Genomic DNA, 55,203 nt, shown 5'->3' with positions numbered 1-55,203 from the left:
GCTACGGCAGCCCGGTCGGCGCCTGGAACTTCTGGCAGGCCAACGGCTGGTACTGATCCCGGCCCCCACAGCAGGCGAAGGCGGCGGCCCCCCGATCCCCGGGGCCGCCGCCTTCGCCGTACCAACTCCCCTTGCCTCAGGGGCAGTAGGACTCCAGCGTCCCCCGGCGGCGGATGTCGAGAGTCGCGCAGTGGAACGATCCGCCGAACGGGGCGTAGTGCAGCAGGTCGGACGGGACGGGCTCGAAGCCCCAGGATTCGAGGGCACGCAGCATCCTGGTGTGGTGGCGTTCCGCGATCACGTGGGTGCTGTCGAGCATGAGGACGTTCATGCTGAGCCACTTGCCGCACATCGAGGTGACCTTGAGCAGGCGCTCGTCGATCGGGTCCGGCTCGGGGGCGATGAGGACGTCCCAGGAGCGCAGGGCGTCGGGGAGGTGGTCTACGTCGATGTACTCGGGGTTGACCAGGACCTTTCCCGGCGCCAGCGGGAGGAAGGTCGTGTCGATGTGCATCGGCGTGCGGCAGCGGCTCTCGATCTCGTGGATGCGGTAGCCGGGGCCGAGGTGGCGGCGCAGCCATTCGATGCCCATGCGGTTGGTGACATTGCTCCGGGTGACGAAGAGGTCCCGTCCGGCGCGTACGAAGTCGGCCGCGTCGAAGACCGGCTCAAACTCGGTGAGGATGTACCGCATGGGCTCACCGTGCCCGGGGACACGGAAGTCCGGGTCGAACAGGTCGTCGGTGAGCTGCGGCTTCGGTGCGGCCGTCCAGCGCGCGCCGCGCCGGAAGTAGTCCTTCAGGAGCGCGCGGTAGGGGTGGGTCTCGAAGTACCGGCACGGCCAGGCCATCGGCGTCTCGATGATCTCGTCGCCGATCACGAGCATGCTGTCGCGCGGGCAGGTGGTGCAGAAGCCGTACGACGACCAGTCGGGGGTGCCGAAGCGCCGCCGGTGGTCGACCGGGTCGGGGCGGGTGACCGTGATGCCGAGGGAGCGCAGCAGCTCGACGAACTGATCGAGTTCCCGTTGGGCCGGCTCGATCAGCATGCGCGGATACCGGACGCCGGCGGCGAGCCCCTGCAGCCGCGCCGCCCACCCCGGAATGTTGCAGGTCACGACCGGGTGGCCGGAGGGGATGGTGGCGCCGTCGAGACGTCCGACGATGACCTCCTCCAGCGGGTCCCACTCGTTGTGGGAATGGACCGGGGAGGTGAGGGGCTCGGCTGCGGGCGCGGTCGTGGTTGAGGTGGCGGTCATGCTCCGGCGCTTTCGGTAACGGACGGGCAAAAGCTCGGTCACCGAGTTGCCAAATCGCCGCGAGCCATGCCTCCGCTACGTCCGGTGAGGTGTCGCGGGGGAGGCAGGAACGGGGCGTAGGGGGATGCTCCTGCCTCCCTCGGGACGGGCCGGCGGCGCGCCGGGAGCAGCCGCCGGCCCGAGCGTCACGCCAGACTCACCTGGAGTTCCTTCACGCCGTTGATCCACGCCGAGCGCAGCCGCCGCGGGTCGCCCACCAGCCGCAGGTCCGGCATCGCCTCGGCGATCGCGTTGAAGATCAGGTCGATCTCCAGGACGGCCAGGGACTTGCCGAGGCAGTAGTGCGGGCCTCCCCCGCCGAAGCCGAGGTGCGGGTTCGGGTCGCGGGTGATGTCGAAGGTGTCGGGGTTGTCGAAGACCTCGGGGTCGTGGTTGGCGGCGGCGTAGAAGATGCCGACCCGGTCGCCCTTCTTGATCTGCTTGCCGCCGAGTTCGGTGTCCTGGGTGGCGGTGCGCTGGAAGGAGTTGACCGGGGTGGCCCAGCGGACGATCTCCTCGGCGGCGGTCGCCGGACGCTCCGCCTTGTACAGCTCCCACTGCTCGGGGTTCGTGAGGAATGCGTGCATGCCGTGGGTGATGGCGTTGCGCGTGGTCTCGTTGCCCGCCACGGCCAGCATCAGCACGAAGAACCCGAACTCGTCCGAGTTGAGGTTGCCTTCGTCCTCGGCCGACACCAGGGTCGTCACGATGTCCTTCGCGGGGCACTGCTTGCGGTCGGCGGCCATGTTCATCGCGTAGGCGATGAGCTCGGTGGCCGACTCCTGGCCGACCTCCTCGGTGATCGCGTACTCCGGGTCGTCGTACGAGATCATCTTGTTGGACCAGTCGAAGATCTTGGCCCGGTCGTCCTGCGGGATGCCGATCAGCTCGGCGATGGCCTGGAGGGGCAGTTCGCAGGCGACGGAGGTGACGAAGTCGAAGGGGCCCGGGTTGGCGCGCGCCTCCGCCACGATGGAGCCCGCCCTCGCCCTCAGCCGGTCCTCCAACGCCCGTATCGCGCGCGGCGTGAAGACCCGCTGGACGATCTGGCGGACCCTCGTGTGTTCCGGCGGGTCCATGTTGAGCAGGATCAGGCGCTGGGCGTCGATCGCGTCCCGCTCGATGTGCTCGTTGAAGCGGATGATCGCGGTGTTGAGGTAGGAGGAGTAGAGCTCGGGGTGCGTGGAGACGTACTTGACGTCCGCGTGCCGGGTGACGGCCCAGTACCCCTCGTCCTGGAAACCGGCGAGGTTGGACGACTGGGGGATCCAGCGGACCGGTTCGGCACGGCGCAGCTCGGCGAACTCCGGCAGCGGGACTCGGTGTTGCAGCAGATCGGGGTCGGTGAAGTCGAACCCGTCGGGAAGCGCTGGACAGGACATCGGCGGCTCCGGCCATCTGACGGTCCATCAGTAACGGGGAATCGCCGTGAAGGTAGTAACGGGTTCTACAAGTAGCAAGGGGTACGGCGCACCCAATTGCGTGCAGAACTCGTGCAGATCGCAACTTCGGAGGCTGCACGACCCTTGCGGCGATGGACGGCGTGTCAGCAAACTGCTGGCAGAACTAGAACGCGTACTAGTTCTGCGTGGCGGGCTGGGCCGGGACGCCCCCGCGCCGCGCGGGTAACCCGAGGAGAGGACCCACCCCCATGGCCGCGGAACCCGTGATCGTCGAAGCCGTACGCACCCCCATCGGCAAGCGCGGCGGCGCGCTCGCCAACCTCCACCCCTCCTATCTCCTGGGCGAGACCTACCGTGAACTCCTCGGCCGCACCGGCATCCCCGCCGACTGCGTCGAGCAGATCGTCGGTGGCACCGTCACCCACGCCGGCGAGCAGTCCATGAACCCCGCGCGCACCGCGTGGCTGACCATGGGCCTGCCGTACGAGACGGCCGCCACGACCGTCGACTGCCAGTGCGGCTCCTCCCAGCAGGCCTCCCACATGGTGGCCAACATGATCGCCGCGGGCGTCATCGACGTCGGCATCAGCTGCGGCGTCGAGGCCATGTCACGTGTGCCGCTGGGGTCGGGGTCCAAGCACGGGCCCGGGAAGCCGTTCCCCGACGAGTGGAACGTCGACCTGCCCAATCAGTTCGAGGCGGCGGAGCGGATCGCCCGCCATCGTGGGCTGACCCGCGAGAACGTCGACTCCCTCGGGCTCATCTCCCAGGAACGGGCCGCGGGCGCCTGGGCCGAGGAGCGGTTCAAGCGCGAGACCTTCGCCGTCCAGGTGCCCACCACCGAGGACGAGCAGCGGGCCGGACAGGGCATGTGGCGGCTCGTGGACAAGGACGAAGGCCTACGCGACACCACCATGGACGCGCTCGCCGGACTGAAGCCGATCATGCCTACGGCCGTCCATACGGCGGGCAACTCGTCGCAGATCTCGGACGGTTCGGCCGCCATCATGTGGGCGTCGAAACGGATGGCACGGGCGCTGAAACTCCGTCCCCGGGCCCGGATCGTCGCCCAGGCCCTCGTCGGCGCCGACCCCCACTTCCACCTCGACGGACCGGTCGACGCGACGCGCGCCGTGCTGGGCAAGGCGGGCATGTCCCTCAAGGACATCGACATCGTCGAGATCAACGAGGCCTTCGCATCGGTGGTGCTGAGCTGGGCCCAGGTCTTCGAGCAGGACCTGGCGAAGGTCAACGTCAACGGCGGTGCGATCGCCCTCGGGCATCCGGTGGGCGCGACAGGTGCGCGGCTCATCACCACGGCCCTGCATGAACTGGAACGCGCCGACAAGGAGTTCGCCCTGGTAACCATGTGCGCCGGGGGCGGGCTGGCCACCGGCACGATCATTCAGCGGTTGTAGCCGTCGTCGTCCAGTCGATGAAGGTGGAGAAGGCGGCGGGCTGGAAGGTGAGCACGGGGCCCGTCGTCTTCTTGGAGTCGCGGATGGCGATGGTGGTGGAGGGGGCTTCGGCGATCTCGACGCAATCGCCGCCTTGATCGCTGCTGTGCGTGGACTTGCGCCAGGCCAGAGGCCCGAGCGGCGCGCACTCGACGCAGGAGCCGCCCTGGTCACCGCTGTAGCTGGACTTACGCCACTGGATCCCCGTCGGAACTGCGCTGCTCGCCATAGCGTTCCTCCATCAAGCGCCGCATCAACCCCGCCGAGTCCCCGAGGGAGAGCGCGGCGGCTTGAAGATGATCGTAACGGAGCGAGCAGTCTTTGACGGTGTCCGGGTTGGCGGTCGGATGCCCGCTGCCGTACCCCTCGGTGTAGACGATGGATGGATCGCTGGGGAAGCGGAAGAGGTCGAACGAGCCTTGCAGCCCCGAGTGCGCGCCCGCCGAGAACGGAAGCACCTGCACGTTGATCCGCGGGTTGCTCTCGAAGGCCAACAGCTGGGCGAGTTGTTCCGACATGACCTCCCGGCCACCGATGTTCTGGTACAGGGCGGCCTCGCTGACGATCATCCAGAAGACCGGCGGCTCCTCCTTCTCGAAGATGCGCTGACGGGCCAGTCGTACAGCGGTGCGGTCGTCGAGGTTGGTCTCGTCCAGCACGCCGAGCACGGCACGCGCGTACGCCCTGGTCTGGAGAAGACCGTGCACCAGGTGCGTGTGGAAGGAACAGATTTCGGTGGCCCGCGCCTCCAACTCCGCCACCTGCCTAAACCACGCCGGTAGTTGACTACGCAGCACCAGATCAACCAACCGGTACAGCAACCCGCCCGTCTCCAGCGCCGCATCCGCCCGCTGGCTGAACTCCGGCGTCGGCAGCTTCCGGGCCGTCTCGATCTGGCCGACCATCGAGCCGGTGTAGTTGAGGATGTCGCCGAGCTGGCGTTGCGTCAGACCGGCGACCTCTCGGTGGCGGCGCAGCTCGAACCCGTAGTAGTCGAGCGGCGAGGCCCCCGGATCCAGGACATTGATGTGCGTCACTAACAGCCCCCACTGCAGAGCCAGTTGTATCCGTTCGGTAGCCCACAGTAGTCACGCCAGGCCAACCTCGTAGTGTGAACGAACCAATTCAGTACTCCATGCGCCTCACCGTCGGCGCACACTCGGCTCGCCACATCCGCCGTATCGTCCGCTCGCTGCTGCGCGAGTGGAATATGGCGGAGCTGTCCGACGCGGCCGAACTGGCCGTGACCGAGCTGGTAGCCAACGTCGTACGGCATGTGCCGGACCGGCGATGCCAGCTGGTGGTGCTGCGGCAGGCGGGGGCCGGGGTGCGGGTGGAGGTGTCCGACGGGTGCTCCCGAGTGCCTATCCTGCGGAGTGAGTTGCCGCCGGAGGCGGAGGGCGGGCGCGGGCTGGTGCTGCTGGACGCGGTGGTCGACAAATGGGGGGTGGACCGGCGAGCGGACGGCGGAAAGACCGTGTGGTTCGAGTGCCGTGGCCCGAGCGGATGAGTGGCTTTCGGGAGGGGTCCCGACCGATGGCCGGTTGAGTTGGGGCGTGAGCAGACTTGTCCCCAGGTTTGAGACCACCGCGGCCCTGATCCAGGCGACCAACGAAGTGCGGGAACAGGTCGTGCGCGCGCTCGCCGCGTACATCGAACTGTCCGGCCGGATGCGGGAGTTCGAGGACACGTTCAGCACGCAGGTGCTGCATGCCGCGCAACAGCTGCACGACATCATCGGGCAGCGCAGGCGTCTGGAGGCGGAGCTCGACCGGATCCGTACGAGGATCGAGCGGGACGGCTACGAGAGCGCCCAGGAGATCGAGGACGACGTCCATGCCGTGCTCACCGCCGAGCCGGACGACGCGGCGGAGACGGCCCGCCATGACGCCGCCCCCGACGCCGAGGACGAGCCGATCGCGGACGGCGACGACGGACTGGACGACGCCGCGCGCAAACGCATCGTCCGGGACTTCAAGCGCATCGTCCTCCCCTCGGTCCACGCGGACACCTCGGACGCCTCCTTCGCGGTCTTCGATGTGGCGTACTCCGCGTACAAGGCCAAGGACTACGTCGTCATGGAGGCGCTCGTCATCCAGTACCGGGGCGAGATCGGCGCGGAGGACGACGTAGGGCGGACCGTGCTCCAGGAGGAGGCCGCGGCCCGGCTGAGCGAGTACCGGGCGGCGGCGCGGCGGCTGGAGGAGCGGCTGCGGTCCGTCCGGCGGCATGTCACCGACGCCGAGGTCCACAACCCGGAGGAGACCCGGCTGCGGATGCAGCAGCGCAACGAGCAGATCCGGCGGGCCATCGACGAGGAGGCCGAGCACGTGCTGGAACTCCGCCGCCGTCTGGAGGCACTCCTCGACGCCGCCCGCGACGGATCGGATGGGATTGCCGATGAATGACAAATCACTGCGCCGCTGGTCGTCCCGTGGGCCGACGGCCCGCAGCGACGTGCGCGACCTGATGAGGGAGTTCCTGAAGGAGGACGAGCAGGCCGAGAGCCTGGAGTGGGACTCCTTCACCACGGCGAACGGGCTGCCGCACAACTGGATCTACGACCTGTTCCAGGACTCCGCCGGACGCGTCTGGGCCGGCACCTGGGGCGGCGGTCTCGCCCTCTACGAGCACGGCACCTGGCGGGTCTACGACCGGCGGCACGGGCTGGCCAGTGACGCGGTGACCTGCCTCGCCCAGGACGCACGGGGGACGATCTGGGCCGGGACGAACGCCGGGCTGAACCGCCTCGACGACGAGACCGGCAGGTTCGTCAAGGCGGGACTGACCGGCAAGAGCATCCTGAACATCCGCTTCGACCGCGAGCAGAACCTGTGGGTGGGCTGCTGGCGTGCCACCAGTTCGGGCGGCGGTCTGCACCGGTTCGACGGGCAGCGCTGGCACTCCGTCTCCAAGAAGGACGGCCTGCCGAGCCTGGAGATCCTGAAGGTGTTCGAGGACTCGCGCGGTCACATCTGGGTCGGCACCTACGAGCACGGGCGCGGCGCCGGCGTCGGCCGCTGGGACGGCTCGTCGTGGCAGCGGTTCACGCGCCGGGACGGGCTGATCAACGACTGCGTCTACTCGATGTTCGAGGACCCCGAGGGCCGGATGTGGTTCGGCACGCTCGGCGGCATCTCGGTCTACGACGGCCGCGGCTGGCACCGGATGACCATGATGGACGGTCTGGTGGACGACCGGGTCTACGCGATGTTCATCGACCGGGACGACAAGATGTGGTTCGGCACCGAAGGGGGCGTGAGCCGCTTCGACGGCACGGCGTGGGAGTCGTTCACCCGCGACAACGGCCTGGTGGAGAACCTGGTGCGGGCGATCATGCAGGACCGCGACGGGAACCTCTGGTTCGGCACGTACCCGTACGCGCCGGACGCGGGCGGCATCAGCCGGGCCCGCAAGCGCGACAGCCGTCAGGACATCGCCGAGGTGACCCGGCGATACCTGCAGCCCGGCTCCAGCTCCAGAAGGGAACTGCCTGGCGAGTGACCGGGCGCCGGTTCAGGCGCCCGGTTTCACCAGCTCCCGTTCCTCCCCGACAGCGGCCTCCTTCACCATCCGCGCCCGCGGCCCCTGGAACACGTACGCCAGCCCGAAGCCGGCACCGACCACCATCGCGCCACCCACCGCGTCGAGAATCCAGTGGTTCCCGGTGACCACGATCGCTGTCAACGTGAAGAACGGATGCAGCAGCCCCAGCCCCTTCATCCACCACCTCGGCGCGATGATCGCGATGACGAGCCCGCACCACAGGGACCACCCGAAGTGCAGCGACGGCATCGCGGCGTACTGGTTGGTGAGCGCGGTCAGGGTGCCGTAGTCCGGCTTGGAGAAGTCCTGGACGCCGTGGACGGTGTCGATGATGCCGAGGCCCGGCATCAGACGGGGCGGGGCGAGCGGGTAGAGCCAGAAGCCGACCAGGGCCAGCAGTGTCGTGAGGCCGATGGAGGCGCGGGCCCAGCGGTAGTCGACGGGGCGGCGCCAGTACAGGACGGCCAGCACGCTCAGCGGGACCACGAAGTGGAAGGACGTGTAGTAGAAGTCGAAGAAGCCCCGCAGCCAGTCGACCTTGACCACGGCGTGGTTCGCCCAGTGCTCGATGTCCATGTGCAGGAACCGCTCCAGCGACAGGATCTGGTCGGCGTGGTGCTCGGCCGTCGCCCGGCCCTCCGAGTTGCTGCCGCCGGTCGCCGCGAGGCGGACCTTCTGGTAGGCGGCGTAGGTGACGCGGATGAGCAGCAGCTCAAGGAGCAGGTTCGGGCGGGTGAGGACGCGGCGCAGGAACGGCAGGAGGGGGACGCGCTGGAAGCGGGCCGGGACGGGTGGGGCGTACTCCGTGGGGATCGGGGCGCGGTAGTACGGGGATGTCCTCGACAGGAACGGGATGGCGGTGGCGGCGGCCACGGCGGCGATCAGGACCACGTTGTCGCGCAGCGTGTACACCGCCGACATGTTCGGCAGCAGCATCTTCGCCGGGAGGGTCATCACGATGACGATGGCGACCGGCCAGACGTAGCGGTCGGAGGCGCGCTTGCCGACCCGGCCGACGACCGCGAGGAGGACCCACAGGAGCTGGTGTTGCCAGGTGGTCGGGGAGACCGCGATCGCCGTGCAGCCCGTGACCGCGACCGCGAGGAGCAGCTGGCCGTCACGGGCGTAGCGCACGGCCCGGCGCAGGCCGAGGACGGCGACGGTCCCGCCGAGCGCCAGGAACAGTCCGATCTCCAGCGGACCGGACAGCCCCAGCCGCAGCAGCGCGCCGTGCAGGGACTGGTTGGCGAGGTCGTCGGCCGCCCCGCCGAGGCCGACGCCCGCCATGTGATGCACCCAGTAGGTGTACGAGTCGTGCGGCATCGCGGCCCATGCGAGTGCCGTGCACGCGGCGAACGTGACCCCCGTGGACAGGGCGGCCCGGCGTCTGCCGGTGAACCACAGCAGCGGGGTGAACAGCAGCACCGTCGGCTGGAGCGCGGCGGCCAGGCCGATCAGGACGCCGCTGGCGCGCTCGCCGCGGACGGCGAAGCAGCCGGCCAGGACGAGCAGGACGGGGATGATGCCGGTCTGGCCGGACCAGAAGGCGTTGCGCACGGGCAGCGACAGCATCAGCAGGCTGATCGCGACGGGCGCGGCCAGGATGGAGGCCCGCCAGGTCACCGGCTTCGGCAGGGCGCGGGCCACGACCAGACCGAGCGCGACGACCAGCAGCAGGGTGCCGAAGGTCCAGCCCCAGCCGAGCGCCTGTTCGGCCGACCGGGTGAGGGGCTTGAGGACGAGGCCGACCACGGGTGTGCCGGTGAACTGCGTCGAGTCGTACAGCGAGCCGTTGACGTGCAGGACGCCGTTGTCGCCGACCCAGGTCTCCAGGTCTGTCAGCCGCTCTCCGCGCGGGGTGCTGAGGACGACGGCCACCTGCCGTACGGCGAGGATCGCGGCGACCAGCCACAGTCCCAGGCGGGCCGCGCGCAGGCGTGCCCTGGCCGTACCGACGGCTGTCGCCCCGAACGCACCCGCCGGTCGCCCGCTGTGTTCCGCATTCGCCACGCCTCGTCGGCCTCCCGCCCCGTTCGCCCCACGCGTCTCACGTGTGAGGACCCTTTGCGAACCCTGTGGGGCCCGCACCGCCCCCGGAGAAGGACGCAGGCCATCCCCGCTTCACCTGACGTCTCCTCTTCTTTCGTCTGGAAGACGATAGACCGGGGGAGGGGAGGTTGCCTCTGCAGGACGCGAGATGGATCACACTGGCAGGGAACCCGACCGCGGTTCTTTCCGACCAGCCCTAGGGAAGGCAGCAGGCGCATGAGCGAGTCGCAGCGCTGGGACGACGTCGACTTCTACTTCTCCACCCACCTCTCACCGGACGACGACGTCCTGCACGCCGCTCTGCGCGACAGCGAGGCCGCCGAGCTCCCGCATGTCAACGTCACGGCGCCGCAGGGCAAGCTGCTCCAGCTGCTGGCCGAGATCCAGGGCGCCCGGAACATCCTGGAGATCGGCACGCTCGGCGGCTACAGCACCATCTGGCTGGCCCGCGCGCTCCCCTCCGACGGCCGGCTGGTCTCGCTCGAGTACAGCCCCAAGCACGCCGAGGTCGCCACCCGCAACATCGCCCGCGCGGGCCTCGACAAGATCGTCGAGGTGCGGGTCGGCCCGGCCCTGGACTCACTGCCCCACCTCGCCGACGAGAACCCGGCCCCCTTCGACCTGGTCTTCATCGACGCCGACAAGGCCAACAACCCGGGCTACGTCGAGTGGGCGCTCAAGCTCACCCGCGCGGGCAGCCTGATCATCGTCGACAACGTCGTCCGCGGCGGCCGTGTCGCCGACGCCGACGACACCTCCCCGGACGTCCGCGGCACCCGCACCGCCCTCGAACTCATCGGCTCCCACCCGAGGCTCAGCGGCACCGCGATCCAGACGGTCGGCAGCAAGGGCTACGACGGTTTCGCGCTGGCCCGCGTGCTCGCGTAACGCTTCGGGGCTTCGGTGGCTCAAGACTCGTGATAGAAGCCGACGTTGACGCTGCGCGGGGCGGTGCGGTCCACGATGACTATCTCGCCGCTGCCGCCCCTCGGCAGCGGGACCGTCCCGCCGTAGCCCAGCGGCTGCACATGCTGGCCGACCGTCAGCCGCACCTCGGAGGACGGATCGGGCTGGGAGCCGCGCAGCCAGGTCACCTGCCAGGTGCCGTCCGGTCCGCACAGGAACTCCAGGTGGACCCGGGAGACGAACAGCCAGTCGTCGGGCGTCGACAACCTGCACACCGACTTGTCCCGGCCCACCCGCAGCACGGCGCCCGGGTCACTGGGCGCGTCGGCCATGAGCATGCCGGCCGTGGCGCCCGCGTCCGCCGCGGAAACGGCGGCCATGGTGAGTTCGAGCACGTGCGCTCCTCGTGAAGTGTCCCTACCTGGCCGCCGCATGATAAATCGCCCGGCCCCACCGCGTCCGGCACAATGGACTCATGACCGAGCGAAAGCCACCGGGTGTGCCGTTCGAGTCCTGGGTCGACAAGCAGATCCGCGACGCCGAGGGACGCGGCGAGTTCGCCCAACTGCCGGGCGCGGGCAAGCCGTTGCCGTCCGGCTACGACACCACGTACGACGAACTGTGGTGGATCAAGGAGAAGATGGCCCGCGAGGGATGGTCGGTGCTGCCGCCGAGCCTCGCGCTGCGCAAGGAGGCGGAGGACGCGCTGGCGGCCGCGCTGGTCGCACCGTCGGAACGGATCGCCCGGAAGATCATCACGGACGTCAACGTCAAGATCCGCGAGATGATGTTCAAGCCGCCGCCCGGTCCCCCGCTGGGGATGAAGCCGTACGACGTCGAGGATGTCGTACGGCAGTGGCGGGAGCGCCGGACGGCGGGTGGCTCAGTCGACTCAGACGGCTCAGTCGATTCAGATGCGTAGCAGCCGCTCCGCGAGCTCGCGGTAGTCGCGCAGGGCGAGACGCAGTTGCTCGGTGTCCGTGCTCGCCACGGACTCCTCGGCCTCGGCGGACTGCCATGTCCTGCGCAGGGTGCGCCGGCGCTGGGTCAGGGAGTCGGTGACGCGGCCGGTGATCTCCTCGACCACCCGGTCGACCTCCTCGACGGAGGCCCGGGGTGCGTCGACGAATCCGGAGACCGCGTGCTGAAGGCGCTCCGTGAGCTTGTCACGCTCGTCGTGCGGGAGGAGCGGGGTTGTCGCTTCCGGCATGTTCTTCAAGTCCTCAACTCCTTTGCAGCTGGTGCGTGTCGACGAGGTCCTCGAACAGCTTCCGGGCCTCGATCAGGGCCTCCCGCATCTGCTCCGTACCGGCGCGGCTGTCCCCGTCGGTGCCCATACGGGCGTTCGCGACGCGGTGGACGCGCCGGTAGCCGTGCACATGGTCCGCGTGGTGCACGGACAGCGCGGCGAGCTGTTCGTCGTAGTGCTCGCCGTCCGGGAAACCGCGGACGGCCGCGATCTCGGCCAGCAGCCGATCGGCCTCGGTGACCGCCACGCGCGGCGATTCGACGAAGTGCTCCTGCACGGCCGTCCAGCGGGCCGCGTACTGGTCACGCACCGCAGGCTCCAGCGGCTGTTCCTTCAGCCCCCCGTGCCGCTCCACCCGCTCGGCCAGCTCGCGCTCGGCGGCCTGCCTGTCCCCGTCGTGCCGGGCCACGGTCCGGTCGTACTCGGGCCCGAAGCGCTTCTTGAGATCCCTGCCGCCGCCGAACGAACCCCGGCCGCGCAGGGTCAGATAGACGGCCGCGCCGATGACGGCGACCGCCACGATCACGATCAGAGCGATGATCACGCCAGACATGAATGCCTTCCGGGTTCTCGACCCACCCGACTCTCCCTACGAGCCGGTCCATCGCCCGAGTTGCCCCAACCCCCCACCTCAAACGGCGCCCGCACGAGGGCCGCCGGTGACTGCACGCCGGAAAGGGCGCGGGGCTGTATCGATATGCGGCTACGCGGACTTCCGTACACGCAGCGACCAGGACGTCATCGCCCCCCACGCGAGATCTTCACCTTCGACCGCGAGAAGCCCGGCGCGAGGAATCGTGACGACATCCTCGAAACGTCTCGAGTGCCTTGCCAGCACCTGCCGTTCCTTGCCCTCAGGACTGTAGAGGGCAAGACAACCGCCGCCCGATCCGAATTCGACGGAAACCTCGACACCGGGCACGCTGACGGAGAAGAACCGCGACGCTTCCGCCGTATTCTCCGAGGCCAGTTCGGGCAGGGAATCCAGGGCGAGGAAGCGAACGTTCCAGCGCCCCGGACTGCGTACCCCTCCGTCGATACGGATACGGGGATAGATCCCCACGGGGAACAGAACGTGGGCCCGCCCACGCCCCACCCCCGACCTCCCGAGGAATTCCTCTTTCCGCTGCCGGCCGTTCTCCCGCACTGCGTACATCTGGAAACCAGGGGCTAAGAATCCGGCCCACGCCTCCAGGATCACGCGTCCACCGGATCCACCGGACAGCCCGTCCGGAACTTCAAGCACATGTTCGCCACGGCCCTTGAACTCCGGACCGTCATCGCCGCTACCCACCATGAACCCCTCGCCCCCCTCCAGGAGACAGCGTGGCGATCAGCCTAGGACACGAACCGCCGCCGGCGATCAACTGGCCCGCCCCGCCGCCCCGTTACGCGGCCGCTCCCGTTCCGACCCGCACAGCTCCTCGTTCAGCTCCTTGACCAGCTGGGTGAGATCGGTGGGCCGGTCGGAGGTCCACCAGTTGCCGAGGAGGTCCGCGAGGGAGTCCTCCCGGGCCTGGGCCAGGCGTTCGGCGATCGCGCGGCCCCGGTCGGTCAGGACAAGGTCCATCCCCTCACGGACGGCCAGCCTCCGCTCCTCGACCTGCCGCGCGGCCTCAAGGATGACGGTGAGCGGCACGGAGATGCGCTCGGCGAGAACACCGGGTTCCGCCCACCCGTACTTCTTCATCCGCAGCAGCAGCCAACTCGCCGCCGGCAGCAGGTCGTACCCCGCCCGTTCGGTGATCGTGCGATAGATCTCGCGCCGCCCCTCCCGTGTACCGAGCACCGACAGCGCCCGGCACACCTCGTCGTACGACGACCGCTCGACCGGATTGCTGGCGAGCGTCTCGGTGAGGTCGGGCGCCGTCACCGACCCCCGCAGCCGGTCCTCCTTGAGGAACCACGCGAGGACGAAGCCGAGGAGGGCGACGGGAGCGGCGTACAGGAAGACGTCGGTGATGGAGGACGCGTACGCACTGAGCGCCGACGGTCGTAGTGCCGCGGGCAGTTCCGCGATGCCGCGCGGGTCGGCCTCCAGCGCGTCCACCGAGGCACCGGGCGGCAGTTGAGCGCCCCGGAACGCGTCCGTGAGTTTCTCGCCGAGCCGCCCCGCGAAGATCGTGCCGAAGATCGCCACGCCGAACGACGCCCCGATGGACCGGAAGAAGGTCGCACCGGACGTGGCGACGCCCAGATCCTCGTACGACACCGCGTTCTGCACGATCAGCACCAGCACCTGCATGACGAGGCCCAGACCGAGACCGAAGACGAAGAAGAACGTGCTCATCTCGGCCGTCGAGCTGTGCTCGTCGAGCTGGTGGAGGAGGAGCAGGCCCAGCGCCGTGACGCCGGTGCCCGCGACGGGGAACACCTTCCAGCGGCCGGTGCGGCTGACGATCTGCCCGGACGCGGTCGAGGCCAGCAGCATGCCGAGCACCATCGGCAGCATGTGCACGCCGGACATGGTCGGGCTGACGCCCTGTACGACCTGGAGGAACGTCGGCAGATACGTCATCGCGCCGAACATCGCGAAGCCGACGATGAAGCTGATGACGGCGGAGAGGGTGAAGGTGCGGATGCGGAAGAGTTTCAGCGGGAGGACCGGTTCCGCCGCCTTGCGCTCCACGGCCACGAACGCCACCACGAGGACGACTCCGAGCACCGCAAGCCCCACGATCTGCGGCGAACCCCAACTCCACGTCGTACCGCCGAGAGAGGCGACCAGCACCAGGCACGTGGCGACCGACGCGATCAGGAACGTGCCGAGGTAGTCGATGACGTGCTTGGCCGCCCGGTGCGGGACGTGCAGGGCCGCCGCGATGACGGCGAGCGCGACGACGCCGACCGGCAGATTGACGTAGAACACCCAGCGCCAGCTCAGATGCTCGGTGAACAGCCCGCCCAGCAGCGGCCCGAGCACACTCGTCGCGCCGAAGACCGCGCCGAACAGCCCCTGATAGCGCCCGCGTTCACGCGGCGGCACGAGGTCGCCCACGATCGCCATCGACAGCACCATCAACCCGCCGCCACCGACACCCTGAAGCGCCCGGAACGCGATCAGTCCGAACATGCTTTGCGCCATTCCGCACAACGCCGATCCGATCAGAAAGATCACGATCGCGATCTGGAACAGCCGCTTCCGTCCGTACTGGTCACCGAGCTTGCCCCACAGCGGAGTCGCCGCCGTCGACGCCAGCAAGTACGCGGTGACCACCCACGACAGGTGATCCAGACCGCCGAGGTCGCTGACGATGGTGGGCAGCGCGGTCGACACGATGGTCTGGTCGAGGGCCGCGAGCAGCATCCCGAGGAGCAGGGCGCCGATCGGGACGAGGACGTTCGCGGAGACGTTCTCCTGAGCGGCGACCCCCTTCTTGGGGGGCCGCTCCGGGGGCTGTCCGTCGTGCACATTCCCCGTCCTACCGTGCGCATCCCCGGCCATGAAGACCTCCCGCGGCTCTCGTTACTCCTCCATCCTGGCCGGTGTGACCGGTTATGGCCTGTTCAATCCGAGTGGAAGGCGCTATTCCGGGGCGCGTGTGGAACGTGTGGAGGAAGGGTCTGCATAATCGCTGGAGTTCGTAAGGGGAGGGAACTGACGCGTGGCAGAGCCGAAGGGTCACCAATGCCCGGAGTGCGGGGCACCCAGGGGGCCCGACAACACCCCGTCCTGCGCCTGCACCGAGCGCGCGGCCGAGGCGCTGCGCGATGTGCGTACGGCGGAGGCGGCAGCGGCGGAGGACTTCGATCCGCTGCGCATCCGGCCGTACGTCGAACTGGAGAGCGCACCGGAGGGCGCGCAGGGCGTCGCGGACCCGCACTCCACGATGCCGCTGCCGGCCGTACCGCCGACTCCACCGGCACCGGCTGCCACCGAGCCCAGTGACGCCGACCTGAGCCTGTTCACGGGCGAGCCCGCCCCCTTCGGCAGCGCCCCGGGCGCCCCGGACGAGGAACAACCCCGCCGCCCCCGCCGCACCCTCATGTTCGGCGTCGCAGGCGTCCTCGTCACCGCCATCACGGCGGCCGGCCTGGCGAGCGGCCTCTTCTCGTACGACACCCCCACCCGGGACCAGGCCCTGCCGGAGGAGGTCCGGGCAAGCGTGCCGGACACCACGCCCAGCGCGGCCCCCGAGTCACCGTCCGCGAGCACGACATCCGCAGGCCCGACATCCCCGGCACCATCACCCACACCCACCGAGAGCGGCACCCCCACACCGACGCCGACCCGCTCGAACACCCCCGCACCGCCCCCGACCCCCACCCCGACGAAGACCACCGCCCCGACCGCCAGCGCCACCGACTCCGCAGGCGGACCGGAAAACGGCCGCGAAGCCGAACCCCCCGTCCTGAGCCGCGGCGACCAGGGCCCGGAGGTCATCGAACTCGAACTACGCCTGACCCAGGCCGACGTCTACTCGAGGGAGGCCAAGGGCAACTACAACGAGGGCGTCGAGGACGCGGTCCGCCAGTACCAGCTGTGGCGAGGCATCGTGCCGCCGGAGTACGGCGTCTACGACCTCGAGACACGGGAGCGCCTGGAGTCGGAAACACAGGAGCCATAGGGCCACGGAGCCTGCGGGCAGTCGCGCTGCCGCAGCTGCGGGCATGCGTGCCGCCTGGGGCGGCACGGGTGGGCGCAGGCGGCACCCCGCAAGCGCCGGGCTGCGCGACCGACCCCCACGCCAGCCCCCACGCCGGGAACCTCACAGCACCGGCGCCCTACCCGACGTGCACCCGAAGCGTCCCGTCCCCCACGCCCTCCACACGCACCTGCGTAAGGTCCCGCACCACCACATCCGGCTCATGGACCCCGGCCCGCACCCCGACCCCCACAACCCGCATCCCCGCAGCCCGCCCCGCCTGAATACCCGCACCCGAGTCCTCGAAGACAACACAATCAGCCGGAGCAACGCCCAGCTCAGCCGCGCCCTTGAGGAAACCCTCCGGATCAGGCTTACTCGCACCCACCGACTCAGCGGTGATCCGCACCTCGGGCAGAGCAAGCCCCGCGGCAGTCATCCGAGCCGCAGAGAGGGCAACGTCCGCAGAAGTGACAAGGGCATGCGGCAACCCACGCAGCGAGGCCAGGAACTCCGGAGCACCCGGGATGGCGACGACGCCATCCGTGTCGGCCGTCTCCTCCGCGAGCATCCGCGCATTGTCCGCATGGTTACGCTCCACCGCCCGCTCCGGCAGCAACAGCGCCATCGTGGCATGCCCCTGCCGCCCATGCGCGACCTTCATGACCTCGTCCCCATCTAGCCCGTTCCGCTCGGCCCAACGCCGCCAGATCCGCTCGACGACGGCATCGGAGTTGACGAGAGTGCCGTCCATGTCGAGCAGCAGGGCACGGGCGGTGAGCACGGTCGTGGCCGTCATCGGCAACTCCAAGACGCGGAAGAGAAGGCTGGCCCCCGAGGAACAACAAGAACAAAGCGGGCCCGCCCGCCGGTCAGGGAAAACGGGCGGAGCCACTTTGTTTCTCCACGGTACAAAACGCGGCCCCGTTCCCGCCACCACCTTCGAGAAGGATTCACCGACCGTTCAGCTCAGCCCGCCACGGCTTCCCAGAGACTCCACACCCCGAGCCCCAGCATCAGCAACGCCGCGATCTTGGTGATCAGCGCCAGCGGAACCCGCTTCATCAGGGCCTTTCCACCGACGATGCCGAGTCCGGCGACCGTCCACAGCGCCAGCACCGCACCGAGCCCGACGGAGAGCGGGTCGTCGTACCGGGCGGCGAGATTCGCCGTCATGATCTGCGTCAGATCACCGAACTCGGCGACCAGGATGAGCATGAACCCGGCCCCGGACACCTTCCAGAAGGACTGGTTCTCCGGCTTGCGGATCTCCTCTTCGTCCTCATCCTTCTTCATCAGCAGCACGGCCGCCCCACCGAGGAAGAGCACCCCGGTCAGCGCGTGCAGGATCTGCTGCGGCAGCAGCGTCAGCACACTCCCGGCCGCGACGGCCAGCGCGACATGCAGCGCGAACGCGGCGGCGACGCCGACGAAGACGTACGAGGCGCGATAACGGGTGCCGAGGACGAGGCCGGCGAGTGCGGTCTTGTCCGGCAGCTCGGCGAGGAAGACGACGCCGAACACCAGCGCCATGACGGTAAAGCTGATCAAGGTTCCTCAATCGGTCGGGGCTGCCCCACCGAGAGTGCTATGTCACATGTCACGCGTCACATGAGACACCTCGGCACGGCAGCACACGCGGCGCCCGTGCCGTACGACACAGGCGGTGCACTGCTTGCCGAAGGTCTCGCTGGCCGGCCTCACGCATGAGGCCCGCCTCCGGGCGCCGGCTCAGACGAGCTGAGCGGTATGTCGACGGTCCGACGAAGAGCTACTCCCCTTCTGCGTCATTCATCGTACGGGACGGCAGACGGACCAGAAAGTTCCGCTCTCAACCTTGATGTGTCATGAGCACGTCACTAGCTTCTTACCGAACGAACACCCGAGCGCAACACGGCGCCGCGAGCATGTCCCCGCTCGCGCCCAACACCCCCACGACTCAAGGGAGTTCGCATGCCGAAGTTCTACGCGCGTCGACGCCTCAGCATACTCGCGGCGTTCACCGGACTCATAGCCTCGGTCGGGCTTTTCAACAGCCCGACCGCCTCCGCCGCCCTCCCCACCCCCGTCAGCGGCGCCACCGCGCGCAGCTACCTCTCCCAGCTCACCGTGGCCACCGAGGACCGGACCGGGTACAACCGCGACCTGTTCCCGCACTGGATCACCCAGTCCGGCGCCTGCAACACCCGTGAGGTCGTCCTGAAGCGCGACGGCACGAACGTCGTCCAGGACTCCTCCTGCGCCGCCACCAGCGGCCGCTGGTTCTCCCCCTACGACGGCGCCACTTGGACCGCCGCCTCCGACGTCGACATCGACCACCTCGTTCCGCTGGCCGAGGCCTGGGACTCCGGCGCCGACAGCTGGACCACCTCCCGCCGCCAGTCCTTCGCCAACGACCTGACCCGCCCGCAGCTCATCGCGGTCACGGACAACGTCAACCAGTCCAAGAGCGACCAGGACCCCGCCGAGTGGATGCCGTCGGTCTCCTCGTACCGCTGCACCTACGTCCGCGCCTGGGTCCAGGTGAAGTACTACTACGACCTCTCGGTCGACTCCGCCGAGAAGAGCGCGCTGACGAACTACCTGTCCGGCTGCTGACCGACGTACCGACGGAGTTCGGCAAACCGTGATCTGCGGAACCTCCCCGCTGACCTCCGTCGTTCCGTACCGTACGGGGCGACGGAGGAGGGCATGAGGTGGCCGAACTGCGCCTGGGACCACTGCTGAGATACGCCGACGGCTCGTCCGCGACCATCTGGGTCGAGGCGGGCCGTCCGTGCACCGCCGAGGTGCGCTGCGCCGACGGCACACGCGGCGAGTCCCCCACCTTCCAGATCGCGGGGCATCACTACGCGCTCGTCGAGGTGAACGGCCTCACGCCAGGCACATCGCAGTCGTACGAGGTGTTCCTCGACGGCGCGCGCGTGTGGCCGCTGCCCGAGTCCCGTTTCCCGCCCTCCCTGATCCGCACGCCGGCCGAGGACGATTCCGTGCGGGTCTCGTTCGGCTCGTGCCGCTGGGCCGCGCCGCCCGCCGACGAGGCCGACCCGGTGGGCCCGGACGCCCTGGACACGCTGGCCGCGCGGATGGCGGCCGACCCGGACGGCGAACGGCCCGACGTGCTGCTGCTGTTGGGCGACCAGGTCTACGCGGACGAGGTCTCCAAGGCCACCCGCCGCTGGCTCGCCGCCCGCCGCGATCTGCGCGAGCCGCCCGGCAGCGAGGTCGCGGACTACGAGGAGTACACGCGCCTCTATTACGAGTCGTGGCTCGACCCCGAGGTGCGGTGGCTGCTGTCCACCGTGCCCAGCTGCATGATCTTCGACGATCACGACGTCATCGACGACTGGAACACCTCCGCCGCCTGGCTCGCCGACATGCGGGCCACCCCGTGGTGGCGCGAGCGGCTGCTGAGCGGCCTGATGTCGTACTGGGTCCATCAGCACATCGGCAATCTCTCCCCGGCCGAGCTGGCCGAGGACCCCCTTTATGCGGCCGTACGCGAGACGCCCGACGGTACGGACGCACTGCGCGCCTTCGCCGCCAAGGCCGACGCCGATCCGACGTCCGTCCGCTGGAGCTACCGGCGCGACTTCGGACGTGTGCGGCTGCTGATGGTGGACACCCGCGCGGCCCGCGTCCTTGAGGAGGGGCGCCGCGCGATGCTCGACCCGGGCGAGGAGCGGTGGCTGCGCGAACAGGCGCTGGAGGAGCCCGGTTCGTACGATCACCTCCTGATCGGCACGTCCCTGCCGTGGCTGCTGCCGCACCTGGTGCACGACGCCGAGGGGTGGAACGCGGCGCTGTGCCGGGGCGAGAAGGGCGCGCGCTGGGCGGGGTTCGGGGAGAAGCTGCGCCGGGCCGCGGACCTGGAGCACTGGGCGGCGTTCCCGGCGTCCTTCGACGCGCTGACGGCGCTGATCGCGGAGGCCGGTTCGGGGGACGGGGCGCCGGCGACGGTGTGCGTGCTGTCGGGGGATGTCCATCATGCGTATGTCGCCGAGCCGACGTGGGCTGCCGGCGGTCCCGACGCCCGTGTGTTCCAGCTGACCTGCTCCCCCGTCCACAACGCCATCCACTGGGCGATCCGCGTCGGCTTCCGCTTCGGCTGGTCCGCCACCGCGCGGGTCCTCGGGCGCCGGTTCGCCGGGCACGGCAAGGTGCCCCGGCCGCCGGTCGACTGGCGGTGCACCGGCGGGCCCTGGTTCGGCAACCAGCTCATGACCCTGACGCTGCGCGGACGTTCGGCCCGGCTGCGGATCGATCAGGCGCGGGCGGAGAAGGCGGGCGGGGCGCGGTTGAAGACGGTGGAGGAATCGCAGCTGACGTCGTGAAGGGGGCGGTTCACCCGCGATGCGCGTGATGTGTCGTGATGCACGTGATGCGCGTGAGGCGCCCCACACTCCTTGACCCCGAGGCTCGGATCTTCCCTCTCCCGACGGCATGATGAGGCGGACCGTCCGCTTCCCCTGGGCGGTTTGCCGCAACGCGCCCCACACGCCCGGGAGACACCGTTTTGTCTGCACCGCCCGCGGAATCCGCAGCGCACGTCGAGTCCGCCGAGGTCCGGGTCGCCCTCGTCGGCGCGGGGCCGCGCGGCACGAGCGTCCTGGAACGCCTCTGCGCCTCCGCGCCGGAACTCCTCCCACCCGGCACCCGGCTGAGGGTCCATGTGATCGACCCGGCGCCGCCCGGCCCCGGCCGCGTCTGGCGCTCCGCGCAGTCCGCGCAGTTGCTGATGAACACGGTGGCCAGTCAGGTGACCCTGTTCGCCGACGACAGCGTCGACTGCTCGGGTCCGGTCCGCCCCGGCCCCAGCCTGCACGACTGGGCGGACGGCGACCTGGGCCCCGACGAGTACCCGACCCGCGCGCACTACGGCCGCTATCTGGAGTGGGTGTTCGCGAAGGTCGTCCGCGAGGCACCGCGGGCGGTACGCGTCGAGACCCACGCGGCACGGGCCGTACGCCTCGACGACGCCCCCGACGGCCGCCAGACCCTCACCCTCGACGACGGCCGCACCCTGACCGACCTGTCCGCCGTCGTCCTCGCCCAGGGCCATCTGCCGACGGTCGCGGACCTGGCCCAGCGACGGCACGCGGCATACGCCGATACCCACGGCCTGCGCCACATACCCCCCGCCAACCCGGCCGACGTCGACCTGTCCGCCATCTCCCCCGGCGAACCGGTGCTGTTGCGCGGCCTGGGCCTCAACTTCTTCGACCACATGGCCCTGTTGACCACCGGCCGCGACGGCCGCTTCATCCGCACGGCCACCGGCACCCTGCGCTACGTCCCCTCCGGCAACGAACCCCGTCTGTACGCCGGTTCACGCCGCGGCATCCCCTACCAGGCCCGCGGCGACAACGCCAAGGGCCCCTACGGCCGCCACCTCCCCCTCGTCCTCACCGACGAGACCATCGCCCGCTTCCGCAAACGCGCCGACTCCGGCGAGGCACCGGACTTCCTGACGGAGATATGGCCGTTGGTGGCGAAGGAGGTGGAGACGGTTTATTACGAGGCACTGCTGGGGGTGTACGAGGGGGCGGAGGACATCGACGGAGGCGCGAGCGGCCGCTCCGCGGAAGGCCTCGACGGCGAGCGGGAGTTGACCGGCCCCCGAGAGGCGCGGGAGTTCCGGGGCCGCTCCCCCGTCGCCTCCCGCGACACTCGGGACTTCCGCGGCCACTTCCTCGCCGCGCCGCACCGCAGCCCCCAAGAAGCCGCCGTGCTGGACGAGTTCGGGGTAGCGGAGGCCGACCGCTGGTCCTGGGACCGCATTTCCCGCCCGTACGCGGGGCGTGACTTCGCCGACCCCGGCGCCTGGCGTGCGTGGCTGCTGACGTATCTGCGTGAGGACGCAGCCCAGGCCGCGCTCGGCAATGTCGCCGGTCCGCTGAAGGCGGCGCTCGACGTGCTGCGGGATCTGCGCAACGAGGTGCGGCAGATCGTCGACCACGGCGGCCTCGCGGGCGCGTCCCACCGGGATCATCTGGACCGCTGGTACACGCCGCTCAACGCGTTCCTCTCCATCGGCCCGCCCCGGCGCCGGATCGAGGAGCTGGCGGCGCTGATGGAGGCGGGCGTGGTGGAGGTGCTCGGGCCGCGGCTGGAGGTTCGGGAGGGCGAGGGGGCGTGGCTCGCGCACTCCCCCGACGTGGCGGGGTCCTCCGTACACGTGACGACCCTCATAGAGGCGCGGCTTCCGGAACCCGATCTGCGGCGCACGGCCGACGACCTGCTGGCCCGGCTGCTGAAGACCGGGCAGTGCCGGCCGCACACCGTCGACGGTTATGAAACGGGAGGGCTGGACGTGACACCGCGGCCGTATCGTCTGATCGACCGCCAAGGGCGGGCCCACGCAAGGCGGTTCGCCTTCGGGGTGCCGACCGAGGGTGTGCACTGGGTGACGGCGGCGGGCGCCAGACCGGGCGTGGATTCGGTCACGCTTTCGGATGCCGACGCGGTGGCGAGAGCGGTTCTACGTACGGCGGCGGCCGAATCGGAGCCGCAAGAGGGATACCGGCCATGGCCGAATGTTGAACTTGTAAGCATTGATTAGGCCCACCTAGCCTTGGCCACTCGCTCGGTTCTGTCCCCCAGGCCGGTCCGCCCCATGGACCGGCCCGACCGAAGGAGTACCCCCAAATGTCCGGACTGACCGCACGTCTCAACGGCGCTCAGCCCTACGCCGTCGGCCTGTTCCGCATCGTCATCGGCCTGCTCTTCTTCTGCCACGGCGCCTCCAAGCTCTTCGGAGTCCTGGGCGGGGCCGACGGCCAGGGCGGGACGTTGTCCGCGGGCACCTGGCCCGGCTGGTACGCCGCCGTCATCGAGGTCGTCTGCGGCGGCCTCGTCCTGCTCGGCCTGGGCACCCGCGCCGCCGCGTTCATCGCCTCGGGCTCGATGGCGTACGCGTACTTCAAGGTCCACCAGCCGGAGGCCCTGTGGCCGATGGAGAACAGCGGCGAGGGCGCCGCGATGTACTGCTGGGCCTTCCTGCTGCTGGTCTTCACCGGCTCCGGCGCGCTCAGCGTGGACCAGCTGCTCACGAAGCGCTTGAAGAGGGAGCAGCCGGCCTCGCACCAGACGCCGGTGGCCGCCTGATCAACGGCGGCTTCCCCAGCGGTACTACGGCGCCTCTCCCGCGTGTGCGGGGGAGGCGCCGTCGCGTCTTCAGGCGGTACGGCGGTCGCGGCGCACTACACGACCGCTATACGACCGCTATACGAAGGGCACCGTGAAGCAGGCCACGCGCGCCCCGCTCGGGCCGGGCACGTCATGGATCACCACGGAGGACGCCTCCCCCTCCCGGAAACCCCAGTCGTGGTAGGCGCTCGCCCGGCCACTGCCGCTCTGACCTGCGGTGAAGTCCAGCCAGACCTCGTTCTCGGCGTTGACGTCCGCGGGGTCGGTGGACACCTTGTTCTGGTAGTGCCCGCCCGCGGCGGCGGGGTCGGCGGCACACGGCTTCTGATGCACATGGACGCCATACGCGTGCCCGGGCTTCATGCCCTTCACCCACAGCCGTACGGTCGTCTTGCCGGTCTTCTCCTCGGTCAGCTGACGGACCTCGATCCAGGACCCGGCCGGAACCAGTGCAATGTCATACGTGACGGCGTCCATTGCCACTTGAGCCGAGGGCGGCACGAAACGCCCGTCCTTCTGCACCGAGCAGTACTCGGCGGCCCCGCTGCCGGCCGCGAGCACGGCCGCGGCGACGGCGCCCGCGCATATACCTGCCACCATGATGTGTACCGTTCCTCACGTTCAGGAGTGATCTGTCGCCCCTTGTCCGTGCTACGGGACACCGGCCGAAGCCGCCCCCGGGGCGCGGCAGCCGGGTGAACATGCCGTGCGGAACCCACGAGCCCCCCGTGAATCCCCTGTCACACCCCCGGCGTACGCTGTATGGCTGTTATGGGCCGCCCCTGCCGCTCCCCGCGACGTCGCGGCGCGGTCGGGCGGTTCTACGGGGGAGTCACGGGGAGTAATGGTGTTCGAGAGTGTGGGGTCGCTGACGGCCAGCCCATGGATTTATGCCGTGGTGGCCCTGTCCATCCTCCTGGACGTCTTCGTCCCGGTTCTGCCCAGCGGGGTCCTGGTCATCACGGCGGCGACGGCGTCCGCGGCGGGTTCGGCGACGGGCGGGGTACCGCAGCAGGTCCCCGACATCCTGGCCCTGACGCTGTGCGCCACGACGGCTTCCGTGCTGGGCGATCTGGTCGCCTACCGCCTTGCCTGGGCGGGCGGCCCCCGCCTGGACCGCGCGATCGCCCGCTCCCGGCGCCTGAGCACCGCGCAGGAACGTCTCGGCACGGCCCTCGCCCGCGGCGGCGGAACCCTCGTCGTCCTGGCCCGGTTCGCCCCCGCCGGCCGCTCGGTCGTCTCCTTCTCCGCCGGCGCCGCCCACCGCCGCGCCCGCGACTTCCTCCCCTGGTCCGCCCTGGCCGGCCTCTCCTGGGCCACCTACAGCGTCGCCCTCGGCTACTTCGGCGCGCACTGGCTGGGAGCGACGTGGGTGGCGACGGCGGTGTCGGTGGGGGCGCTGTTCGCGGCGGGGGCGGTGGCGGGGTATCTGATGCGGCGCGCTCCGCGGGGCGCGCCGCTGGAAGGACGGTGATTCGGCTGCGGGTCGGTGGGGGCTGGTCGCGCAGTTCCCCGCGCCCCTTTGGGGCGCTGCCGAACCGCGGCCGACCTGCTTAGCTCGCCCTTCGAGCTCCCACCCCCCGGATCTCCAAGCCGTCCAGCAACTCGGCGGTTGCCTCGGTGATCGCGTCCACGGCTCGGTCGAACACCTCCTGGTTGTGTGCGGCCGGTGCCCGGAAGCCGGATACCTTCCGCACGTACTGCAAAGCAGCGGCCCGAATCTCTTCCTCGGTCGCCTCATCGGCCAATACCGGCGGACGTAGCGTCTTGATACTGCGGCACATGACTCCAGTCTCACCCCACGCAAGGCGACCGGCAGAGATTCCGCCGAGAAACCTTGCGCCGGTGCGCACGTGGCCTGCGATGATCACTTCGAGGCGGCCACCGCTCCGGGGCCGACCGACGAATGGGGACACACATGGCGAACGACGAACTCACTGTGGCCGTACTCGGTCCCGGTGGCATCGGCGGACTGCTCGCCGGTCTCCTTTCCCGTGCCGGGCATCGCGTGATCTGCCTGGCCGGAGAGGACACCGCCAAGACACTCAACACGGCCGGAATCCAGGTCAGCAGCGGGCTGTTCGGCGACTTCACGGCCCGCGTCGAGGCCGGCACCGAGCTGCGGGAACCGGTCGATGCCTGCCTGATCGCCGTCAAGCACACGGCACTTGACGCAGCCCTGGACCGGGTCCCGCCCACGGCACTCGGCGACGCCCTGCTCGTACCGTTCCTCAACGGCGTCGACCACCCTGCGGCCCTGCGCGCCCGCTACCGCCCCGACCGGGTCGCCCCCGCCGTCATCCGCACGGAGTCGACCCGCGTCGCGGCAGGGCGGATCGAGCACAGCAGCCCGCTCGCCGAGATCGACCTGTCCGGCACGGACGTACCCCCGGACCGCCTCGACACCCTCGCCGCCGCCCTCACCGCCGCGGGCCCGGCCACACGCGTCCTGCCCGACGAGACGGCGGCCCTCTGGGCGAAGATGTGCTTCCTGGCGCCCTTCGCCCTGCTGACCACCCGCTACGGACTCCCCCTCGGCGACGTACGCACCCGCCACCGCGACGAGTTGACCGCCCTGGTGGAGGAGACGGCGGCCGTCAGCCGCGCCTGCGGCGGACCCGGCGACCCCGCCCAGCCACTCGCCGGCTACGACGCCTTCCCACCGCACACCAAGTCGTCGATGCAGCGCGACGCGGAGGCCGGCCGCCCGCTGGAACTCGACGCGATCGGCGGTGCGTTGCTGCGCGCGGCCGACCGGCACGGGGTGTCGGTGCCCGTGGCGGCAAGGGTGGTACAGGAGTTGAGGGACGCCGGTCACTGACAGGCGTCTAAGGAGCCTCACCCAGGTCCACCCGCCAGTCGTTGGACGTGATCCAGTGCCCCTTCGGGTACTCGAACCGTGACTGCCCCATGAGCGTGAACCCGGCTCTTCGGCAGACGGCGTTCGACGCGGCGTGCTCCACGCTCGGAAAGGCGTGCAGATACCGGTTCCGGCCGGCCGCCCGCGCGGTCTCGACGACGGCGCGGGCGGCCGCCGCCGCAAGCCCTCGCCCCTGGAACTCGGGCAGCACCCCCCACCCCGTCTCCCACACGGTCTCCCCCTGCCACTCCCGCTCCCAGAACCCGATCGCCCCGACGCTCTCGCCACCGTCCGCCAGCACGACCCGGTACATCCCGCCGGCCTCCAGCTCGACATACCTCCGATGCCGGGCGGCCAGCTTCTCCTCCGGCTCCGGTCCGCCCAAGTGCTCGGTCATCTCAGGGCTGTTGTTCCTCCGCAGCAGCCAGAAGTCGCCCTCCGCCCAGGGCACCAGCCGCACCTTCTCCGCGCTCGCCGCATCCATACCGATCACAGTAGGCCCAAGGTCTGACAATGGCCCCGAGCTGCGGAAACCGCCGCTGTTTGCCGGACCGGCAAAATTCCTCGCCCGCGTCCGTTCGACCCGCGCAGGATCGCCGTACGAGCACAACTCAGCCCCGACGGCCCCGACACGGAGGATTGGACCCATGCCCCACCAGGACCCGCTCCCGAACGTCACCCACCGACTCGTCCCCTCCCCCGCCGGCCGGATCCACCTGGTGGAACAGGGCAGCGGCCCGCTCGTCCTGCTGGTGCACGGCTTTCCGGAGTCCTGGTACTCGTGGCGCCGCCAGCTGCCGGTGCTGGCCGCGGCGGGATACCGCGCGGTCGCCGTGGATGTGCGCGGCTACGGGCGTTCGTCGCGGCCGGAGGCGGTGGCGGCGTACCGGATGACCGAGCTGGTGGCGGACAGTGTGGCCGTGGTGGAGGCGCTGGGCGAGCGGTCCGCGGTGATCGTCGGGCACGACTGGGGCGCGAACATCGCCGCGCACTCCGCACTGCTGCGCCCCGACGTGTTCCGCGCGGTCGGCCTGCTGAGCGTGCCGTACACGCCGCCCGGCGGCCCCAAGCCGAGCGAGGTGTTCGCGGGCATGGGCGGGGAGGACGAGTTCTACGTCTCCTACTTCCAGGAACCGGGCCGTGCCGAGCGCGAGATCGAACCGGACGTACGGGGCTGGCTCGCCGGCTTCTACGCCGCGTTCTCCGGCGACACGATGCCCGCGCCGGGCGCCCCCGACCCGCACTTCGTGAGCCCCGACGCGACCCTGCGCGACCGCTTCCCCGGGGACCGCCTGCCGTCCTGGCTCGGTGAGGCGGAACTCGACGTCTACGCGGCGGAGTTCGAGCGCACGGGCCTCACCGGCGCCCTGAACCGCTACCGCTGCATGGACCGCGACTGGGAGGACTTCCAGTCCTTCGCGGGCGCCCCGATCCCCCAGCCGTCCCTGTTCCTCGGCGGCGCGCTCGACGCGTCCACCACCTGGCTCGCCGACGCGATCGAGGCGTACCCGACGACCCTCCCCGGCCTGCGCGCCTCACACCTGCTGGAGGGCTGCGGCCACTGGATCCAGCAGGAACGCCCCGACGAGGTCAACCACCACCTGACGGCCTGGCTCGCCGACCTGCCCACCTGAACCGGGCGGGTCAGCAGACCTCGCCGGGGCGTGCCGCGGTGGCCCGCAGCAGATCTCGTACGAGATCGAAGTCCTCCGCCCGGCACAACCGCCGCAGCACGGTCAGCGCCTCCCTGCGGTCCTCGCCGACATCGAGGACTAGGACAGATCGGCCGGGCAGGCCTACGGTTGGACCGTGGACGAAGAAGCGGAAGAGGCCCGGCTCATCCGCCTCGCGGAGGACTGGGCTGTCGCGATCGTCGCCAATGACGCGGAACGCATCACCGGCTTCGTCGCCGACGAATGGGTCATGGTCTCCGAGTCGGGCGTCGCCTCGAAGGAAGAGTTCCTCTCCCTCGTCGCGACCGGGGAGCTGACCCACGCGGCGATGGACCTGGAGACGCGACCCAGGGTCCGCGTCTACGGAGACACCGCCGTCCTCACCGGGCGAGTGACGAACACGGCCCACTACCAGGGCAAGCGGTACGACGCGGACGAGTGGACGACCGACGTGTACGTCAGACGGGGCGGGCGCTGGCTGTGCGTGCTGAGCCACATCACGCCTGCGCTCCCGACGACCTGAGCGACCCGCGCCGGACAGGCTCACGCCGCGTGGGACGCTCGGCTGCACGGTTCACCAGGCAATCGTTGTCTACGACTTCGAGGTGAGCCGGGGCGCATGACTCTTGACCTTGCCCATGGGCGAAGGCCGAAGGTGTCTGTCGGCTGAGAGGAATGCGCATGGACGACGATGCTCTCCTGGCGGAGCAGATGGCCTATTACAGAGCGGGCGCGGCCGAATACGACCGGCCCTATGCGGAGTGCGAAGAGCTGAAGGGCTTGCTGGCTGCCGTCGATGACCTCCCGATTGCCGGGCATGTGCTGGAGCTGGCCTGCGGAACGGGCCAGTGGACCGGAAGGCTCGCGGCGCGGGCGCAGTCGGTGACGGCTGTCGACGCGGCGGCCGAAGTGCTGGCGTTGGCTCGGGCGCGTACCGCATCCCCCAGCGTCGAGTTCATTCAGGCGGACCTGTTCGCGTGGCAGCCGCCACGGCGCTACGACACCGTGTTCTTCGCCTTCTGGCTCTCCCATGTCCCGCCGACGCGATGGCCCGGCTTCTGGAACACCGTCGCCGCCGCGCTCGCGCCGGGCGGTAAAGCGATCTTCATCGACGACGGCCCGGCCGCTGCCGCGGGGGAGGAAGTCCTGGCAAACCAGTCGACTCCGGCGGCGCTGCGGCGGCTCGACGACGGCAGCCAGTACCGCATCGTGAAGGTGTTCCACGATGCGCCGACCCTCACGGCCGACCTGACAGCGCTGGGGTGGTCGGTCCACATCCGGCCCGCGGCCGGCCATTTCATCGGCGTCGCAGAACCAGCGGATGGACCAGTCAAGTAACTGCTCGCGTGAGTTCGCGGGGCTTGGATCGGGAGGAGGAGCGCGGTGGGCGGGTATTCGTTGAAGGCGACGGCCGAGGAGATGCGGAAGGCCGTGCGCGCGCTGCTGTCCGTGCTGGAACCGGAGCAGGTGCGCGAGCTGCGCGCGGGGCCCGACCGGCTGGACGCGCCCGAGCTGCGGGAGTGGACGTATCTGCCGGGCCCGCGCCCCGGGCTGTCCACCGAGGGCCTCGGCGACGAGCAGCGCGGGGCTGTCGACGCGCTGCTGGCGGCGGCGCACAGCGCACCAGGGGCGGAGCTGGCGCGCGGCGCGATCGAGGTGGAGCGGCACCGCCGCGCCCTGGTCGGCGCCCCGGGTGCCGACCGCTACTGGGTGCGGCTGCTGGGCGACCCGGACGGCGACGGTCCGTGGGGCTGGCGGATGAACGGCCACCATCTCGCCGTACACGTAGTGATCACGGCGGCGGGGACGCGGGTGACACCGCACTTCATCGGGTCGGAGCCGGCGCGCATCGCGGACGGTCCGCAGGCCGGCCGACGGCTGCTGGGACTGGAGGAAGACCTGGCCCGGGAGCTGGTCACGGACCTGGACGCCGGCCGACGGGCGAAGGCGGTCTTCGCCGCCGCGCCGCCGGACGACATCCTGACCCGCGCCGACCCGTTCGCCGGTCCGGACCTGCTGCCGACCGGACTGCCCCACGGGGACATGACGCCCGGTCAACAGCGGCTGCTGGAGCGCCTGGTGCGCCGCTACCTCGACCGCGCGCCCGCGGCGTACGCGCAGGAATGCTGGTCCGATGCCGTGGCGCGAGGACTGGACGCGGTCTCCTTCGCCTGGGGCGGCGGCCTCGCGCTCGGGGACCGGCACTACTACTGCGTACGGGCCCCGGACTTCCTCATCGAGTACGACAACACGCAGGACGACGGCAACCACGCCCACTCCGTCTGGCGGCACGTCCGCCACGACTGGGGCGCCGACCTGCTGCGCGCGCACTACACGGAGCGGCACCGGTAGCGGGCGGTGCAGCCGTCGGGGACCGGCCGCACCTCACCTCGAAAAGACGAGACGGATCGTCTTGCGAAATCCTCCGTCATGCCGTACGGTCTTCCGCATGGGTTCCCTGTGAGAAAGCCGGCGCCGATCGCGTAGAGCACCGCTCCGCCATCGCCGCGCCCTGCCGCGCCCTCTCATCCACCCGATCCGGCCCGGGCGAAGCCTCGGCCAGGAGGGACCCGCGCATGCGCACCTCACAACTCACCCTTCACCACGTCACCAAGCGCTACCCCGGCCGCACCGTCCTCGACCAGGTCTCCTTCACCCTCAAGCCGGGCGAGAAGGCCGGGCTCATCGGCGACAACGGCTCCGGCAAGTCCACCCTCCTGCGGCTCATCGCCGGCCAGGAACGCCCGGACAGCGGCGAGTTGACCGTGACCGCCGCCGACGGCATCGGCTATCTGCCGCAGACCATCCCCCTGCCCGCGACCGACACCGTCCAGGACGCCGTCGACCTGGCTCTCGCTGATCTGCGCGCACTGGAGACGGAGCTGCGCCAGGCCGAGCAGGGGCTCGGCGACGGATCGGACCCGGCGGCGCTCGCCGCGTACGCCGCCCTCCTCGAGCGTTACGAGGCGCGCGGCGGCTACGACGCCGACCATCGCGTCGACCTCGCCCTGCACCATCTCGGCCTGCCCACCCTCCCCCGCGACCGACGACTCGGCACCCTCTCCGGCGGCGAGCGCTCCCGGCTGGCCCTGGCCGCCGTCCTCGCCGGCCGCCCGGAGCTGCTGCTCCTGGACGAGCCGACGAACGACCTGGACGACCAGGCCGTTCACTGGCTGGAGGAGCAGCTGCGGGCCCACCGCGGCACGGTGCTCGTGGTCACCCACGACCGCGTCTTCCTGGAACGCCTGACCTCCACGATCCTGGAGGCCGAGGCGGGAAAGGTCACCCGGTACGGAGACGGCTACGCCGGCTACCGCACCGCCAAGGCCGCGGAACGCCGCAGCCGGCTCCAGGAGTACGAGGAGTGGCGGGCCGAACTGGCCCGCAACGAGCGGCTGGCCGCCAGCCAGGCGGTCCGCCTCGACGGCATCCCGCGCAAGGCCGCGCTGGCCAACTTCGGCCACGGCGGCTTCAGGGCCCGCGGCCGGGCGCACGGCGCGATGTCCCGTATCCGCAACGCCCGCGAACGGGTCGACCGGCTGACGGCGAACCCGGTCGCGCCGCCACCGGAGCCGCTGACGTTCACCGCACAGGTCGGTACGGCCGGGGACGGCGCGGATGCGACAGCGGCGGAGCTCCCCTCCGTGCAGGTGTCGGACGTACGCGTAGGAGACCGCCTCCACCTGGACTGCCTCACCCTCGGCCGCTCCGGCAGGCTCCTGATCACCGGCCCCAACGGCGCGGGCAAGACCACGCTGCTGAAGCTGCTCGCGGGTGAGCTGCGGCCCGACGAAGGAACGGTGCAGGTGCCGGGCCGGGTGGGTCATCTGCACCAGGACGAGACGCCGTGGCCGCCGGACCTGACGGTGGCGGAGGCGTTCGCCCTGGGCCGCGTGGGCTCCGCCGACGAGCACGCGGACGCCCTGCTGGCCCTCGGCCTCTTCCGCCCGGCGGAGCGGAAGTTGCGCATCGGCGAACTGTCGTACGGCCAGCGCCGCCGCGTGGACCTGGCCCGGCTGGTCTCCGACCCCGCGGACCTCCTGCTCCTCGACGAGCCGACGAACCACCTGTCCCCCGCCCTGATCGAGGAACTGGAGGCGGCACTGGCCGACTACACGGGCGCGATCATCCTGGTCACCCATGACCGCGCCCTGCGGACGCGCTTCCGGGGCGAGCATCTGGCTCTGCCGAAGACCGCGAGGGTCAAGGTGGGATGACGGCCATGCAGCGGGGCGGCTCGGCACGTGAGCCGCCCCGGCTGCGGGGCCACTCCTGATGGGTGAGGATGGCCGGTAGCGGCTCGGGGCTGATGTGAAAGTCGAGGTCCCGTGGGGCGACGAGTTCGGCAGGTGAGGACCGGGGTCCCCGTGCGTAAGCCGCCCTGGCGCCATGGCTTGCTCGCGCTCGTCGCCCTGCTGGCCGTCTGCGGCGCCGGTATCGGGCTGTACGTCAATGAACGCGTGGCGCGGGAGAAGACCCTGACCGTCGGCGCGAAGCAGGCACCGCGCGACCGGCTCGACGTCGAGGCCGCCGTACGTCGGACCGATCCCGAACAGCACACCGCCACGCTGCAGTTGACGGCCACACCGCACGGCAAGTACGTCGACAGCGAAGGATTGCCGGTCAAGGACATCAGGCTGATCACCACCGCACCGGACGGCAACTACTTGCTGTTCAAGGCGAACAGCACGGCGTGGCTGAAGGAGATCTCCGTACCCCTGACCGAGGGCACGTCGTCGGACTACCCGTTCGACCGGTACGCCGCCGACCTCGCGGTCGGCGCGATGGTCGGTCATGAGCAGGTGCCCGTGACCCTGCGCTTCCGGGACCAGGACCCCTACTTCGCCATCGCACCGCACAAGACCGAGTACGGGGACGGGATCGCCGTCGTCACCGCCGACGTCAAGCGGTCACGGAGCACCTTCATCCTCGCCTGGTTCATGATCGTCGCCATGTGGGCGGTGGCCCTCGCGGTGGTGGTCGCCTGCTGGCTGGTCGTGCGCCAGGGCCGCGGCCTGCTCTGGGGCGCCCTGGGCTGGATGGCCGGCAGCCTCTTCGCCCTGGTGGGTCTGCGCAACGCGGCCCCGGGAAACCCGCCCAACGGCAGCCTGCTCGACTACACCGCCTTCTACTGGGCCGAGGCGCTGATCGCCCTGAGCCTCACCCGCCTCGTCCTCCACGGCGTCCTCGTCGAACACCGCACCGGCGGCCCCGTCCCCGAACCACCGCATCCCACCACCCTCCGCTCGCCCCGGTTCCGACACCGCCCCGGCCCCCGGCGGGTACGGGCCGGTGACCGGCGGGGCGGCGAAACACGTCACTGAGCGCCGGTTCCGGGATCCTTGAGGAACTGTCGTTGGCCGTCCAGGAATCCGTCCGCGAAGAGGGAGCGGGGGGAGAAGACCGCGGTGAGCGTGGTCTTGAGGTCGGAGTGCTCGATGGACTGCTTGAGCAGTGAATGGGTGGCGTCCGGGTAATGCCTGACGGTGAGTGCGCCGCCCGCGTCCAGCACCGTGCGGTAGACGCGCTCCGTGTCGGCGGTGTCCACGTTGATGTCATGGCCGGCGAGGGTCAGCAGCACCGGTACGCCGCGCAGGGCGCGGAGGTCCTGCGTGGCGTCCGCGGTGTGGTTCTTGGAGATGAAGCGCCAGCGATCGGCGGTCATGCCGTCCGCGTCGCCGCCCCTCGCGCTGACGTACTCCTCGAAGGTCGCGTGGCGTCGCAGCAGCCGGCGGGTGGTGTCGCTCCGGGCGATCTCGGTCTTGGTGCGGGCTGCCGACGCGCCGTCGGCGCGCAGCTCGGCGAGGAGGTTGTAGCGGCCCTGCTGGAGCCAGTTGATCGCGGGCGAGACGGCGATGACGAAGCTCACGGGTGTCTTGGCGGCGACCTTCGGCAGGACCCAGCCCGCCTGGCTGGCGCCCCAGAGACCGATCCGGTCACCGTCGATGTCCGGGCGGGCGCGTGCCCAGGCGATGGCGGCGGCCGCCTCGTCGGCCCGGTCGTCCATGGACTGGTCGAGCCAGTTGCCGGGTGCGCCCGCGATGCCGGGCTTGTCCCAGGACAGGGAGGCGTACCCGGCCTTGGCGTTCGCTTCCCAGATGGGCTTGTAGCCGTCGTCGTGGGTGGCGTCGATGGGGCCGTCGCCGTGGACGTACACGACCAGGCCGTGGCGTTTGCGGCCGTCCTTGGGGGTGGCCAGTACGCCGTTGAGGGTGTGGCCGCCGTGGCGGATCGAGACCCGCTGCTCGTCCATGTCGTAGGAGTTCTGCCACAGCACCACACCGACGAGACCGGCGGCCACGACCAGGACCGCGACGAGAGACCACACGGCGATGCGGAGCCCGCGCCATCGGGGCAGGACCTTTGGACCCATGAGATCTGACCGCCTCTGTTCGGGTCTACGACCCATTGAAGCTATCACTTCTCCCACGATCGTCATGAGAGTGATAGTTTTGAGGGAGGTTGCAGCGAGAGGGCAGGGGGCACGGCATGGGACCGGACGCGACAGGCACAGACAGCGCCACCGGACCGGTGACAGTCCTGCGGGGCGTTCCGGCCGGAGCCGAGCGGCGGGCGGCCGAGCTGTACTGGAACGCATTCGGCCGCAAACTCGGCCCCGCCCTGAACCCGCCGGACAAGGCGGTGTCCTTCCTCGCCGCGCACCTGAACGCCGATCGCGCGGTGTGCGCGCTTCTCGACGGGCAGCTCGTCGGCCTCGCCGGCTACCAGCTCGGCGGCCGGGCCCTCACCGGAGGATCGGCCTCCGCCGTGCTGCGCACGTACGGACACCTGCGGGGACTGCACCGGCTCCTGCTCCTCGCCCTGTTCGAACGCCACCCGGCACCCGGACAGCTCGTCATGGACGGCATCGCCGTGGACCCGGGCCTACGCGGCCGGGGCGTCGGGAGTCTGCTCATCGAGGAAGTGGCCGCCGTCGCGGCGGAGCAGGACTGCCGGGAGATCAGACTGGACGTGATCGACGTCAACCCGCGCGCCAGGGCCCTGTACGAGCGGCGCGGCTTCACCGCCGTACGGACCGAGCGCACGCCCTACCTGCGCGGACTGCTGGGGTTCGGCGCGGTGACCACCATGCGCCGCCCTGTCGGGGCGAACGGGCCGAGAGGACTGCGCACACCATGACCGACCACATCGAGATCCCCACCCGCATGCTCGTCCACGCGCTGATCCGCGAAGACGGCACCGTCGGCGCGGACGAGCTGTACACCGTCGCCAACACCCTGGGCATGAGCGACCAGCAGGTGCGGCTGTGCGTCAAACGCCTCGTGGCCGAAGGCCGGTTCACCCATGAGGGCCGGGGCCGCAAGGCGGAGCTGCGCGCGACCGCGGACACCACGCGCGCCCTCGCCCCCAACGCGGACTTCCTCCGGCACGCGTTCCAGCAGGACGCCGGGCTCGCACCCTGGGACGGTGTCTGGCACCTGGCCGCCTTCGCGGTGCCCGAATCGGCGCGCCCGGCCCGGGACTCCCTGCGTGAAACGCTCGTCCACCTCGGCGGCGCCCCGCTCCAGGGCGGACTGTACGTCTGCGCCAACCCCTGGGAACCGTACGTCGAAGAAGCGGCCCACCGCCTCGACGCTCATGGCGCGCTCACCCTCCTCACCACGACGGACCTGCGCAGGGGCGACACCCAAGAACCTGCCGAACTCGCCCGCCGCCTATGGCCCTTGCCGGAGATCGCCGACCGCTACCACCGCCTCAGCCGCGTCACCCGCCCTCGCCTCGCCCGGCTCACCGGCCCTGACGAACTCACCCCGTCCGCACTCCTCACCATCGCGGTCGAGCTGGCCGCCGAACTCACCCGCGCCATGGAACCCGACCCCCTGCTGCCGCCCCAGCTCCTGCCCCAGCCCTGGCCCGGCACCCAGGCCCGGGAACTCATCGCCCAGTGCTGGGCGGCCCTGCACGAACGAGAACACGACGAAGCCCGCCCCGTCCTCTTCCGCCTCTATGCCGACATCACCCGAGAAGCAGCAGACGGGGCCGCGCGGCCTCCGCGAAGTGGGCGCCTCGCCTGAGGCTGTGTCAGCCGATCATGTCGAAGGAGGCCCGGGCCTGGTCGAAGCGGCCGGCGGCCAGGTCGTCCCGGCGGATCACCCAGTCGACCAGGCCCGGCTCGGTCAGGACCTCGCCGGCGATTTCGGCGAGCAGCACCCAGTCGCCCGGACCGTTGCGCGGGTGCTTGGTGGGATCCTCGTTCCAGACCCAGGGGTAGCCGCCCATCTGCACCGGTCCCTCCGTCCGCATCTCGTCGCCGATCTCCCACCACACGTCGCCCAGCTCGCTGCTGTGCGGGAACTCCTCGGACTTCCAGCCGCGGTTGGGCAGCGAGGGCTCGATCATCAGATGCAGATCTTGGGCGGGGTGGACCGGTGGCGGAAACTCGCCGACGTGACCGCGTTCGGAGACGGGCGTGCCGACCGGGACGTAGACGAGCCGGGACCAGACGAGGCCCGGCCACGGGTCCTCCGTGTCCGCGAAGAAGAGCAGCGTGCCGTCCTTCGGCAGCGGGATGTCCGTCACGCCGGGCTGGATGGCCGCGAGGTCGACCGAGGCGAGGAACGGCAGGTCCGGAACGGGTTCGTCCTCGGGCATCGGCGGCAGCCCGCCGAGTCGTCCGGCCACCGGGCTGCCGGGCGGCGCGTCACCAGCGGTGCCCAGCATCGCGCAGGGACGGACGGTGCCGAGCCATCGCTCGACCTCGTCCTCCGGTAAGCCACGACTGCGGGCTTCGTTGCGGAATGGATCCAACGATTTCATGGCGCAGAGTATGCCGGGGCGATCACGAACGCCTGAGCACCGGAGTGGCCAACTGACGTGCTCAGTCACACCCGTCCGCATGAACAACCCAAAGAGGCTCGCAACCCAAAATCGAACAGGCGTAGCATTGCCGCGTGGCTACGCCCTATGACTTTCCGAGTGACCTCCGCGCCGGTCAGGAGGAGCTGCATCAGGTCCGGGCCGAGCTGTCGGCTCTGCTGAAGCGGCTGCCCTGGTCGGTCACGCCCCTGGACGGCTTCAGTGACACGGGCGGCTGGCGCAAGGTGGAGCGTCCCGCCTCCCCCGGCTGGACGGCCGACGAACAGGCCGAGGTGGAGAAGCTGCGGCAGCGCGAGCACGAACTCGCGGTGTTCGTCAGCTGCCACCGCTTCTGGGCGGAGGTCGCGGCGGCGGAACGCGTGGACGCCCGTATGAAGCTGAAGCACGCCCATGAGATCCCGGAGGTGGGCGAGACACCCTGATTTCTGCTGTGCCCGTTCCCGCGGCCCGCACAGCGCTAGCGTCGACCCCATGATCGTATGGCTCAACGGCACTCATGGCGCAGGCAAGACGACGACCAGTCCACTCGTCCAGCAACTGATCCCGGATTCACGGGTGTTCGACGCCGAGAAGGTCGGCGAGACCCTCATGGACATCACGCCCGGGCTGCCCGCGACGGACAACTTCCAGCACTGGCCGCCGTGGCGGCCGCTCGTCGTCGAGACCGCCCGCCGCGTACTCGACTACACCGGCGGCACTCTGGTGGTGCCCATGACCGTCCTGGTCGAGCCGTACTGGCGCGAGATCAGCACAGGCCTCGCCGAACATGCCATCCCGGTACGGCACTTCGTCCTCCACACCGACCAGGACACCCTCCGCGGGCGCATCGCGGGCGACACCGTTATCGGCCCGAACTCCCCGTTCCGCCTCAAATACCTCGACCCCTACGCCGAGGCGGCCCGCACCTGGCTGCACCGCGAGGCCGAGGTCGTCGACACCACGCACCTCACACCCGCCGAGGCCGCCCTGCAGATCGCGGAAGCCGTCAAGAGCTGAGGTCCGCTGTGGACTCCATGTGGACTCCGATCATGGAAAGACCCCTCGGAGATCACTCCGAGGGGCCATGGAAACCTGGCTGTGCCGGGCTTTACCTATCGGTGGGCGCGGACGGTTTCGAACCGCCGACATCCTGCTTGTAAGGCAGGCGCTCTACCCCTGAGCTACGCACCCGGGACCTGAGCCGATGTGCTCAGGACGAGTCGACAGCCTACCTTGCCCGGGGGACTCCACGGCAAACCCGTATTCCGGGACGGGGCGGAGTCAGGGTGATCCGGGGGTTAACCCCAGGACGGATCCGGGAGCGGCCCGGATCCCCGGGTGGGTCCGCGCTCCGTACGGTCGAAGAGTCGCAGCAGAGTCCTCGTACTCCGACTCAGGGGGAGACCGTCATGGCCCGTACCGTTACTGTCCGCGCCGCCGCCGTCACCGGCGTCGTGGCGCTGCTCGTCGTGGGGGCCACCGCCTGCGGCTCCTCCGCCGGGGACGACAAGACTCCCGACCACCGGTCCTTCGACCTGAAGGGCCGCACCCTCACCATCGACTCCGACGACTCGGCGCTGGAGATCATCGCCGCGGACGACAACCCGGAGGGCCGGATCGAGGTCACCCGGTGGTTTCAAGGCACCGTCGCCATCGGCAACGATCCCAAGGTGACCTGGGAAATGAAGGACGACCGGCTGAAGCTGCGGATGAAGTGCTCCGGCATGGTCGCGGACTGTGACGCCGAGCACCGTATCGAGGTACCGCGCGGGATCACGGTCAAGGTCGAGGACGGCGACGGCAGCGTACGCGCGCGTGGCTTCGAGGACCCGCTGAGCATCCGTACGGGCGACGGCTCGGTGCGGGTCACCGACAGCAGCGCACCGCTGGACCTGCGGACCGGCGACGGGTCCATACGCGCGGACGTCACCTCGCAGCGGGTGCGCGCCCGGACCGGCGACGGCTCGGTCCACCTCGAACTGGGCACCGTACCGGACATGGTGGAGTCCCGCACCGGAGACGGCTCCGTGACGATGGTGCTGCCCCGGGCGACGTACAACGTGTCGACCAAGACGGGCGACGGCAGCGTCGATGTGTCCGTGCCCCGGGACGAGTCCAGCTCGCACGTGGTGTCCGCGGAGACGGGCGACGGGAAAGTCACGGTCCGGAGCGCGAACTAACCGGCCCGTGTGTTCGTCCTTAACCGGTGGGAGAATGACACCGGGCAGGGCGGACCACGGGCACGGGAGAGGGATGTGACGGCGACACCATCGCAGCCGTACTCACCGGTGGTGCCGTGCGGTCCCCGTGCGGGGCGTGGCGGGATTGGCCGTCGTTCGTCTGCGGCGCCGTCGGGGCTGGTCGCGCAGTCCCCCGCGCCCCTTCGGGGCGCTTCACCGCGGTCCTCCGCGTTGCGGGACGCGCTCGTCCTCGTGAGTCTGCCGCTCGTCGCGGCGCTTGCGCTGCCCGCCGCGTTCGCGGGCGGGGGCACCCGGCGCTGGTTCGGCGGGCGGGCCGACAACCAGCGGGCGGAGGCGCAGGCCGCGAAGGACGCCGCGGCCGCCGCGTTCTACGAACTGGACACCGCCCAGCGCGACCTGCGGATCTCGATCGAGACGATCACGGCGGTCGACGACTCCCCCGCCGCCCGGCGCGCGGTGGGCGACTTCGAGGCGCTCGGCCGGCGCATCGACGAGGCCAGCCACCAGTACATCAACGCCGTCGACGCCCATGACCTCGACCGCGACGACCTGGAGGCGTCGGTGGCGGCACGTGCGCGTGCCGAGCTGACCGCCGCGAAGGACGAGTTGGGGCGGGTCAAGCAGGACCTGGACCGGTTCGCGGACGGGCTCGGGCCGCTGCTCGGCAAGGCCGAGACCCAGCTCGCCCGGCTCGCCCCGGCGGTCGAGCGGGCCCGGCAGGGACTGCTGGCCGCGTCGAACGCGCTGGATGCGGTACGAGAATCAGGGCTGAAGGCGGACGACCTCGCCGCCCGTCTCGCCGCCCTCGGCTCTGACCTGACGAAGCTCAACCAGGGCGCCGGGCAGCACGGCGTCCCGCAGACCCTGGAGCGGGCCGAGCGGGTCGCGCGGGCGGCCGAGACGATCAAGGTGGAGGCCGAGCGGCTCCCGGAGCGGGCGGCCGAGATCGATCACCGGCTGGTCTCGCTGCGGACCCGCGCACAGGCGCTGACCACCCGGTCCGGCCAGGTCGACCCGGTGCTGAGCGAGCTGCGGCGGCGTTTCGTGGCGGCGTGCTGGCAGGACCTCCAGCATGTGCCGGAGCAGGCCGGGGAGAACGTACGGCAGGCCGAGCAGAAGCTGAAGGAGGCGCAGACCGCGCGCGACGAGCAGCGCTGGCCGGACGCGACCGCGCTGCTGTCGACCGTGCGGGCGCTGCTGAACACCACCGACGAGTCCGTCTCCGCGGCCGGCGACCGGCTGCGGCGGCTGAACGCGGTACAGAAGGACCCCCAGCAGGAGATCGACCGCACCCGTTTCGCCATCCGCGACGCCCAGCGGCTCGCCATGGCCGGCCGTAACACCCCCGATCCCCGGCACGCCCGCCCGCTGGACGACTCCGTGGCCCGGCTGGAGCGCGCGATCACCACGCTGGAGGGGCGGCACCCCGACTACTGGCACTTCCTGACCGAGACGGAGGCGGTGCGGCGGACGGTGGCGCGGGTGGTGGCGCAGATCCGGGAGGAGCGGGGGGCGGGGCACTGACGCCCTGGGACAGCCGGTGCCCGCCGGTTAACCTGTGCGCATGCCTCGCTACGAGTACCGCTGCCGCACCTGCGGAGACACCTTCGAACTGAGCCGTCCGATGGCCGAGTCCTCCGCCCCGGCCGACTGTCCCTCGGGCCACGACGACACGGTGAAGCTGCTGTCGACGGTGGCGGTGGGGGGAACGGCGGCAGCACCGGCCGCCGCGCCCCGGGCGAGCGGCGGGGGCGGCGGTTGCTGCGGTGGTGGGTGCTGCGGCTAGCTGGACCGGTGCGTTGTTGCCTGCGGCTAGCTGGACCGGTGCGTTGTCGCCTGCGGGTGTGTGGGGGTTGATCACGCAGTTCCCCGCGCCCCTTCTACGGCGTTGTCGTGCCGGTTGCCTTCAAGAACTCCCTCAGGATTCGCTCCCCCGCCAGCACGCCGCGCTCCGGTAGCGCGCTGATCGCCGGAGCGGTCCAGTCCGCGTCGGCCAGCTCGCCGTGCCCCGGCCGCCAGCCCTGGTCGGCCGCGAGGAGCAGGTCGGCGTCGAGGAGGGAGTCGCCGGCCGCGAGGGTCAGGTCGGCGCCCGTGCGGCGGGCCAGTTCCCGCATGGCCGCGCTCTTGGTCAGCGGCTTCGGGACGGCGTAGATCTTGCGGCCCTGGAGCGACACCGTCCAGCCGCGGTTCTCCGCCCAGACCGCCAGCTCCTTCACCCAGTCCTCGGGCAGCAGCTCACGCTCCACGACCAGGTAGGCGAAGAGGTCCTCGGCGACCCGGTGCTTGCGCACCCACAGCGGATCGGCCGTCTCCATCAGGTGGTCCCGCACCTCCGCGAGCGACGCGCACTCGTCCGCCAGCCGGGCCGTCACCTGTGCGTACCAGTCCGGGTCGGAGACCCCGTCCACGAGCAGGTGCCCGCCGTTCGCGCAGATCGCGTATCTCGGCGCCGGGCCGGGCAGGTTGATGCGCTCGTACTGCTTGCGGGTGCGCGTGGTGGTCGGCACGAAGACCGCCGCGTCACCGAGTTCCGTCAGCAGCCCGGCCGCCGTCTCCGTCATGTACGACAGCGGCTTGCTCTCGTGCACCTCGACGCAGAGCAGCCGGGGCGCCCGCGCGTCCGGCATGGTCAGGGCGAGGGCGCCCGCGGAGTAGATGAGCGTGCGGTCGAGGTCGCTCGCGACAAGCACCGGCATCAGACGGTCACCGCCCTGCCGTCGGCGCCCGTCGCACCGCGCGTGTACTTGGGGTGGATCAACCCCACGCAGGTGTAGGGGAGTTCGGCGACCTCTTCCACCGGGACACCTCTCTGTTCGGCCAACAGTCGTACGTGGTCCAGGTCGGCGCCCGCCCCGGCCCGCGCCAGGATCTTCCACGGGACCCGGCGCAGCAGCACGCGTGTCGTCTCGCCGACGCCCGGCTTGACGAGGTTCACGTCATGGATGCCGTACTCCTCGCTGATCCGCTCGACCGCCGCCCAGCCCTCCCAGGTCGGTGAACGCTCCGCGGACAGCAGCTCCTTGGCGAGCGCGTCCACCGCGTCCGCCACCTCCGGGAAGCGCGCGGCCACCTGGTCCAGGAAGTCCACCGACACGTCCGCGCCGGCGAGTTCGCGGTAGAACTTCGCGCCGTGGTAGTCGTTCGGCCCGACCAGGTCCGCGCGCAGCACCGTACGCGAAATCAGGCCCGACACCGTCGAGTTGAGGCAGGCGGAGGGGATGAGGAAGTCCTCCCTCGTGCCGTACGTCCGGACGCACGAGCCCGGGTCGGCCAGCACCGCGATCTCCGGGTCGAAGCCCGAGACTCCTTCGGCCTCCTCGAACTCCCGCAGGGCGTCGGCGAGTTCGCGGGTGATGGCGCCCTTGCCGGTCCAGCCGTCGACGAACACGACGTCGGCGGGGTCGTGATGCGCCGCCAGCCAGCGCAGGGCGTTCGTGTCGATGCCCCGGCCGCGCACGATCGACACCGCGTAGTGCGGCAGGTCGAGGCCGTGCCGGTGCTCGGCCCAGCGGCGCATCAGGACGCCGACGGGCGTGCCGGCGCGGGCGAGGGACACGAGGACCGGGCGGGGTGACCGCTCGGCGAGCACAAGTTCCGTCACCGCACCCACCGCCCGCGCGATCCGCGCCGCGGACGTGTCCAGCGCCGCGTGGAACAGCTCCTGGTACTGCTCGCTCGGCTGGTACTCCACCGGCAGCGACTCCGCGTAGTGCGCGCCGCCGCTCTGGATGGCCTCCTCGCGCTCCTCGGTCGGCGCCTCCAGCGTCACGTCCGAGAGGTCCTGCAGCAGCCAGCCGACCTCCTCGGGCGCGTACGAGGAGAAGGCGGGGCCGCGCAGGGGCTCGGGCAGCATGTCGGGCCTTTCGGGGACGAGCGGGTGCTCGGGGACGTACGACGGCACGACCGCGAGCAGGACGTGCGGGGTGTGCGCGGCGAGCCGGGCCAACAGGCCGTCCGGCGCGTGCAGTTCGGGGGTGTCGGCGGTGGAGTCGACCACGGCGATCACGGCGTCGAAGCCGGCGCCGGCCACGTTGTACGCGTAGCGCTCGCCGGGGCCGTCGGCCGGGGCGTCGTGGGCGGGGAAGACCAGGCGGGTGCGGATCGCATAGCCCGGGTCGTCGACCGCGAGGACGGGTGAGCGGGTGGTGGTGGAGTAGCGCACCTCCGTGTCCGCGATCTGCTCCAGCTCACGGGCGAGCCTGAGCGGGGCGTACATCAGCTCCTCGAAGCCGAGGATGTGCACGCGGCGTGCGTCTTCAGGCAGCGCCTCGGCGAGCCTCGCCGCCATCGCGGGGAGGGCGTTCTCCAGGCGTATTCGGTGCGAGGGGGTGAAGCCGTGGCGACCGCCGTCGGGGAGGCCGGGGGGCCAGTGCAGGTCGACGCGGGTGATTCGACCGTAGGGCTCAGGGTTGTCGTCCGGGTGCGGGTCGGTGGGGGCTTGTCGCGCAGTTCCCCGCGCCCCTGGGGCGCTTGCAGCGCCCTTGAGGGGCGCGGGGAACTGCGCGATCGGCCACGACGTACCCGCAGACGACGGACCACCCATTGCGGCACTCTCCGCCTCGTACCGCGCCACCAACTCCTGGCCCTTCTCCAGCACCCCCTCCGGCAGCCGTACGGTTCCCGAAGCGGCCGCCACCAGGTCCACCCGCGCGCCGATCTCCCGCGCGAACTCCTCCAGCCGCCCCGCGTCCGCCGCAGACCGCATATCCACCAGCGCAACCACCACGTACCGCCGCCTCGGGTACCGCTGATGAAGATCCCGGACGGTGTTCAGCACCGTGTTCCCCGTGGAGAACTCGTCGTCGACCAGCGCCAGCGGACCGTCCCCGGCGAGCAGCGCCGGGTCCTCCGGCAGGAGAACGTGCGACGTGGCGTGCGAGTGGGACTCCTCGAAGCCGCCGGCGGGAGCGATGCCGGGGATGGGGCGGCGGGTGGAGTGCAGGTAGGGGGCGAGGCCGAGGCCGTCGGCTACGGAGTGGCCGAGCCCTGTGGCGGTCTCGGCGTATCCGAGGACCACCGCGCGGCCCGCCTCGTCGTCGCCGAGCAGTTCGCGGACCCGGCGGCCAAGTGCGAAGCCGGCGCCGTACACCACGGACGGTGACTGCGGTACGTGTTTGCCGAGCACGTTGGAGACCAGCAGATGCGCCCGCTTGGGGTTGCGGCGCAGGGCGAGGCCCAGCAGGCCGGTCAGCTGGTCGTCGCCGACGAGTTCGATGCCGAGCCGTTCGGCGACCCAGTTGCCGGTCCACACCTGGTCCGGCACCCCGTTGTTCACTGCCCTGTTCATGCGTCCCTTGTTGTTCACGCGGTTTCAGCCGGATCCGGCCGGTTCAGCCGGGTATTCCGGCGGCGAGCAGTTCGACGAAGCCGATGTCCTCGTTCGCCACACCGAAGACCTCGGCGCGCAGCATGGTCCTCTCGGCCCATGCGCGATGCGGCTTCACTTCATTCATTTTGTTCGTGTACGCCGACCTGAGCACACCCCCGCCGCCCCGCTCGGGCCGCAAGATGTCCTGGGCGTCACAGAACTCCTCGTGGCTGACCACGGAGAGTGCGTGCACGGGCAGGACGTGCGAGGGGTGGATGCAGGTCTTGCCGAGCAGGCCGTTGGCCTGGTCGAGGGTGATCTCGCGCAGCAGCCCGTCCATGGAGTGCTCGATGAGCGCCTCACGCAGTTCCTCGGCCTGTCCCTCCAGGAAGGGGCTGCGGCGCAGCTGGGGCTTGAACATGCGTTCCTGCACGCGGAAGTACTCCCACACCGGCCCGGTCACCGTGAACCCGGTGCCGTCGGCGCGTCCCAGCATGTTCACCACGTCGGCGATCACGGAGGCGACGATCTGGACGTCGTACGCCGTCATGTCGGGGGCTCTGCGCAGGCCGTACGAGGAGCAGAAGTCGGTGACGCCGAGGCGGAGCGCCAGCACCCGCACGCGGTACTTGTCGACCGCGCGGAAGATGCCCTCCAGGGTCTCCACCCGGGACTCGCGGTACAGCAGCTCCGGCGATTCGAGCACCGGCATGGCGAACAGACGCCGGCCGCTCGCGCCCTCGGCGCTCTCCAGGGCCTCCAGGAAGGGGATGCCGCGTTCCTCGGTGAACTTCGGCATCACGAATCCGGACAGCAGCCGGGCGGCGGGGCCGAGGCGTCGTACCAGGTCGGGGATCTGCTCGGGGGTGCGGACCCGGATGAAGAGAAGGGGCAGGTCGGCGGCTTCCTGCCCGGCCAGCTCCGTGAACTGCCGTACGAGGTTCTCCTCGGCGGCAGGGACCTCCGAGTCGTCGATCGAGTCCTCCAGGCACAGCACCATCGAGACCACACCGCGGCCGGCCTGCTTGAGGATGTCGTCCGCGAGCCGTGGCCGGGTGGCCGGACTGTAGAGCGTGGCGCCCAGGGCCGCGGAGAGCAGCCGCGGGGAGGAGTCGGCGCTGAAGTCGCACGGCTCCTGGTGGAAGAGGCGCTGCCGCACCTCCGGGGCAATGTGCCCGAAATGACGCATATGGACTCCCCCGTGGCGGCTGGGCAACCTGAGGTTGGTGAAAGGTGGCCGGTAATAGTACGTAGAGGCCTGTGTCTGGGGTTCCCGTAGGGCATGAATTTCAGGTAACGCGGGCCGACACAGCCCGTATGGGATAGGTACCCCCGCGTTGTCGTGACCAGGACCGAGAGGGCAGGATGACCGCATGACGCACGCGATGCTGAAGGGGTCGAACGTCCCACTCAATGCCACCACGGTACGTGCAGTGGTGCGCTGGACGCCCGGGCAGGGGGTCCCGGATGTCGACGCCTCCGCGCTACTCCTCGGCCCCGACGGACGTGTGCGTTCCGACGAGGATTTCGTCTTCTACAACCAGCCCCGGCACCCCTCCGGGACTGTCTGGCGGCTCGGCAAGAAGCGGGTTGCCGAGGGCCCGACCGACACGATCCAGACAGATCTCACCGGTGTCGAGGCCGACGTCAGCCAGATTCTGCTGGTCGCGTCGGCCGATGGGGTCACCTTCGACCGCGTACGGGGGCTGCGCATCGCCCTGTACGACGCCGCCGTCGCCGACGGTGAGCCGCTGGCCTACTTCGACATCAAGCCCGAGACCGGCCGGGAGACCGCGCTGATCTGCGGTGAGCTGTACCGGCGTGGGGAGGGGTGGAAGTTCCGGGCGCTGGGCGAGGGCTACCTGGAGGGGCTGAAGGACCTGGCGTCGGAATTCGGGATCTCGGTGGACGAGTCGGAGGAAGCGGCGGCGGCAGCTGTGGCGACCGTTCAGGCGGCGCCCCCGACGACCGCTCCGGCTCAGCCGTTGCCGCCGGAGCAGCCGGCCGGGGTGCCCGCGCAGCCGGCGTACGGGTATCCCCATCCGACCAGCCAGCCTGCGTACGGCTACCCGCAGCCGATGACTGCCGTCCCGGACAGCGAGTTCCGACTGCCGCCGCAGGGCCCCCAGTTCATCGGCCGCTAGGCGTCACTGCCGGCCGGGCGTAGGTCGCGCAGCCCGGCACTGACGGGGCGCCGCCTGCGCCCACCCCGTGCCGACCTAGGGGCGCGGGGAACTGCGCGACCAGCCACACACGGCCCGCTGCCGCGCACACACCTCAAGCCCCGTGCTCATAGGCGCACCGGCCAAGGCTCAGCGTCAGCGTTCCGCCTTTGTCTTGTAGCCCCGGCCCCACTGCAGCCCCCACCCGTACAACCGGTCCAGTTCCGCCTGGAAGCCGTACACGAACTTCACCTCGCGGCGGACGATCATTTCGCCCTTGACGTTTTCTATCATGACGACGGCGCAGGAGCGGGCCTGGGGGTGGCGTTCGTCGAGGCCGATCTCGATGCGGGGGCCGTTGCTGGGGTAGAGGGTGACGATGGCGTGGGTACGGTCGAACGCCGGAGTCTGGTCGTAGATGTAGACGAAGACCAGGATGCGTTTGATGGCCTCGCGATGGTCGAGGTTGACGTAGATCGTCTCGCCGGACGCCGACCCGAACCGGTCGTCGCCGCTGAGCTTGACGTACGGCGCGGAGTTCACGTCGCCGAAGAACCCACCGAGCGGCTGGACGACCCCCTTCGTGCCGTCCATCAGCTCATACAGGCAGCCGAGGTCCAGGTCGACGTTGACCATGCTCTGGCTGTGCCCGAGCACCTCCGGCGGCTTGAGCGCCTTGAAGGGATGCCGCAGCAGACTCTCCCGCTGGGAGCCGCCGATGTCGGAGGTCCGCATCCGCCAGGCCAGATTGATGCGCAGATGACCGGTGGCCGCGTCCTGCTTGGTCAGTGAGACCTGACTGTGCCGCTTCGTCAGCTCGATCGCATTGCTCGCGGCGCTGCCCGAGTCGAACCGGGCCTCGCGCCGACCGCGCCAGAGCAGTCCGTCCAGCAAGCCCATTTCCCGCCCCCACGTCCACATAAAGTCCGGCGGGGCGGCCACGAGGACTCGCCTCGAAGCCGCCCCGCACAGAGCGTTCCTCACCTACAGCGGTGTCACACCCCGGACGAGACCTCAGTCTTCTCGTCCGAGCCGGCTTTTCCCTCGGCTGCCGCCAGTGCGCGGTTGCGGCGGACGGAGGACCAGAAGGACCAGCCGATCAGGATGACACCGATGGAGCCGGTGATGAGCTCGCTGATCTGGTACTGGATGGTGACCAGGAGGATCACGGCGAGCGCGCCGATCGCGTAGTGCGCGCCGTGCTCCAGGTAGACGTAGTCGTCGAGGGTGCCCTGGCGGACCAGGTAGACCGTGAGCGACCGGACGTACATGGCGCCGATGCCGAGGCCGAGCGCCATCAGGACGATGTCGTTGGTGATGGCGAAGGCGCCGATGACGCCGTCGAAGGAGAAGGACGCGTCCAGGACTTCGAGGTAGAGGAACATGAAGAACGCGGCCTTGCCGGCCAGGACGATCGCCGGGCGCTGCTTGCCCTCGCGTTCCGCCGCTTCCTCCTGCTCGTGCTCCCGCTCCTCCTCTTCCTCGAGCTTGTCCTCGAAGTAGCCGGAGAGACCGCCGACGATCATGTACGTGATGAGACCGGCGACACCGGAGAGCAGAACCGTCTCTGCCTTGTCCGCGCTGCCCGCATGCAGATGGGCGTGGGTCGCGAAGGTCATGGAGGTGGCCAGCAGCACGATCAGCGCGATGCAGACCGACAGCATGTCGACCTTGCCGAGCTTGGCCAGCGGCCGCTCGATCCAGCCGAGCCACTTGATGTCGCGGTCCTCGAAGATGAAGTCGAGGAAGATCATCAGCAGGAACATACCGCCGAAGGCCGCGATCGACGGGTGAGCGTCGGTGACGAGCTGTTCGTAACGGTCCTTGTCGGTCAGCGCGAGGTCGACGGCCTCGATCGGACCCATCGAGGCGCTGACGGCGACGATGACGACAGGGAAGACCAGCCGCATACCGAAGACGGCGATCAGAATGCCGATCGTGAGGAAGATCCGCTGCCAGAAGGCATTCATCTTCTTCAGGATGCCGGCGTTGACGACTGCGTTGTCGAAGGACAGCGAGATCTCAAGGATGGAGAGGATCGCCACGATACCGAAGGCGGTCCACCCCCCGATGAGGACCGCCGCGACGAGGCCGAGCGCGGTGACCGCGAACGACCAGCCGAAGGTTTTCAGAACCACTGGCTACCCAATCCCTTGTGTACGGGGTGTACGGGTCTCCCCCGCGCCGCACCCGGCTTTACGAAACGTTGACTCCAAAGTCTAGGGCGATGCCCCGCAGCCCCGACGCGTACCCCTGTCCCACGGCTCGGAACTTCCATTCGCCCTGGTAGCGGTAGACCTCACCGAAGATCATGGCGGTCTCCGTGGAGGCATCCTCGCTGAGGTCGTAGCGGGCGAGTTCCTGGCCGTCGGCCTGGTTCACCACGCGGATGAAGGCGTTGCTGACCTGACCGAAGGTCTGGCCACGCTCGTCGGCCATATGGATCGAGACCGGGAAGACGATCTTCTCGCACTGGGCCGGCACCTTCGAGAGATCGATCAGGATCGACTCGTCGTCGCCCTCGCCCTCACCGGTGAGGTTGTCGCCGGTGTGCTCCACCGAGCCGTCCGGGCTCTTCAGCTGGTTGTAGAAGATGAACCACTCGTCACCCATGACCCGTCCGCCGTTGCACATCAGCGCGCTGGCATCGAGGTCGAACGGTGCTCCGGTGGTGGAGCGAGCGTCCCAGCCGAGACCGATCAACACCTGAGTGAGGTTCGGTGCGGCCTTGGACAGGGAGACATTTCCTCCCTTGGCGAGCGTGACGCCCATGATGCTGGTCCCTCCCCGGGTGAAGCCTGCGCGGTTGTACGGAGTCCTGTGCGCCCGGCGCCGTACCAACGGTGCGGCGCCGGGCGGGTGAGGCAGTCGGACCGGCTCAGACGTTCACGCCGAAGTCCTGCGCGATGCCGCGCAGGCCCGAGGCGTAGCCCTGGCCAATGGCGCGGAACTTCCACTCCGCACCGTGCCGGTACAGCTCGCCGAAGACCATGGCGGTCTCCGTCGAGGCGTCCTCGGAGAGGTCGTACCGGGCGATCTCCGCTTCGCCGGCCTGGTTCACGACGCGGATGAACGCGTTGCGGACCTGGCCGAACGACTGCTGGCGGTTCTCGGCGTCGTAGATCGAGACCGGGAACACGATCTTCTCGACGTCGGCCGGGACCGCGGCGAGGTTGACCTTGATCTGCTCGTCGTCGCCCTCTCCCTCACCGGTGATGTTGTCGCCGGTGTGCTCGACCGAGCCGTCCTGGCTCTTCAGGTTGTTGAAGAACACGAAGTTGGCGTCACTGCTGACCTTGCCCTCCGCGTTCGTGAGGATGGCGCTGGCGTCGAGGTCGAAGTCGGTGCCGGTGGTGGTACGAACGTCCCACCCCAGACCGACGATGACCGCGGTGAGACCAGGTGCCTCCTTGCTCAGCGATACGTTGCCGCCCTTGCTGAGGCTGACTCCCACGAGTCCTCCCAATGGTGTCCAGGGGCGGTCAGCCCCGTTGTGCGTTGGTATCGGATCAACGTCTCGATCCTAGTGACGGGTTCCCGGACCTCGCAGGCCCTGGAACCGAACAATCACAGGGTGTCGAGCGCCTTCACGTACTCGTTCAGGTCACGGGCGTCCGGCAGACCGTTGACGACGGTCCAGCGCACGACGCCTTCCTTGTCGATGACGAAGGTCCCGCGCACCGCGCAGCCCTTGTCCTCGTCGAAGACGCCGTATGCGCGCGAGGCCTCGCCGTGCGGCCAGAAGTCGGACAGCAGGGGGTATTCCAGGCCCTCCTGCTCGGCGAAGACGCGCAGGGTGTGGATGGAGTCGTTGGAGACGGCGAGCAGCTGGGTGTCGCGGTCGGTGAACTTCGGCAGGTTGTCGCGCAGTTCGCACAGCTCGCCGGTGCACACGCCGGTGAAGGCGAACGGGTAGAAGAGCAGCACCACGTTCTTGTCGCCGCGGAAGTCGGACAGCTGCACGGTCCTGCCGTGGTTGTCCTTGAGCTCGAAGTCGGGTGCCTTGTCGCCGACCTGGATCGCCATCGTCGTAGAACCCTTTCGGTGGGCTGTTCGGGTGGTGAGAACACCCTATGCAGCGTCCACCTCGGGCCGTCGGACGGGCTGAGTGAATTCATTCAGCCCGTCCGCCGTTCGGGGACGAGGCCGGGTTACTTCTTGGACTTGGCGGCCTTGGGCGTCACCAGCCGGCTGCCGCTCCAGTCCTTGCCCACGCTGACGCTCTTGGACGCGGACAGCCCTGCCGTGGTCGCGGCTTCAGAGATGTCGCTCGGCTCAACGTAGCCGTCGCGGCCGGTCTTCGGCGTCAGCAACAGGATCGAGCCGCCCTCTTCGATGTACGTGGTGGCATCCACCAGCACATCCGTGAGGTCGCCGTCCTCGTCGCGGAACCAGAGCACCACGGCATCGGCGACGTCGTCGTAGTCCTCGTCCACAAGGTCACTGCCGATCACTTGCTCAATGGCCTCGCGGAGCTCCTGGTCTACGTCCTCGTCGTAGCCGATCTCCTGGACCACCTGCTCGGGCTGGAACCCCAGCCTGACGGCAGGGCTCGTCTCCGCGTGGTCCGCGGTCGCGCTCACGGGTTGCCTCCTGATCATGTCTTGGTGAATATCTCAGCCACGCGCGTGCGCGAAGCATTGGCCGTAGTCCACACGGGCGGGGCGGATCGCGCAAGTACCCGGCCGTTCAGACCGCCGAAACGGTGACGATCCTGGCTGTCTCACCGCAACTCCCGGCAGGACGCCCCAAGCCGTTCGTGACATACGCCACACCTTTCTGCCCTCTTTGCGCGTTTGGGAACCCTATAGGAGCGTCAAGCTTGGGTTACCTCGAAGTAGAGATGACGTTTGGCATGCCGAGGTAGACGATGGTGGACGGTGCTGGGCACCCGCAAACCCCGAATAGCAGCCCTCCGACAGGTAAGGAACACCGTGGCTTCCGGATCCGATCGAAACCCGATCATCATTGGCGGCCTTCCGAGTCAGGTTCCTGACTTCGATCCCGAGGAGACCCAGGAGTGGCTCGACTCCCTCGATGCCGCCGTCGACGAGCGCGGCCGGGAGCGGGCCCGTTATCTGATGCTGCGGCTGATCGAGCGGGCCCGCGAGAAGCGCGTGGCCGTGCCCGAGATGCGCAGCACGGACTACATCAACACGATCGCCACCAAGGACGAGCCGTTCTTCCCGGGCAACGAGGAGATCGAGCGCAAGATCCTCAACGCGACGCGCTGGAACGCCGCGGTGATGGTCTCGCGCGCCCAGCGTCCCGGCATCGGCGTCGGCGGCCACATCGCCACCTTCGCCTCCTCCGCCTCGCTCTACGACGTGGGCTTCAACCACTTCTTCCGCGGCAAGGACGAGGGCGACGGCGGCGACCAGGTCTTTTTCCAGGGGCACGCCTCACCGGGCATCTACGCCCGCGCGTTCCTGCTGGACCGCCTGAGCGAGCAGAACCTGGACGGGTTCCGGCAGGAGAAGTCGAAGGCGCCGTACGGGCTGTCCAGCTATCCGCATCCGCGGTCGATGCCGGACTTCTGGGAGTTCCCGACGGTGTCGATGGGCCTCGGCCCGATCGGCGCGATCTACCAGGCGCGGATGAACCGCTACATGGAGGCGCGCGGGATCGCGGACACCTCCAAGTCGCATGTGTGGGCCTTCCTCGGGGACGGCGAGATGGACGAGCCGGAGTCGCTCGGCCAGCTGTCCATCGCGGCCCGTGAGGGCCTCGACAACCTGACGTTCGTCGTGAACTGCAACCTGCAGCGCCTCGACGGCCCGGTACGCGGCAACGGAAAGATCATCCAGGAGCTGGAGTCGGTCTTCCGGGGCGCCGGCTGGAATGTGATCAAGCTGGTCTGGGACCGCACCTGGGACCCGCTGCTGGCCCAGGACCGGGACGGCGTGCTGGTCAACCGGATGAACACGACGCCGGACGGGCAGTTCCAGACGTACGCCACCGAGACCGGTGCCTACATCCGCGACCACTTCTTCGGCGACGACCACCGGCTGCGCGCGATGGTCGAGAACATGACCGACGACCAGATCCTGCACCTGGGCCGCGGCGGTCACGACCACCGGAAGATCTTCGCGGCGTTCTCGGCGGCCAAGGCGCACAAGGGCCAGCCGACGGTGATCCTGGCCAAGACGATCAAGGGCTGGACGCTGGGCCCGAACTTCGAGGGCCGCAACGCCACGCACCAGATGAAGAAGCTGACGGTCGACGACCTCAAGCGCTTCCGGGACCGGCTGCACCTGCCGATCGCCGACAAGGAGCTGGAGAGCGGGCTCCCGCCGTACTACCACCCGGGGCGGGACTCCGAGGAGATCCAGTACATGCACGACCGCCGCAATGGACTCGGCGGTTACGTCCCGACGCGCGTCCTGCGCTCCAAGCCGCTGACGCTGCCGGAGGACAAGACGTACGCGACCGTGAAGAAGGGCACCGGTCAGCAGTCGATCGCGACGACCATGGCCTTCGTACGGCTCCTCAAGGACCTCATGCGGGACAAGGAGATCGGCAAGCGGTTCGTGCTGATCGCGCCGGACGAGTACCGCACGTTCGGCATGGACTCGTTCTTCCCGAGCGCGAAGATCTACAACCCGCTCGGCCAGCAGTACGAGGCCGTGGACCGTGAACTGCTCCTCGCGTACAAGGAGTCGCCGACCGGGCAGATGCTGCACGACGGCATCTCCGAGGCGGGCTGTACGGCGTCGCTGATCGCGGCGGGTTCGTCGTACGCGACGCATGGTGAGCCGCTCATCCCGGTGTACGTCTTCTACTCGATGTTCGGTTTCCAGCGCACCGGCGACCAGTTCTGGCAGATGTCGGACCAGTTGGCGCGCGGCTTTGTGCTGGGTGCGACGGCGGGCCGTACGACTCTGACCGGTGAGGGTCTGCAACACGCGGACGGGCACTCGCAGTTGCTGGCCTCGACCAACCCGGGCTGTGTGGCGTACGACCCGGCGTACTCGTACGAGATCGCGCACATCGTGCAGGACGGGCTGCGCCGGATGTACGGCAGCGACGCGGAGCATCCGCACGGCGAGGACGTCTTCTACTACCTCACCGTCTACAACGAGCCGATCCAGCACCCGGCCGAGCCTGCCGACGTCGATGTCGAGGGCATCCTCAAGGGCATCCACCGGATCTCGGCCGGGACGGCGGGGTCGATTCCGGCGCAGGTCATGGCGTCCGGGGTCGCGGTGCCGTGGGCGCTGGAGGCGCAGCGGATTCTCGCCGAGGAGTGGAACGTGAAGGCCGACGTGTGGTCGGCGACCTCCTGGAACGAACTGCGGCGCGAGGCCGTGGCGTGCGAGGAGCACAACCTGCTGCATCCCGAGGAGGAGCAGCGGGTGCCGTGGGTGACGCGGAAGCTGAGCGGGGCCGAGGGGCCGTTCGTGGCGGTTTCCGACTGGATGCGGGCGGTTCCGGACCAGATCTCGCGGTGGGTGCCGGGGACTTACCAGTCACTGGGGGCCGACGGCTTCGGGTTCGCGGACACGCGTGGGGCGGCTCGGCGGTTCTTCCACATCGACGCGCAGTCGATCGTGGTGGGTGTGCTGACCGAGCTGGCGAAGGAGGGGAAGGTGGATCGGTCGGTGCTGAAGCAGGCTGTCGACCGGTACCAGTTGCTGGATGTCTCGGCTGCGGATCCCGGGGTTGCGGGCGGCGACGCGTAGCGCTGCGCGACGCTTGGCAGTTGAAGGGCGGTGGGGCCTGCGGCTTCACCGCCCTTTCACGTTCCTTACGATGCGGGCATGGATGCGGGCTTGAGGGATGCGGGCTTGGTGGAGCAATCGGCGCAGGAGCGTTGGGAACAGCGCACCCAACGGCCACTGATGGTGCTTGCCGTGCTGTTCGCCGTCGCCTATGCCGTGCCGATCGTGGACACGTCCGCGGGGCGCTCGCTGACGGTGGCCTGCGCGGTGGTCGAGTGGGTGGTGTGGGGGGCGTTCGCCGCGGACTATCTGGTGCGGCTCGCGCTGGCGCGGCACCGGACGGAGTTCGTACGGCGGCACTGGCTGGACCTGTGTGCGGTGGTGCTGCCGCTCGTGCAGCCGTTGCGGCTGCTGCGGCTCGTGTCGACGGTGTTGCTGGTGGGGCAGCGGGCGCGGATGGCCTCGCAGATCCGGTTGACGACGTATGTCGCCGGAGCGGTGGTGGCGTTGCTGATGTTCGGGTCGCTTGCGGTGCTGTCGGTGGAGCGGGAGTCGCCGAACGGGAACATCAAGACGCTGGGTGATGCGGTGTGGTGGTCGTTCACGACGATGACGACCGTGGGGTATGGCGATCATGCGCCGACCACTGGGCTGGGGCGGATTCTGGCGGTCGGGCTGATGTTGTCCGGGATCGCGCTGCTGGGTGTCGTCACGGCGAATATCGCTGCGTGGTTCATTGCGCGGTTCGAGTCCGATGACGCGGAGGAGCGGCGGCAGACGGAGGCTATCGCCGTGCTGACGGAGGAGGTTCGGGCGTTGCGGGCGGAGGTCGCGGCGTTGTCGGGGGCGGCGGGGGTTGTGGTGCCGGGGGGTAGGGAC

At 69.9% G+C, this 55,203-nt stretch carries 56 protein-coding genes and 1 tRNA gene (1 of these 57 only partly in view); 30 read left to right on the top strand and 27 right to left on the bottom strand.

From position 1 onward, the window contains the following. Nucleotides 1-56, top strand: the 3' end of a protein-coding gene (locus ACTWQO_RS39080; RefSeq protein ID WP_443242132.1) for a transglycosylase SLT domain-containing protein. The gene continues 364 nt to the left of window position 1, outside the view; the window shows 56 of its 420 coding nt (coding positions 365-420); its start codon lies beyond the left edge, outside the window; the stop codon is at nucleotides 54-56. Nucleotides 57-136: 80 nt separating this feature from the next. Here ACTWQO_RS39080 and ACTWQO_RS39075 read toward each other — a convergent pair whose 3' ends face one another. Beyond that, nucleotides 137-1,258, bottom strand: coding sequence for an amidinotransferase (locus tag ACTWQO_RS39075; protein WP_443242131.1), 1,122 nt, complete (start codon nucleotides 1,256-1,258; stop codon nucleotides 137-139). A gap of 185 nt (nucleotides 1,259-1,443) precedes the next feature. After that, nucleotides 1,444-2,679, bottom strand: coding sequence for a cytochrome P450 (locus tag ACTWQO_RS39070; RefSeq protein WP_443242130.1), 1,236 nt, complete (start codon nucleotides 2,677-2,679; stop codon nucleotides 1,444-1,446). 269 nt (nucleotides 2,680-2,948) lie between these two features. Between ACTWQO_RS39070 and ACTWQO_RS39065 the strand changes: the two genes are divergently transcribed. Then, entirely contained in the window at nucleotides 2,949-4,118 is a 1,170-nt protein-coding gene (locus tag ACTWQO_RS39065; protein WP_443242129.1) for a steroid 3-ketoacyl-CoA thiolase, read from the top strand. On the opposite strand, the gene ACTWQO_RS39060 is transcribed toward ACTWQO_RS39065, so the two are convergent. Together ACTWQO_RS39060 and ACTWQO_RS39055 are read right to left on the bottom strand one after the other, a co-directional pair. Continuing rightward, on the bottom strand, nucleotides 4,102-4,386 hold the full coding sequence (locus tag ACTWQO_RS39060) for a DUF397 domain-containing protein (RefSeq protein ID WP_443242128.1): 285 nt from the start codon (nucleotides 4,384-4,386) through the stop codon (nucleotides 4,102-4,104). The two genes, ACTWQO_RS39065 and ACTWQO_RS39060, sit on opposite strands and share 17 nt — an antisense overlap. Next, nucleotides 4,346-5,194, bottom strand: a complete 849-nt coding sequence (locus tag ACTWQO_RS39055) for a helix-turn-helix domain-containing protein (RefSeq protein WP_443242127.1) — start codon at nucleotides 5,192-5,194, stop codon at nucleotides 4,346-4,348. Before ACTWQO_RS39055 ends, ACTWQO_RS39060 begins: the two co-directional genes overlap by 41 nt. Before the next feature lie 98 nt (nucleotides 5,195-5,292). Between ACTWQO_RS39055 and ACTWQO_RS39050 the strand changes: the two genes are divergently transcribed. From ACTWQO_RS39050 to ACTWQO_RS39040, 3 genes are read left to right on the top strand one after another with little or no spacing between them, the layout of a single operon-like run. Continuing rightward, entirely contained in the window at nucleotides 5,293-5,667 is a 375-nt protein-coding gene (locus tag ACTWQO_RS39050) for an ATP-binding protein (RefSeq protein ID WP_443242145.1), read from the top strand. Between the two features lie 46 nt (nucleotides 5,668-5,713). Continuing rightward, complete coding sequence (locus ACTWQO_RS39045) at nucleotides 5,714-6,565, top strand: hypothetical protein (protein ID WP_443242126.1); 852 nt, start codon at nucleotides 5,714-5,716, stop codon at nucleotides 6,563-6,565. Continuing rightward, nucleotides 6,558-7,661 (top strand): ligand-binding sensor domain-containing protein, encoded by a 1,104-nt coding sequence (locus ACTWQO_RS39040; RefSeq protein WP_443242125.1) that lies wholly within the window; start codon nucleotides 6,558-6,560, stop codon nucleotides 7,659-7,661. Before ACTWQO_RS39045 ends, ACTWQO_RS39040 begins: the two co-directional genes overlap by 8 nt. A 12-nt stretch (nucleotides 7,662-7,673) precedes the next feature. Here ACTWQO_RS39040 and ACTWQO_RS39035 read toward each other — a convergent pair whose 3' ends face one another. Further along, the gene (locus tag ACTWQO_RS39035; RefSeq protein ID WP_443242124.1) at nucleotides 7,674-9,713 is read right to left on the bottom strand and encodes a bifunctional glycosyltransferase 87/phosphatase PAP2 family protein; all 2,040 of its coding nucleotides are present in this window, start codon (nucleotides 9,711-9,713) and stop codon (nucleotides 7,674-7,676) included. Nucleotides 9,714-9,968: 255 nt separating this feature from the next. Here ACTWQO_RS39035 and ACTWQO_RS39030 point away from each other — a divergent pair, with 255 nt between their 5' ends. Then, complete coding sequence (locus ACTWQO_RS39030) at nucleotides 9,969-10,640, top strand: O-methyltransferase (protein ID WP_443242123.1); 672 nt, start codon at nucleotides 9,969-9,971, stop codon at nucleotides 10,638-10,640. A gap of 20 nt (nucleotides 10,641-10,660) precedes the next feature. Here ACTWQO_RS39030 and ACTWQO_RS39025 read toward each other — a convergent pair whose 3' ends face one another. Further along, nucleotides 10,661-11,053, bottom strand: a complete 393-nt coding sequence (locus ACTWQO_RS39025; protein WP_443242122.1) for a hypothetical protein — start codon at nucleotides 11,051-11,053, stop codon at nucleotides 10,661-10,663. A gap of 80 nt (nucleotides 11,054-11,133) precedes the next feature. Between ACTWQO_RS39025 and ACTWQO_RS39020 the strand changes: the two genes are divergently transcribed. Next, nucleotides 11,134-11,580: a J-domain-containing protein gene (locus tag ACTWQO_RS39020; RefSeq protein ID WP_443242121.1), complete on the top strand. Its 447-nt coding sequence runs from the start codon at nucleotides 11,134-11,136 to the stop codon at nucleotides 11,578-11,580. Here ACTWQO_RS39020 and ACTWQO_RS39015 read toward each other — a convergent pair. The 4 genes from ACTWQO_RS39015 to ACTWQO_RS39000 all read right to left on the bottom strand — a co-directional run bounded on the left by ACTWQO_RS39015 (nucleotide 11,569) and on the right by ACTWQO_RS39000 (nucleotide 15,352). Continuing rightward, nucleotides 11,569-11,868, bottom strand: a complete 300-nt coding sequence (locus ACTWQO_RS39015) for a hypothetical protein (protein WP_443242120.1) — start codon at nucleotides 11,866-11,868, stop codon at nucleotides 11,569-11,571. The genes ACTWQO_RS39020 and ACTWQO_RS39015 overlap by 12 nt on opposite strands. A gap of 13 nt (nucleotides 11,869-11,881) precedes the next feature. Continuing rightward, a complete protein-coding gene (locus ACTWQO_RS39010) occupies nucleotides 11,882-12,460 on the bottom strand; it encodes a hypothetical protein (protein WP_443242119.1) in 579 nt (192 codons plus the stop codon). A 150-nt stretch (nucleotides 12,461-12,610) separates the two neighbouring features. Further along, nucleotides 12,611-13,204, bottom strand: coding sequence for a hypothetical protein (locus ACTWQO_RS39005; RefSeq protein WP_443242118.1), 594 nt, complete (start codon nucleotides 13,202-13,204; stop codon nucleotides 12,611-12,613). 66 nt (nucleotides 13,205-13,270) lie between these two features. Beyond that, nucleotides 13,271-15,352, bottom strand: a complete 2,082-nt coding sequence (locus ACTWQO_RS39000) for an MDR family MFS transporter (RefSeq protein WP_443242117.1) — start codon at nucleotides 15,350-15,352, stop codon at nucleotides 13,271-13,273. Between the two features lie 160 nt (nucleotides 15,353-15,512). Between ACTWQO_RS39000 and ACTWQO_RS38995 the strand changes: the two genes are divergently transcribed. Continuing rightward, nucleotides 15,513-16,475 (top strand): peptidoglycan-binding domain-containing protein, encoded by a 963-nt coding sequence (locus tag ACTWQO_RS38995; protein ID WP_443242116.1) that lies wholly within the window; start codon nucleotides 15,513-15,515, stop codon nucleotides 16,473-16,475. 157 nt (nucleotides 16,476-16,632) lie between these two features. Here the strand turns inward: ACTWQO_RS38995 and ACTWQO_RS38990 are convergent, their stop codons facing one another. Both ACTWQO_RS38990 and ACTWQO_RS38985 read right to left on the bottom strand, forming a co-directional pair. Continuing rightward, nucleotides 16,633-17,292, bottom strand: coding sequence for an HAD-IA family hydrolase (locus ACTWQO_RS38990; protein WP_443242115.1), 660 nt, complete (start codon nucleotides 17,290-17,292; stop codon nucleotides 16,633-16,635). A 170-nt stretch (nucleotides 17,293-17,462) separates the two neighbouring features. Further along, on the bottom strand, nucleotides 17,463-18,044 hold the full coding sequence (locus tag ACTWQO_RS38985) for a TMEM165/GDT1 family protein (RefSeq protein ID WP_443242114.1): 582 nt from the start codon (nucleotides 18,042-18,044) through the stop codon (nucleotides 17,463-17,465). A gap of 402 nt (nucleotides 18,045-18,446) precedes the next feature. Between ACTWQO_RS38985 and ACTWQO_RS38980 the strand changes: the two genes are divergently transcribed. The 4 genes from ACTWQO_RS38980 (at nucleotide 18,447) to ACTWQO_RS38965 (ending at nucleotide 23,600) form a co-directional block, all read left to right on the top strand. Next, complete coding sequence (locus ACTWQO_RS38980) at nucleotides 18,447-19,091, top strand: HNH endonuclease family protein (RefSeq protein WP_443242113.1); 645 nt, start codon at nucleotides 18,447-18,449, stop codon at nucleotides 19,089-19,091. A 98-nt stretch (nucleotides 19,092-19,189) separates the two neighbouring features. Next, nucleotides 19,190-20,827, top strand: coding sequence for an alkaline phosphatase D family protein (locus tag ACTWQO_RS38975; RefSeq protein WP_443242112.1), 1,638 nt, complete (start codon nucleotides 19,190-19,192; stop codon nucleotides 20,825-20,827). Nucleotides 20,828-21,009: 182 nt separating this feature from the next. Then, nucleotides 21,010-23,055 carry an FAD/NAD(P)-binding protein gene (locus tag ACTWQO_RS38970; protein ID WP_443242111.1) on the top strand — a complete coding sequence of 682 codons (2,046 nt, stop codon included), beginning with the start codon at nucleotides 21,010-21,012 and terminating at the stop codon, nucleotides 23,053-23,055. Nucleotides 23,056-23,150: 95 nt separating this feature from the next. Continuing rightward, a complete protein-coding gene (locus ACTWQO_RS38965) occupies nucleotides 23,151-23,600 on the top strand; it encodes a DoxX family protein (protein ID WP_443242144.1) in 450 nt (149 codons plus the stop codon). 117 nt (nucleotides 23,601-23,717) lie between these two features. On the opposite strand, the gene ACTWQO_RS38960 is transcribed toward ACTWQO_RS38965, so the two are convergent. Next, entirely contained in the window at nucleotides 23,718-24,242 is a 525-nt protein-coding gene (locus ACTWQO_RS38960) for a superoxide dismutase family protein (RefSeq protein ID WP_443242110.1), read from the bottom strand. 247 nt (nucleotides 24,243-24,489) lie between these two features. Between ACTWQO_RS38960 and ACTWQO_RS38955 the strand changes: the two genes are divergently transcribed. Continuing rightward, entirely contained in the window at nucleotides 24,490-25,116 is a 627-nt protein-coding gene (locus tag ACTWQO_RS38955) for a DedA family protein (RefSeq protein WP_443242143.1), read from the top strand. Between the two features lie 79 nt (nucleotides 25,117-25,195). Here ACTWQO_RS38955 and ACTWQO_RS38950 read toward each other — a convergent pair whose 3' ends face one another. Beyond that, nucleotides 25,196-25,426 (bottom strand): DUF2277 domain-containing protein, encoded by a 231-nt coding sequence (locus ACTWQO_RS38950; protein ID WP_443242109.1) that lies wholly within the window; start codon nucleotides 25,424-25,426, stop codon nucleotides 25,196-25,198. 134 nt (nucleotides 25,427-25,560) lie between these two features. Between ACTWQO_RS38950 and ACTWQO_RS38945 the strand changes: the two genes are divergently transcribed. Further along, a complete protein-coding gene (locus tag ACTWQO_RS38945; protein ID WP_443242108.1) occupies nucleotides 25,561-26,463 on the top strand; it encodes a ketopantoate reductase family protein in 903 nt (300 codons plus the stop codon). A gap of 7 nt (nucleotides 26,464-26,470) precedes the next feature. On the opposite strand, the gene ACTWQO_RS38940 is transcribed toward ACTWQO_RS38945, so the two are convergent. Next, nucleotides 26,471-26,986, bottom strand: coding sequence for a GNAT family N-acetyltransferase (locus ACTWQO_RS38940; RefSeq protein WP_443242107.1), 516 nt, complete (start codon nucleotides 26,984-26,986; stop codon nucleotides 26,471-26,473). Between the two features lie 163 nt (nucleotides 26,987-27,149). Here ACTWQO_RS38940 and ACTWQO_RS38935 point away from each other — a divergent pair, with 163 nt between their 5' ends. The 6 genes from ACTWQO_RS38935 (at nucleotide 27,150) to ACTWQO_RS38910 (ending at nucleotide 33,499) form a co-directional block, all read left to right on the top strand. After that, nucleotides 27,150-28,136: an alpha/beta fold hydrolase gene (locus ACTWQO_RS38935; protein WP_443242106.1), complete on the top strand. Its 987-nt coding sequence runs from the start codon at nucleotides 27,150-27,152 to the stop codon at nucleotides 28,134-28,136. 175 nt (nucleotides 28,137-28,311) lie between these two features. Then, nucleotides 28,312-28,698 (top strand): nuclear transport factor 2 family protein, encoded by a 387-nt coding sequence (locus ACTWQO_RS38930; RefSeq protein WP_443242105.1) that lies wholly within the window; start codon nucleotides 28,312-28,314, stop codon nucleotides 28,696-28,698. A 158-nt stretch (nucleotides 28,699-28,856) separates the two neighbouring features. Beyond that, nucleotides 28,857-29,513, top strand: coding sequence for a class I SAM-dependent methyltransferase (locus ACTWQO_RS38925; RefSeq protein ID WP_443242104.1), 657 nt, complete (start codon nucleotides 28,857-28,859; stop codon nucleotides 29,511-29,513). Nucleotides 29,514-29,558: 45 nt separating this feature from the next. Further along, entirely contained in the window at nucleotides 29,559-30,527 is a 969-nt protein-coding gene (locus tag ACTWQO_RS38920) for a DUF3500 domain-containing protein (protein WP_443242103.1), read from the top strand. 224 nt (nucleotides 30,528-30,751) lie between these two features. Further along, the gene (locus ACTWQO_RS38915; protein WP_443242102.1) at nucleotides 30,752-32,392 is read left to right on the top strand and encodes a TlrC/CarA/OleB/SrmB family ABC-F type ribosomal protection protein; all 1,641 of its coding nucleotides are present in this window, start codon (nucleotides 30,752-30,754) and stop codon (nucleotides 32,390-32,392) included. 150 nt (nucleotides 32,393-32,542) lie between these two features. After that, on the top strand, nucleotides 32,543-33,499 hold the full coding sequence (locus ACTWQO_RS38910) for a DUF4436 family protein (protein ID WP_443242101.1): 957 nt from the start codon (nucleotides 32,543-32,545) through the stop codon (nucleotides 33,497-33,499). Here the strand turns inward: ACTWQO_RS38910 and ACTWQO_RS38905 are convergent. Continuing rightward, on the bottom strand, nucleotides 33,493-34,548 hold the full coding sequence (locus ACTWQO_RS38905; RefSeq protein WP_443242100.1) for an alpha/beta hydrolase family protein: 1,056 nt from the start codon (nucleotides 34,546-34,548) through the stop codon (nucleotides 33,493-33,495). The genes ACTWQO_RS38910 and ACTWQO_RS38905 overlap by 7 nt on opposite strands. Before the next feature lie 116 nt (nucleotides 34,549-34,664). On the opposite strand from ACTWQO_RS38905, the gene ACTWQO_RS38900 reads away from it, so the two are divergent. Together ACTWQO_RS38900 and ACTWQO_RS38895 are read left to right on the top strand one after the other, a co-directional pair. After that, nucleotides 34,665-35,315, top strand: a complete 651-nt coding sequence (locus tag ACTWQO_RS38900; protein ID WP_443242099.1) for a GNAT family N-acetyltransferase — start codon at nucleotides 34,665-34,667, stop codon at nucleotides 35,313-35,315. Then, nucleotides 35,312-36,211: a PaaX family transcriptional regulator C-terminal domain-containing protein gene (locus tag ACTWQO_RS38895; protein WP_443242098.1), complete on the top strand. Its 900-nt coding sequence runs from the start codon at nucleotides 35,312-35,314 to the stop codon at nucleotides 36,209-36,211. The genes ACTWQO_RS38900 and ACTWQO_RS38895 overlap by 4 nt, the downstream gene beginning before the upstream one ends. A 7-nt stretch (nucleotides 36,212-36,218) precedes the next feature. On the opposite strand, the gene ACTWQO_RS38890 is transcribed toward ACTWQO_RS38895, so the two are convergent. Next, nucleotides 36,219-36,953, bottom strand: a complete 735-nt coding sequence (locus ACTWQO_RS38890) for a DUF1963 domain-containing protein (protein ID WP_443242097.1) — start codon at nucleotides 36,951-36,953, stop codon at nucleotides 36,219-36,221. A gap of 134 nt (nucleotides 36,954-37,087) precedes the next feature. On the opposite strand from ACTWQO_RS38890, the gene ACTWQO_RS38885 reads away from it, so the two are divergent. Together ACTWQO_RS38885 and ACTWQO_RS38880 are read left to right on the top strand one after the other, a co-directional pair. Then, nucleotides 37,088-37,435 carry a hypothetical protein gene (locus ACTWQO_RS38885; protein ID WP_443242096.1) on the top strand — a complete coding sequence of 116 codons (348 nt, stop codon included), beginning with the start codon at nucleotides 37,088-37,090 and terminating at the stop codon, nucleotides 37,433-37,435. Between the two features lie 49 nt (nucleotides 37,436-37,484). Continuing rightward, nucleotides 37,485-38,009 (top strand): ATP-binding protein, encoded by a 525-nt coding sequence (locus ACTWQO_RS38880; protein WP_443242095.1) that lies wholly within the window; start codon nucleotides 37,485-37,487, stop codon nucleotides 38,007-38,009. Between the two features lie 102 nt (nucleotides 38,010-38,111). Here ACTWQO_RS38880 and ACTWQO_RS38875 read toward each other — a convergent pair. Next, nucleotides 38,112-38,183 (bottom strand) — tRNA-Val (locus tag ACTWQO_RS38875). Nucleotides 38,184-38,401: 218 nt separating this feature from the next. Here ACTWQO_RS38875 and ACTWQO_RS38870 point away from each other — a divergent pair. The 3 genes from ACTWQO_RS38870 to ACTWQO_RS38860 all read left to right on the top strand — a co-directional run bounded on the left by ACTWQO_RS38870 (nucleotide 38,402) and on the right by ACTWQO_RS38860 (nucleotide 40,979). Further along, entirely contained in the window at nucleotides 38,402-39,172 is a 771-nt protein-coding gene (locus ACTWQO_RS38870) for a DUF4097 family beta strand repeat-containing protein (RefSeq protein WP_443242094.1), read from the top strand. A 75-nt stretch (nucleotides 39,173-39,247) separates the two neighbouring features. Beyond that, complete coding sequence (locus tag ACTWQO_RS38865) at nucleotides 39,248-40,717, top strand: hypothetical protein (protein WP_443242093.1); 1,470 nt, start codon at nucleotides 39,248-39,250, stop codon at nucleotides 40,715-40,717. 40 nt (nucleotides 40,718-40,757) lie between these two features. Then, a complete protein-coding gene (locus ACTWQO_RS38860; RefSeq protein WP_443242092.1) occupies nucleotides 40,758-40,979 on the top strand; it encodes an FmdB family zinc ribbon protein in 222 nt (73 codons plus the stop codon). A gap of 94 nt (nucleotides 40,980-41,073) precedes the next feature. Here the strand turns inward: ACTWQO_RS38860 and ACTWQO_RS38855 are convergent, their stop codons facing one another. The 3 genes from ACTWQO_RS38855 to ACTWQO_RS38845 are packed head-to-tail and all read right to left on the bottom strand — an operon-like array spanning nucleotide 41,074 to nucleotide 45,690. After that, on the bottom strand, nucleotides 41,074-41,889 hold the full coding sequence (locus ACTWQO_RS38855) for an HAD family hydrolase (RefSeq protein ID WP_443242091.1): 816 nt from the start codon (nucleotides 41,887-41,889) through the stop codon (nucleotides 41,074-41,076). Further along, nucleotides 41,889-44,480: a phosphoribosyltransferase gene (locus ACTWQO_RS38850; protein ID WP_443242090.1), complete on the bottom strand. Its 2,592-nt coding sequence runs from the start codon at nucleotides 44,478-44,480 to the stop codon at nucleotides 41,889-41,891. Before ACTWQO_RS38850 ends, ACTWQO_RS38855 begins: the two co-directional genes overlap by 1 nt. A gap of 43 nt (nucleotides 44,481-44,523) precedes the next feature. After that, nucleotides 44,524-45,690 carry an HpcH/HpaI aldolase/citrate lyase family protein gene (locus ACTWQO_RS38845; protein WP_443242089.1) on the bottom strand — a complete coding sequence of 389 codons (1,167 nt, stop codon included), beginning with the start codon at nucleotides 45,688-45,690 and terminating at the stop codon, nucleotides 44,524-44,526. Between the two features lie 184 nt (nucleotides 45,691-45,874). On the opposite strand from ACTWQO_RS38845, the gene ACTWQO_RS38840 reads away from it, so the two are divergent. Then, entirely contained in the window at nucleotides 45,875-46,645 is a 771-nt protein-coding gene (locus ACTWQO_RS38840; RefSeq protein WP_443242088.1) for a TerD family protein, read from the top strand. Nucleotides 46,646-46,819: 174 nt separating this feature from the next. On the opposite strand, the gene ACTWQO_RS38835 is transcribed toward ACTWQO_RS38840, so the two are convergent. The 6 genes from ACTWQO_RS38835 to ACTWQO_RS38810 form a co-directional block, all read right to left on the bottom strand. Then, a complete protein-coding gene (locus ACTWQO_RS38835; protein WP_443242087.1) occupies nucleotides 46,820-47,563 on the bottom strand; it encodes a TerD family protein in 744 nt (247 codons plus the stop codon). 95 nt (nucleotides 47,564-47,658) lie between these two features. Next, nucleotides 47,659-48,801: a DUF475 domain-containing protein gene (locus tag ACTWQO_RS38830; RefSeq protein WP_443242086.1), complete on the bottom strand. Its 1,143-nt coding sequence runs from the start codon at nucleotides 48,799-48,801 to the stop codon at nucleotides 47,659-47,661. Between the two features lie 58 nt (nucleotides 48,802-48,859). Beyond that, a complete protein-coding gene (locus ACTWQO_RS38825) occupies nucleotides 48,860-49,435 on the bottom strand; it encodes a TerD family protein (protein ID WP_301979715.1) in 576 nt (191 codons plus the stop codon). Nucleotides 49,436-49,541: 106 nt separating this feature from the next. Then, the gene (locus ACTWQO_RS38820; protein WP_210573912.1) at nucleotides 49,542-50,117 is read right to left on the bottom strand and encodes a TerD family protein; all 576 of its coding nucleotides are present in this window, start codon (nucleotides 50,115-50,117) and stop codon (nucleotides 49,542-49,544) included. A gap of 113 nt (nucleotides 50,118-50,230) precedes the next feature. Further along, on the bottom strand, nucleotides 50,231-50,689 hold the full coding sequence (locus ACTWQO_RS38815) for a peroxiredoxin (RefSeq protein ID WP_443242085.1): 459 nt from the start codon (nucleotides 50,687-50,689) through the stop codon (nucleotides 50,231-50,233). A gap of 125 nt (nucleotides 50,690-50,814) precedes the next feature. Continuing rightward, entirely contained in the window at nucleotides 50,815-51,246 is a 432-nt protein-coding gene (locus ACTWQO_RS38810; protein WP_155053885.1) for a DUF3052 domain-containing protein, read from the bottom strand. Between the two features lie 351 nt (nucleotides 51,247-51,597). On the opposite strand from ACTWQO_RS38810, the gene aceE reads away from it, so the two are divergent. Both aceE and ACTWQO_RS38800 read left to right on the top strand, forming a co-directional pair. Continuing rightward, nucleotides 51,598-54,345: a pyruvate dehydrogenase (acetyl-transferring), homodimeric type gene (aceE, locus tag ACTWQO_RS38805; protein ID WP_443242084.1), complete on the top strand. Its 2,748-nt coding sequence runs from the start codon at nucleotides 51,598-51,600 to the stop codon at nucleotides 54,343-54,345. A gap of 78 nt (nucleotides 54,346-54,423) precedes the next feature. Then, a partial coding sequence (locus ACTWQO_RS38800; protein WP_443242083.1) for a potassium channel family protein occupies nucleotides 54,424-55,203 on the top strand: 780 nt, incomplete at its 3' end.

Source organism: Streptomyces sp. 4N124 (assembly GCF_052245395.1).
Classification (GTDB): Bacteria; Actinomycetota; Actinomycetes; order Streptomycetales; family Streptomycetaceae; genus Streptomyces.
This window is presented reverse-complemented; position numbering and strand designations above follow the sequence as displayed.

Excerpts from the sequence above, each read along its gene's own strand:
- ACTWQO_RS39075 (WP_443242131.1), bottom strand. The coding sequence starts at position 1,258 with ATGACCGCCACCTCAACCACGACCGCGCCCGCAGCCGAGCCCCTCACC.
- ACTWQO_RS39070 (WP_443242130.1), bottom strand. The coding sequence starts at position 2,679 with ATGTCCTGTCCAGCGCTTCCCGACGGGTTCGACTTCACCGACCCCGAT.
- ACTWQO_RS39065 (WP_443242129.1), top strand. The coding sequence starts at position 2,949 with ATGGCCGCGGAACCCGTGATCGTCGAAGCCGTACGCACCCCCATCGGC.
- ACTWQO_RS39060 (WP_443242128.1), bottom strand. The coding sequence starts at position 4,386 with ATGGCGAGCAGCGCAGTTCCGACGGGGATCCAGTGGCGTAAGTCCAGC.
- ACTWQO_RS39050 (WP_443242145.1), top strand. The coding sequence starts at position 5,293 with ATGCGCCTCACCGTCGGCGCACACTCGGCTCGCCACATCCGCCGTATC.
- ACTWQO_RS39040 (WP_443242125.1), top strand. The coding sequence starts at position 6,558 with ATGAATGACAAATCACTGCGCCGCTGGTCGTCCCGTGGGCCGACGGCC.
- ACTWQO_RS39030 (WP_443242123.1), top strand. The coding sequence starts at position 9,969 with ATGAGCGAGTCGCAGCGCTGGGACGACGTCGACTTCTACTTCTCCACC.
- ACTWQO_RS39020 (WP_443242121.1), top strand. The coding sequence starts at position 11,134 with ATGACCGAGCGAAAGCCACCGGGTGTGCCGTTCGAGTCCTGGGTCGAC.
- ACTWQO_RS39015 (WP_443242120.1), bottom strand. The coding sequence starts at position 11,868 with ATGCCGGAAGCGACAACCCCGCTCCTCCCGCACGACGAGCGTGACAAG.
- ACTWQO_RS39010 (WP_443242119.1), bottom strand. The coding sequence starts at position 12,460 with ATGTCTGGCGTGATCATCGCTCTGATCGTGATCGTGGCGGTCGCCGTC.
- ACTWQO_RS39005 (WP_443242118.1), bottom strand. The coding sequence starts at position 13,204 with ATGGTGGGTAGCGGCGATGACGGTCCGGAGTTCAAGGGCCGTGGCGAA.
- ACTWQO_RS39000 (WP_443242117.1), bottom strand. The coding sequence starts at position 15,352 with ATGGCCGGGGATGCGCACGGTAGGACGGGGAATGTGCACGACGGACAG.
- ACTWQO_RS38990 (WP_443242115.1), bottom strand. The coding sequence starts at position 17,292 with ATGACGGCCACGACCGTGCTCACCGCCCGTGCCCTGCTGCTCGACATG.
- ACTWQO_RS38980 (WP_443242113.1), top strand. The coding sequence starts at position 18,447 with ATGCCGAAGTTCTACGCGCGTCGACGCCTCAGCATACTCGCGGCGTTC.
- ACTWQO_RS38960 (WP_443242110.1), bottom strand. The coding sequence starts at position 24,242 with ATGGTGGCAGGTATATGCGCGGGCGCCGTCGCCGCGGCCGTGCTCGCG.
- ACTWQO_RS38950 (WP_443242109.1), bottom strand. The coding sequence starts at position 25,426 with ATGTGCCGCAGTATCAAGACGCTACGTCCGCCGGTATTGGCCGATGAG.
- ACTWQO_RS38945 (WP_443242108.1), top strand. The coding sequence starts at position 25,561 with ATGGCGAACGACGAACTCACTGTGGCCGTACTCGGTCCCGGTGGCATC.
- ACTWQO_RS38940 (WP_443242107.1), bottom strand. The coding sequence starts at position 26,986 with ATGGATGCGGCGAGCGCGGAGAAGGTGCGGCTGGTGCCCTGGGCGGAG.
- ACTWQO_RS38935 (WP_443242106.1), top strand. The coding sequence starts at position 27,150 with ATGCCCCACCAGGACCCGCTCCCGAACGTCACCCACCGACTCGTCCCC.
- ACTWQO_RS38925 (WP_443242104.1), top strand. The coding sequence starts at position 28,857 with ATGGACGACGATGCTCTCCTGGCGGAGCAGATGGCCTATTACAGAGCG.
- ACTWQO_RS38915 (WP_443242102.1), top strand. The coding sequence starts at position 30,752 with ATGCGCACCTCACAACTCACCCTTCACCACGTCACCAAGCGCTACCCC.
- ACTWQO_RS38905 (WP_443242100.1), bottom strand. The coding sequence starts at position 34,548 with ATGGGTCCAAAGGTCCTGCCCCGATGGCGCGGGCTCCGCATCGCCGTG.
- ACTWQO_RS38900 (WP_443242099.1), top strand. The coding sequence starts at position 34,665 with ATGGGACCGGACGCGACAGGCACAGACAGCGCCACCGGACCGGTGACA.
- ACTWQO_RS38895 (WP_443242098.1), top strand. The coding sequence starts at position 35,312 with ATGACCGACCACATCGAGATCCCCACCCGCATGCTCGTCCACGCGCTG.
- ACTWQO_RS38890 (WP_443242097.1), bottom strand. The coding sequence starts at position 36,953 with ATGAAATCGTTGGATCCATTCCGCAACGAAGCCCGCAGTCGTGGCTTA.
- ACTWQO_RS38880 (WP_443242095.1), top strand. The coding sequence starts at position 37,485 with ATGATCGTATGGCTCAACGGCACTCATGGCGCAGGCAAGACGACGACC.
- ACTWQO_RS38870 (WP_443242094.1), top strand. The coding sequence starts at position 38,402 with ATGGCCCGTACCGTTACTGTCCGCGCCGCCGCCGTCACCGGCGTCGTG.
- ACTWQO_RS38860 (WP_443242092.1), top strand. The coding sequence starts at position 40,758 with ATGCCTCGCTACGAGTACCGCTGCCGCACCTGCGGAGACACCTTCGAA.
- ACTWQO_RS38855 (WP_443242091.1), bottom strand. The coding sequence starts at position 41,889 with ATGCCGGTGCTTGTCGCGAGCGACCTCGACCGCACGCTCATCTACTCC.
- ACTWQO_RS38850 (WP_443242090.1), bottom strand. The coding sequence starts at position 44,480 with ATGAACAGGGCAGTGAACAACGGGGTGCCGGACCAGGTGTGGACCGGC.
- ACTWQO_RS38845 (WP_443242089.1), bottom strand. The coding sequence starts at position 45,690 with ATGCGTCATTTCGGGCACATTGCCCCGGAGGTGCGGCAGCGCCTCTTC.
- ACTWQO_RS38840 (WP_443242088.1), top strand. The coding sequence starts at position 45,875 with ATGACGCACGCGATGCTGAAGGGGTCGAACGTCCCACTCAATGCCACC.
- ACTWQO_RS38835 (WP_443242087.1), bottom strand. The coding sequence starts at position 47,563 with ATGGGCTTGCTGGACGGACTGCTCTGGCGCGGTCGGCGCGAGGCCCGG.
- ACTWQO_RS38825 (WP_301979715.1), bottom strand. The coding sequence starts at position 49,435 with ATGGGCGTCACGCTCGCCAAGGGAGGAAATGTCTCCCTGTCCAAGGCC.
- ACTWQO_RS38815 (WP_443242085.1), bottom strand. The coding sequence starts at position 50,689 with ATGGCGATCCAGGTCGGCGACAAGGCACCCGACTTCGAGCTCAAGGAC.